This window comes from Acinetobacter equi (assembly GCF_001307195.1).
Classification (GTDB): Bacteria; Pseudomonadota; Gammaproteobacteria; order Pseudomonadales; family Moraxellaceae; genus Acinetobacter; species Acinetobacter equi.
Window position 1 is genome coordinate 230686 of sequence record NZ_CP012808.1, and the last position, 57671, is coordinate 288356.

Genomic DNA, 57671 nt, shown 5'->3' on the forward strand with positions numbered 1-57671 from the left:
ATGAAATCTATTTAAAGCCTGAATATAGAAGTGGTAAAGACGTACTTGCCTATATGCTTGGTCGATTCATGGAACAAGGCATCCCATTAGAACAGTTACCAACACTTCGTAGTATCCAGCGACATATCAAAAAATTAGATCCTTATATTGAATTTAAAATGAAAAAAGGGTCCCGAATAGCAAAGAAAAAATTTCAAGCTGCTGGCAAAAGTATCATTAGTCCATTCGCTCTTTATATGGTCGAAATTGATACACACTATTTAGATCTAATCGTTATTGATCCGAAGACGAAACTTGCTTTAGGCCGACCATTTCTCGCATGTGCAATTGATATCTACTCTAGAGCCATTGTTGGAACTTATATCAATATGTACCCCCCTAGTGCTGCAACTACATTAGAAGTCATCAAAGATATGATTACTCGGCCAAACCAAAAGTTACCAGGAGGAATCCCAAGTATCGTCATTCCAGATAATGGAGTGGAGTTTAAAAACAATGCTCTCGAGCGAGTATGTGAACAGCTGAAAATTACTTTGACTCCTTCCCAAGTAGGTACACCTAATAACAAACCTCATATTGAACGTTTTTTTAGTACGCTCACACATGGGATTATTCAAAAACTACCGGGTACAACTTTTTCTAATCCAATGAATAGAGGTGAATATAATTCAAGTAAAATTGCACAATTAACTTTAGAACAATTAAAACAATATATAGATACTTGGATTCATGAGGTTTATCACCGATCTATCCATCACACGACAGGACGTTCACCTATCATCATGTGGCAAGATGCCATTGAAGATATACGACCGAGTTTTCTTACAGATATAGATGCAAAAATTTTATGCCGTAGGCCTATTGAAAGAAGCATTAATCACGGTCAAGTACGTGTAGATGGTATTAGTTATTTTTCACATGCTCTAACTACACTACAAGCTAAAGGCATAAAAAAAGTTACCGTGCTTATAGATGATTTAAATTTAAATGAAGTTTTTATCATTGATCCCGACAAAAAAGATGTAATCATTCAAGCAGATTCAACCAATCAAGACTATACATTTGGATTAACACGAGTAACCCATCTTGAAGTTCAAAAACTCAAGAAAATCCAATCTCAATCTGATAAACAAAAAATTGGTTCGATGTCCGATTTATATTGTCTGTATAAACTTATGCATGAGATTCAAACTAATCTTGTGAGACGAAAGCCAAGATTGAAACCACTTACTCTTGAGCTTCCCAAGCAACTACAGAGGATCGAAGAACAACTATTCTCAAAAGACAAGGATATTGCTGAACAAGCTGTTTCCTCAATAAATGTACCTACACCAATCAATCAATTTGGTTCATTGGAGGTATTTAAACATGGAAAAATTTGAGAATCGTTTTGAACAAATTCGATCGATTAACAATCTTGTTATCACTTCCAATGAATTCATGGTCGCTTTCACAGGCATACAAGATTGCGTAAAAAGAAGTATTTCATTTAGCGAACCAGTTGGATGTATGCTTCTTGCTGAAGGAGGACTTGGAAAAACAACCCTCTGTAAAACAATCTTGAGTCTTATGCCTCGTACAGAAAAAATTGAGACGGATCATAAGAAAAATATCATCCCTGTATGCTATGTAGAGGTACCATCGCCTGCCACAGTTAAATCATTAGCAATAACGATGCTCAAAGAGCTTGGCGATCCTACTTATGAAAATGGGTATGGCACTACTGAATACTTAACTAGCAGGCTTATTTATTTACTCGCACAATGCGAAACTAAGCTTATATTCTTAGATGAATTTCACCATTTATTTGAGCGTAAACCAACATCTACAAGAATGAATCGGACTACAGGCAATTGGCTTAAAACGCTAGTAAACCGAACAGGGATTAGTTTTTGTTTAGTTGGTTTACCTGAGTTTGTCCCACTACTTCAAGTTGATAGCCAGATTGCTCGTAGATTCCCTTTCATCTACCACCTAAATCCATTAACTGTTGATCCTTCAAGTGGCGGGAGCATGTTTGCATTTCTTGCTGAAGTTGCAAGAACACTCAATAAGCAAAATATCACTTTCTCACCACCTCTAAATAGCCAACTTGTAGGCATGCAAATTCAACTAGCAACAAAAGGCTATCACTCATATGTAATGAGCCTGATTAGGGAAAGTATCGCACATGCTTTACATGATAATAGGCAAGTAATAACTCCCCTCGATTTCAGTTATTCATGGAAATTAGGCATCACGCTCTACATTAGCAAACAAAATAAAAATCCATTTGAAATGAACATTTCACAAATCATTTCATTAATTTAATAGTCAGAATTATGCAAAATCCTCTTTTAATACAAGCAATACCTCATGAAGATGAATCACCAATGAGTTTCTTGTTAAGAACAGCAGAACTCAATGCACATAGTTCAATTTTTAATTTAATAGGCAAAGAAAAGTATAAATCTATCATTCGTCAGTCTTTGAATTATCATATTTCTGATATGAAACGCTTCACTCAAGTGTTAGAAGTATTAAATCTTGATAGTTCTTATAAATTTCTAGCTTTTGAAAGATTGATGTGTGCTGAAAAAAACGGAGACTTTAACTTGGTAAACTACACATACTCATCAGGAGTTTACCATGAGCAAAAAACAAAAGATTTATACAGCAGAATTCAAAGCTGAAGCAATCAAAGCTATTGATTCAAACAATGGCAATGTTTCAGAAACAGCACGACTGCTTGGCATTTCAATGCAAACCCTTTCAAATTGGTACAATAAAGCAAAAGCTGGAAAATTAGTAGGCACACAACAATATTCACCTGATCTCGTTGCTCTTCTCGAGGAAAATAAAAAACTGAAGCAGCAACTTAAAACCGCTGAAATGGAAAGAGAATTTCTAAAAAAAGCAGCAGCGTACTTTGCCAAAGAAAGTCAGTAAAGTACGTACATATGAAACAGCAAAAACATGCATACTCAGTCACTATGATGGCTCGGTTACTCCACGTTTCAGTTTCTGGATTTTATGAATGGTTAAAATATGGCTTAAGTAAGCGGGTTATTCAGAGAAATCATCAAACAATATTGGTTAAAATTGCTCACCAAGAAACCAATGAAAGCTATGGTTATATTCGTTTAACCAAGTACTTACAGGCACAAGGAATAGAAATTAGCGAGTATGCAGTTCGTTGTATTAAAAAACTTAATCAGCTGTATTGTAAGCGGCATAGGCGTTTCAAAAAAACAACTCATAGCGACCATCAACGTACGGTTTACAATAATTTGTTAGAGCAAAATTTTACAGTGACTGCTCCAAACATTGCATGGGTAAGTGACATTACATACGTGTGGACAGCTGAAGGATGGCTGTATTTAGCGGCTTTAAAAGATCTTTGCAGCAAACAAGTAGTTGGGTATAGCTTGAGTGAACGGATGACGTCACAGCTCGTTTGCAATGCACTGAGCATGGCGATTCGAAATCATAAACCCTCTCAAGACTTGATTATTCACTCTGACAGGGGCAGCCAATACTGTAGTCATGAATATCGAAAGATACTTGAAAAATATGGATTTCAGGGATCAATGAGTAAACGCGGTGATTGCTTCGATAATGCTCCTATTGAGAGCTTCTGGGGAATATTAAAAAATGAATTGGTTCATCATCGCAATTATAAAACAAGGGAAGAAGCTAAAGCAGATATTACAAAATACATAGAGCTATTTTATAATCAGCAGAGAATTCAGAAAGGATTGGACTTTAAGACACCAAATCAAATGGCAGAAGACTTTTACAGGATGGCTGCCTAGAATTTCCCAAGTAGAAGTGTCCTGTTATTTCAGCACACATCAAAAATGGGGGAAACTCAAAATTAATAATAATTTGTTAGAACTTCAAACATTTTCCTATTGTCCTAAATGTCTTTCTATTGAACCTTTCTTTAGAAAAATTTGGTTATTCAAACCTATCTACGCATGTCCTATCCATTCAATCTTTCTTATTGATCGATGTGATAATTGTGGAGTTCATATCAAGCTCCAAACAGGAACTATTACACATTGTCCAATTTGTAGCTTTGAATACTCTCAAGCTATTAAAAGACACTGTAATACAATTCAAAATATTGAATGGTTTATGAATATTCTTAAAGAAAGTGATACTAAATTCTTTCATGAATTTACATCGTATTGGTTAGCAATTGAAAATTTCGCCAACTTACAGACACCACTAAATCTAGAAGATCAATTACACATAACCTTTGAATATTTCACTAATCAAGCTCTTTCAATCACAAGATTAAGTCAATGGATTAATAATAGAATTGAATTAGCACACCCTAGAATCCAACTTCTCTCTTTTCTTAAAGAGCAGAAAAATTTTTATTATTATCACAAATATATTCAATTAATTGAGAAAAACTGCAAGCCATATGTTCCTAGCTTCGAATCTAAAATTATAAAACTGCTTCCTAGTGAAACAATGTTAGTTTTGGACATTGGGCGCGGAAAATTTAAAAGCTTAGTGAAACAGGATTTTCTTAATTTAGGCAAAGATTTTTATGATTTTAATTGTTTTCTAAGCACTGATGTAGAAAAATTTATGGTCTCAAATACTCTACAATTTTCACAATATAAAACCATTCAAAATCTTAATGAATCTAAAGATGATACTTCTCAATTACGCTTAAATGAAGTTGCGGAAAAACTTGATATTAATTACGAAACAGCAAGAAAGTTAGTTAAAACTCACTGGTTCAATAAACAAAACCAGAAAAGAACTCGATCATCAATAAAGATTTCTCTCATAGATCTTGAAATATTTGATTCTAATTATATTCTGGCTTCAGCGTTAGCAAAGAAACTTGCTATTAATCCCACAAATATTGTTGAGAAGCTTTCAAGCCTTGGTATCAAAGCAATTAGTGGTCCTCATATTGATAATCAGCCTATCAATATATTTTCTCGATCATCAATAGAGAATATTCAGCGCGATGAAATTTGTGAAATAGATCATTACCCAACTAGAACAGGTCGCTCTAAATCTAAGTCAAAAAACCATATAGAGCAAAATACTGATTCTTTAACAAAAGCAGCTAACCAGCTTAAAATTAGTCTACAGCAGGTAATTTTTCTTACTCACGTCGGTATTCTTACAAGGAGTCATACCCACCCTATTTCTATAAGAATTGAAAAAACATCTATAGAAGCACTTAAAAATAAAACCCAAAATAATGACTACGTTTCTATTAAAGGTGCCGCTAATTTACTAAATTGCACTCCTATTTGGCTTGTTCAATACTGGTGTAAAACAGGGTTTTTAGAAATTGAGGAATTGATCTATTGGAGATTAATAAAAAAAAGTCAACTTGATAAAGTTATTAAATTAAAAGAAGAATATCTAACAGGTGCTGAAGCTAGTGCATTGCTAAATATGCATCACTCACATATCACAAATTTGCAAAAACAAGGGTTAATTAAAGCATATTATATGGGTAAAACTAATAAAAAAATTAGGCTATTTAAACGGAAAGATATAATGCGTATCAATCTAGAAAGCTCCTAAATCAATGATTAAGAAAAATAGCATAAGAAAATATGCTAACAGGTATCCTAACCTATATGTCAAAGAAATATATGAAAGCTTTAATAGACCTCTTTCATAATTGTATTTTTGTTAATCAGTAAAAAGCTCTAAGCCTTATATTTTTTGTCTTTTACCTCAAATTCTATGATTCTTATTTGATTAAAAAATGATTCATGAAAGAACTCTTATATTTATCAAAATGACATGGGAAGTGTCGTTTTTATTCCATAATGACACTGGTTGTGTCGCAAGACAATGTCATTGAGTGTCGCAGTAACACTTAACATATTGATTTTACGTATACCAAAATGACAAGCGATGTGTCGTATTACGTTACTTCGTTAAATGATATTTTTTATACTTATCAATTTAAAAGACTTCTTTCCTCTGTATATAAATGCTGTCGAGTAACAATAATTGAATTTTGGCATAGATAAAATTTCATATTAGATGCAAGAATGCTAAAAGTTTTTTTATTATCTATTGTGTAAATATTCCATTCATAATAATTAAGATTATTTTTAATAATTATATTTTCTGATACTTCTATTTTTAATATTATTGGATTAGAAATATTATAATGATGCTCTCCAATTTTAGAATTAATATCAATTACGATATCAATTACATTATGAAATATAATACTGCCTTTTGTTAATCTAAAACTAAAAGGTGCCTCATCATTCATTGGACCTTCTAAAATATAATCTATATCGAGTAAAAAATTTATTTCCCACTCTTCAACAACATACTTCATACTATGAATCATACAATCATGAAATTCATATTCATTTTTCATCATATAGCTTTTATTCATATTAAAAATATTATTCTAGAATTGCACATTATCTTTTTAAAATCTAAAAAACTTTCTATTTCTTAGCACGATAAAATATTTAAATTGGTATAGAGATGAAATATGGATAAATCTATTAAAATTAAATTTTATAAGTACATCTTAAATACTTTCAATTGTTAATAAAACTTCTTTATTCTCTAAACCACCAGCAAATCCAACTAATTTACCATTTGCTCCAACGACTCTATGGCACGGTGCAATAATAGAAATTGGATTTTTTCCATTCGCAGCCCCTACAGCACGAACCGCTTTAACATTACCAATTTGTTCAGCAATATCTTTATAACTTCGTGTTTCACCAAATGGAATAGTCAGTAAACTTTGCCAAACTTTCTTTTGAAAATCTGTTCCATAAAACTCTAATGGAAGATCAAACTCATAGCGCTGACCCTTAAAATATTCATTTAACTGTTGTTGTGTTCTTAATAAAATTGGATGTTGAGAATTAAATACAGATGAAGCTATGGGGACACGTTTAGGATTTTCATTTTCCCAAAGTACAGCAACTAAAGCTAAATCATGCGCAACCAATTTTAAAGTGCCAACAGGTGAAGACATTTCAAGATAAGCATATTCCATGATTTAGCCTCTATTGTTAATTTATTTTATGATGCTATTTTCATTAAAACTAAGCCTGCAATAATTAATACAGCAGCAAGCATCCTTAACGCACTTGCAGGTTCACCTAAAATAAAAATACCAACGAGAAATGAACCTATTGCACCAATTCCTGTCCATACCACATAAGCTGTACCTAAGGGTAAAGAACGCATGGCATAAGCCAATAAACCAAAACTTAATAACATGAAAACAATAGTAATTATACTTGGCGTAAGTTTAGTAAAACCATCTGAGAGCTTCATACTATACGCCCAAATAATTTCAAAAATACCCGCAAATATTAATACAACCCAAGCCAAAACACTGATCTCCTTTATCTATCAGGTCGTCCTGAGTGATTTCTTTTTATAGCAATATAAAAAGGATGGTCGTCCATCTATATAAATGAGAATTAAATTATAGCAAAGCCATTCGGTACATTTATAAAAAATTGTATCAAATCTCAATAAAGTAAAAAGTGCCATTTATATCAAATATAAATGGCACTTAATATTTCACATTCTATTTAGATCAATTCATTTTTTAAAATAAAAACTGAATTCCCGCTCCATAAACCCAACCATGTTCAGATGACTCTTCATCTTGCCATGCGGTCTGTTTATCGCCACGTTCATATTTATAGCCAATATCAATAAATGGCATAACCTGTTTAGTGATTTCATAACGAAGTTCTGAACCTGCACGAATTTCACTTAAACCAGACTTTTTGGCATATTTAGAATGGTCACAGAATACAATATCTGAATGTAAATATGGCTGTAAAATCAACTTTTGAGTCAACAATACATCTCGATCTGTTTCAATATTCAATAAGAACTGCTGATCTTTACCTGTATAAAAATTTATATCGGTATCAAAAAAATACGGTGCTAAACCATTTAAACCCACAACAAAATAAGTTTGGCTTTTATTCTCTTCATGATCTGGATGATAAGTATGTCGAAGACCGACTTGAATATCCCAGAACTCTTCAAATGCACGGCTGTACATCAACTTAGTTTCATATTTAGTTCGTTCCGATTCGGGTTTTTCTGAATTTAGTTGTAAAAACAACTTATTTTCATCTGTACCTAACCACATTTCTAACTGGTTATGGAACGCACCTTGACCATCTTCTTTGAGCCATTTTGTTTCAATTTCAGTTGAAACATTTATTTGCCCACCATGCTCCGAGGAATGATCTGCATGAACAACAGGAGGATCATAAGGTACCGATTCTTCATAAGCTTTTACATTACTGTTTTTATGATTAATTTCATTTTTTTCTGCATATACAGTTGCAGAACAAAGCAGTAAAGTTACGCCTAAAATACGGACACTCATGACATTAGTGATGTTCATGTTGACCTCCTTGAGATATTTCTTGAGGTGAATGTTGTGTTGTTTCAGATGTTTTCCCAACATTTGCAACAACAAGTTTACTCATCATGCCTGCAGACATGTGATATAGCAGATGACAGTGAATTGCCCACTCGCCTAACTCATCTGCTGTTAATAATGCTGTTACCGTTTTACCAGGTGGCACAACAAGCGTATGTTTATTTGGCATATCTATCGCATTTTGACCATTTTCTAATTGCATAAACATGCCATGTAAATGCATTGGATGTGCCATCATGCTTTGATTGATAAACTTCAAACGAATACGTTCGCCATATTGCACTTGTAATGTTTCAGCTTCATTAAATTTTTTCCCATTTATTGTCCAAATATAACGTTCCATTGTCCCACCTAAACGAATGACCAATTCACGTTCAGGTTCACGAACATCTGGTTGTGGAAATAAAGATTTTAAATCTGAATATTGCAGTGCCTTTTTACCCTCTGGCGTCGCAGCATTTGCCCAACCTTCAACATGGCTAATCTTCTTCTCATCTATGTGCTGATCTTGCAGCATAGTTTTCGAAGTATTCATCATGTGTTTAGATTGATCATAAGGCTGTTCAGATGCCATCTGATGGGAGCTCATACTACTTAATTTATTGTTGTTTTCATGTGATTTTTTATTATTTTTTAGTTCTTTCTCCATGTGCATCTCATCTGAATATTGATGATCTGAGTGATGGTTAAGATTGACATCTTGATGCGACATATAAGAATAAGAGGTTGAAATTGATGGTTTCATATCATGATGATCATGGTCCATACTTGTCATATCACCATGCCCCATGTCTTCCATGGTTAAAAGTGCACGTGGTCTTGCATCAGGTATTTTAAATATCTGTTTACTCGTATGCTGATTTTGTAAAGTTGCTAAAGCAAAGCCACTACGGTCTATAGATTCAGCTTGAATCTGATAAGCTTCTTGTGTTGGTTCAACAATTACATCATAAGTTTCAGCGGCACCTATTCTAAATTCATCAACTTCTATTGGTTTCACAGGTTGACCATCAGCCCCTACAACCGTCATTTTTAAATACGGAATTCTTACATCAAAAAAAGACATTGCGGATGCATTAATAAAACGTAATCGAAGTTTTTCACCTTGCTGAAATAGCCCTGTCCAATTTTGTTCTGGTGTTTTCCCATTCACTAAAAAGGTATAACCCGTTACATCAGATAAATCTGTTCTCAACATGCGCATCTGATTCCACATGGAACGCTCTTGCCAAGCTTTTTTAAAACCTAATGTTTTAATTTGCTCAGCAAAATCAAATAATGTTTCACGTTGATTTTGATAATATTCAGATGATTTTTTTAAATTTGAATAAATCTGTGCACTATTACTTTCATGAAAATCTGACAACATCACCACATAATCACGATCTGTCTTTTCATGAGCAGCAATTGGCTGCTTATTCTTCGGATAAATAATCAATGGACCATATAAACCATCTTGTTCTTGTCCCTTTGAATGCGCATGGTACCAATATGTTCCGCTTTGTCGAACTTTAAAACGATACTCAAAATCTTGATTCGGTTTAATGCCTTGAAACTGGTTAAACCCTGGCACACCATCCATAAGCCCAGGCAAAAGTAAGCCATGCCAATGTACCGATGTATCTTGATTCTTTAAATTATTATGCACACGAATAACAGCCTCATCACCCTCTTCAAACTCTAGAAGTGGTGCAGGAAATTGTCCATTTACGGTAATTTTTTTAACTGCTTTTCCTGTAACATTTACCATACTTTCATCAATATTTAACTGATATTCACGTATTGCAGACCAAGACCATGTAGAAATACCCATAGCCACGAGCAACATAAAAAGTTGTGATTTTTGAATAGACATAGTTCATCCTATAAAGTATTTAAAAAGATATAAAAACTTAGGATTAAACTTGTGGAGGTCTCAATAAATCTTGTGAATAACCCAAAGAAAATTGGATTAAATAAGATGAGTTTAGAACTTTTAAAAATTCACCACCAGCTATACTCGCTATATGCAGTGGTGCATAAATATCTATAAATGAAAATAAATTTTGACAATGATAAATTGCACAATCTTGGCATAATTGATGTGCTGTATTGGCATGATCAGACATCATTTGACAATGTACTGGCTGATCCTCATGTGGACAGATCACCTTTTCCGCATGAGAAACTTCATGCTTTAATGGACTATGGTGCTGGTCAGATGAATGATTTTGATCTTGTAACAGGACAACATCGTCTGTTGACATCATTGCTTGCATATTTGATGAAGCTGAAACGGAAGCAATAGAGCTCCACCCTATGACAAAAAACATAAGGAATACAAACCAAGCATGTTGACGCAGAGCGATTCGCACGTTAATCGTTTTAATTCACAAGAGATCAATGAAGTCAGCATAACCGAATTGCTCGTTATACACAATTTTTAAGAATTAAACTTAACAACTTTATAACGATCATCACTATACGAAATAAAGCAATAAAGTTATTTATTAAACAATGAAAAATCAAGTAATCAACTATAAATTAATGATTAAAATAAAGCACTTCTTGATCTCTTATTTTATAATTTAGAATATTTTTTATACTTATAATGTATAAATATTAAACCATTGATACATAACTGATTGCAAAATAAACAAGATATCCATACTGTTATCAACATAGATATCCATAAGATTACCCACAAACTTATCCACAGCTTATGGGCTTTTTAGAGTTAATTACTTAAATACGTACTTGCCCTACTTGAGCTAACTCTTTACGCATTTCATCAATTACTGCTTTATAATTTGGTTTACCAAAAATAGCTGATCCAGCAACAAACATATCAGCACCCGCTTCAGCAATTTCACGAATGTTTGCAGGTGTTACACCACCATCTACCTCTAAACGAATATCACGACCTGATGCATCAATAATTTTTCGTGCTTGGCGTAACTTTTCCAATGTCATAGGAATAAATTTTTGACCACCGAAACCAGGGTTTACACTCATCAATAAAACCTGATCCACTTTATCTAAAACATAATCTAAATAATGTAATGGTGTTGCAGGGTTAAATACCAAACCAGCTTTAGCACCACCAGATTTAATTAATTGTAATGAACGATCAATATGCTCTGAAGCTTCTGGATGGAAAGTGATAATATCTGCTCCTGCCTCTAAGAAATCGCCAATTAAACGATCAACAGGAGAAACCATTAAATGCACATCAATTGGTGCTTTAATTCCATAATTTTTCAGCGCCTTACATACACCAGCACCAAAAGTTAGATTTGGTACATAATGATTATCCATTACATCAAAATGAACGACATCTGCCCCAGCTTCTAGTACATTGTCTACTTCTTCTCCTAAACGAGCGAAGTCAGCGGATAAAATAGAAGGTGCAATTAAATATGGCTTGGACATGACTAGACCTAGGCTTACAAATAATAAGAATAATTTTATTATAACAAAAACAGACTATCTTCGCAGTTGAAGCACTATCGAAATGCTCTATCGTTCAAATAACATGATACTTTTATTTTAGATATTCCAATTAAAGTCACACGATAGACATGTGTTATTTTTCATTCGCGCTTGCAAATTGTTTTACGGCTTCAATTCGTTCTTTCGTTGCTGGATGACTTTGTAAAAGTGAAGTTACTGAATTTTCTGTTGCTTCTTCCTCAGCATCCTCAGATAAGCGCTCTAAAAACTGAGCAAAATATATGGTCGAGATTTTGTTCTTATGCATTTTTTCTAATGCATAATGATCTGCCTCTGACTCAAAATCTCTTGAATATTTAGCTCCAATTGCAGCAGCTGGCAATGTTACTAATAAGTTTGACGTATCACCTGTAATCAGCATAAGTAAAACACCAAAGCCCAAACTAGAAACTGTTTGCTGTAGACTATGTTTGAGTTCTAAATGTCCTTGTTCATGTGCCAATACACCGAGAATTTCACGATCATCTTGAGCTAAATCAACTAATTCATCCGTTAAAATTATGGTGTTATTAGGTATAGCAAGTGCATTTGCCCCTAAACCACCACCTTGACGAAATACGACTTTTGCAGGTTTTTGTCCTGCTAATAATTTTTGATATTTCTGTATAATTTCCTGCTGACGCTCTTCTGATATTTCGCTCTCATCCGTAATTTGATAAACATATTCCTCAGACTCATCACCCAAGCGTTTCAATGTCTCCTCTGGCAAATAATGAGCAATATGATACGATGCTGTTGGAACACCCCACTTTATCGTTGCAAAAACAAGTGATATGACAAAAACAATACTAAAAATAATCAGACTAGGAGTTCGTTCTAATTTCCAAAGTGTATGAAAAGTTTTTTTGGTATTTAAATTAAACCAATCAGGTAAAGCACTGTGAAACTCTAAACGAGCGTCATCAGAAAGCTCAATCACAGGATTAAGCTTTCCTAATGCACCAATTAAAATCATATCTGAATAAGCATAAACTCGTTTTTTTAAAGGTTGCTCATCACCATAAATAACCACAACAGATTCATTATTTAAAGCCTGTATAGTTGCTTGATAAGCCCTTGAAGACTGACCATCATAAAAAACGACTTGAACTTTATTCATATTTACGTATTCACCTTAAAGTGAAATATCAAAATCAAATACATCTGCGATTTCTTCTCCAATTCCAATTGGATTATTTTGCAAACGATTGATCATTGTATTTGGATCATTATTTAATTCGAGTGAAATAGATTCTGCTTGATATTTATACAATCTAATAGCTGCCCAAGGTGTCATTAATCCTAACGTTAAAATTTTAACAATCCAATTACTCATCACAATCCAAGCATAATAATATTCATTACTATTCGTTTTAAATTGACTTTCACTTAATGAAGTATTATTCCATGTTGCAATAAATAATCGTGCTGACATCCAAGGCCAAATAAATGCAATACAGAGAAAATATACGGTAAAACCAATAAATATCATTCCCTCTACGCCAATTGCAGAAATTACACCACCAAAAATAAATGCACCAAAAATCAATAAACTAAATAAACAAATACAAGCCAATAGCGGTACATACATCGCACCGACATAAATTGGCCAGTCTGCATTCATTTTAAATTTTAATTGCCCAACATATAAATGATCGAAAAAATAACGCTTATATAACCAAACTAAAACTGGAAAAGCTAAACCAAATGTACAAATAACTAAAGCAACACCTTTTAGAAATTCAATATAAGCCTGTTTATTCGTTCCTGAAAAATAAAAACGACTATTCCCAAATTTACTATTTCTACCTCTAAATCTTAAAGTTGCACAAACTAACCAAGGAGCAGCCAAATAAATGAAAAGAAAGCCAAAAATTGCAATTGTTACTGAATATTCAGATAAAATTGCAATTGTGAAATAAATACCAAATGCAATTAAACGACCAATTAAAATACGACTTGGGATTCCAGTAAAATCAAAACGGCGATTAATGAATTGTGTACATCCATAAAAATAACGTAGGCGACGAACTTTTGCCCACGGAGAATAAAAACCAATCGTGATAATGGTTAATAGAATATTAACTATCCATATACCAAAATATTCTGAAGTACTACCACTAAAGGTAAATGTCTGAACCCCCTGCCAATTTTCGGTTTGATTTTCTTTATTAAAAGGAGATGGTAATGGTGGAGGTGTAGATGGGCTAAAAAGATCTTTGGGTTGATCTTCAAAAGATGAGTTTTGCATTATGCACCTAATGTTATTTTTGTATTTTTCTATCTAAAATAAGAAAAACTAAAATATAAATAATTTCAGACATTATAAACATAATTCATTCAAAATGTCTGAATTTTATACTTTTAAGCAAAAAACAATCACATTATTATCTTTTCATACAAAGATTAGATACGTAACACATTTAGGAACTTATTCAATATTTGCTGTAGGATCTATCGTGACATCTGGTTCTGAATCTGTAAATGCCCAAAATAAACCTGCGATGAATAATAAAATAATACAAAACCATGCCATTATTTGCTTCATCATAGATGGCTTTTCTCCACAATTTGGACATGCTTGATTGGATTTAGCCAAAGATGTACGACATTTTTTACAGTATTTTGAAGTCATAGCTTTTTCCACATTAATTTTTAACTTAGATATTCACGAACTTAAATATCAAAATTTAAGATGTGCGTAATTGTTGATTGTGGAATTGAATATGGTCTTCAATAAAAGTCTGAATAAAGAAGTAGCCATGATCATAGCCTTCATGCTCTCTTAAGATTAATGGTTGATTGACCTTAAGACATGCTTGCTCAAATAATGCTGGACTAAGCTGAGTATAAAATTGATCATTTAAACCTTGATCAATCAGAATTTCTTTAAACGATGCGCCCTTACTTTCCATCAGTGCAACTGCATCGTGCTTAAGCCACTGCGAACGATCATCACCCAAATAATGACTAAATGCTTTTTCACCCCAAGGACATTGACTTGGTGCACAAATTGGTGCAAACGCAGAAACAGATTTAAATTTTTCCGGATATTTTAATGCAAGTGTCAATGCACCATGCCCACCCATAGAATGTCCAAAAATCCCCACACTATTATCTTGAATTAAAAACTCATCATGAATTAATGTATACAACTCATCCACAATATAGCTTTCCATTTGATAATGTTCAGCCCATGGTTGTGCTATTGCATTAATATAAAAACCTGCACCTTGACCTAAATCCCAATGATCGCCTTTCGCAACATCTTCACCACGTGGAGAAGTATCAGGAGTAATAAGAATAATCCCCAATTTTGCAGCAATTTTTTGTGCATGTGCCTTAATAACAAATGTTTCTTCTGTACATGTTAAGCCAGCTAAATAAAATAATGCTGTGCATTCTTGACCTGCTAATGCTTGTTTAGGTAAAAAAATGCCAAATTTAGTGCTTCCCTTTAAAGCTTTTGACTGAATTTGGTATACACGCTGTTCACCATCAAAGCATCGATTATGCTGAACTAATTCCATCGAAATATAATCCTATTTATTTAACGAGTTGATAACTCAAGCTCTACAGGTGGTGGAGTATTTATTTTCGGAAATAAGCGTTGCTCTAGTTGCGGAAGCATAATTTCCATATTTTTGCCTAATGACCATTGTGGTTCAGAAGGTTCAAAACCTTGCGCATTTTCCCATTTTGTTACCGTTTTTTTCGCTTGAGAAAATGCTGCTTGAATTGAGTTTTGTTCACGCATCGCTTGGTCAAAGAAAGCTTTTCCAAAATAAGTATATTCTGCTTCATTTGAGCAACCAAATGAGGTTCTATCAGCTGCCGATGCAGTAATAATCAATGTATTATCATCCTGTAAAGCAGGAATAAAACTTCCCGAATAGCATGCAGAAATCACAATAACACGCCAGCGTATACCGGACTTATCTAATGCTTCCCTTAACCATTTTGGATCGACTTGTCTTAATGAAAGTGGAGCATTTTCCATTTCAAAATGATTTGGTAAACCATGTGAAGTCATGTATAAAAATAAAACATCACTTTCACGATTCATCTGCTGACCCATCCGATTTAGCATCATTTCTATACTTGTTTCTGATGCTATTGGAATTACATTACGTGTCATTGGATTATTAATTAAGACAGCAGATCTTCCAAAGGTTCCAAATCGAGTATCAAATTGTTCATGTATTCGTTCCACTTCTGACATAAACACATCTTGATAACTTGCGCCAGCAATGCCTAAAAAATACCAATGTGACTGAGTAAACTCACCAAATTGTATACTTTCTAATGCCTTATTGAGCACTTTACTTTGTGCATAAAATGCTTCTTCACTAAATGTTGGAAGTTCTTTTTCAACTTTCCAAATTGGCTGACTTGTCACTGACATTTGCCACACAATTAATGTCACCAATGTGGCAAGCATAATCAGTCCACGCTCCCACCAAGGCCATTTTAACTCACGTGCAAATACCCATACGACTGCTAAACTTTGCCAAACGAATAGCACCAAAAATAAAGTTGGCATAAAGTCATATAAGGCATAAGGTAGAACATCAATCAGCCCTAAATACTGAATAAGACTTTGTAATAATGCAATATTGGTATCAAGTACAAGCCACAGCAATGCCGGAACAAGCATAATTCTTGGATTATCAATACGTTGTGATAAAAAAATACCAACAATAAGAGCAATAAAGGGCCATAGAGAATAGCTAATTAAACCTTGAGGATTAAACTCTCTAATTCCACTTTCACTACTTAACCAACTAAATAGTGTATTGACTAATCCACCTAAAATTCCCCAAATAATCAATTGCATGATTGATGGACGAACAATTTGTAATGAGCGTCGTGAACCTAAAAACAGCCATAATCCTGCTTTTTGGTTACTTTTAAAATCATGCCAAAGGTTAATGGAGGGTTTAAAGTGAATCATAGAATTAAAATGAGTTCCCACTCGCAGTTTTTCACTGCCCTAAGTTTATGCTGAATATGATTTTTATCAATGATATTTTCACTATAGAAACCAAGTAAAAATATATAATTAAACCGCCAAATTAATCAGATAATGCATGTGAAAAATATGCATCAAAACGGCAAGCATCGCCTAACCATTGATGATCAGGTTGCTGATTTGCTAAAAATACAGCATGTCTTGGTCGTTTGACAATTACCCTTTTGGCTATAGGCTTGGCTAAATCTAACAAACCATCTCCTAAATCCATTTCACCATCTTCAGGCAATAACAAATGTAAGAGCTGCATCTGCTTTTTCACTTGTGCTTGTTTCTTTTCTGCTTGATGATTTTGATCTCGCTGTGGAAACATCGGATCTAAATACACTACATCAAAACTTTGATTTTCTATAGCCTGCTGTTTCAAATATTCAGCAGAATCAGAAAATACCAATTGTATTCTTGCCACAACTTTACTTAAAAAAGAGTCTTGTTCTGCAAGTCTTTTAGCATCTTCTAATAAAGTAAATAGAATAGGATGTCTTTCAATTAATATTACATTTGCACCTAATTGAGCCATTAATAAGCTATCGTGCCCTAAACCAGCAGTTGCATCAACTAATTGTGGTTTCTCAGTTAAATTACATGCACGTGCAATCATTTCTGACTTAATTGAAGCACGTTTTAAACGTCCAACTTCAGCTTTCCAGTCAGGTTGCATTCGCATACCATTGGCACATAGCCATAGCCCTTCATCATCAACACAAAGTGCTAACTCAGGATGATGGCGAAAAAAACGTGCATTTAACTTTTCCACAACTTCAATAAAAGTATCCACACCACGTGAAGAAAGCACAACAGCATACTGTTGTGCTTTCTCTTGAAAATCGTGTTCAGTGTATAAGCGGATTTCGCCTACCATAATTTCCAACCCGTGAATGCAAATAATAAAATCAGAAGACCTGAGAAAATTCTATACCATGCAAACACCATAAAATCACGGCGAGCAACATAAGCAACTAATGCACGAATAAGAACTAATGCTGAAATAAAAGAAACTAATGTTCCAAAGCCCAAGATAACCCAGTCTTCAGTTGTCGTAAATATTTTATAGTTATGATAAAGGTCTAATAAACCTGCACCAATAATGACAGGAATACCTAAAAAGAATGAAAATTCAGTTGCAGCTTTACGTGAAACACCAAGAAACATTGCCCCAATAATTGTGGCACCTGAACGTGAAGTTCCAGGAATCAAAGAAAGTACTTGTATTAAACCAATCCAAATTGCATCTTTATAAGTTAAATCTTCAACTTCTTTTGCTTTAATTTGTGGTGGATGCTTTTCAATCCACATAATAATTAAACCACCAATAATAAGCCCCATTGCGACGGCAATATTATTAAAAAGAAAATCTTTTACTGTTTGACCAAAAGTCAGCCCAACAAGCACAATAGGAATTGAAGCTAAAATTAGTCCAAAACCTAAGCGGCGACCTTTCTCTTCGCCTGTAAACATACCTGTTGCAGCACCCCATAGGCGTGCCCAGTATTCATAGATAACCGCAGCGATTGCACCGATTTGAATTGCAACAACAAAAACATCACTTTTTTCTTTGCTCCAAAAATTCATTAATTCTGAAGCTAAAATTAAATGCCCTGTGCTCGAAATGGGTAAAAATTCGGTAATACCTTCAACAACACCCATAATTGCTGCTTTTAACAGCAGTAAAAGATCCATAGAAAATCCTAACTTTGCTTGCCTTGTTCAGCAATTTTTTTCCAAGCGTTATCTCGCAAATACACAGGTAGTGCAAGTTCTGCACTTAGCCATTGTTCTTGCTTTGCCAATTCACGTGCAATGAATGCAATATCTTGTGCTGTTGCACTTAAATTTTTATATTGTGTTTGTTGTGGGTCAACAAGCTCTGAACCTGAACCAACCAATTGATATTTTACCGCCAATTGAGCATCTGTATAATTCAACAATTGTTCTTCATCAACTGCTTGCATTACATTTTGGTCATTTAACTTAAAGCTTGCGACATAGACTTCACTCATTCTTGCATCAAGAATAGCGGTCACTTCTGTTAAGCCTTCAATACGATATGCAGCTTGTGCTAATGCTTGTAAAGTTGAAACAGGAATAACAGGAATATCATTTGACCATGCAAGTGCCTGAGTGACTGCTGCATTAATACGCACACCACTAAAAGAACCTGGACCACGGCTAAAAGCAATTGCTGTTAAATCTTGAGTTGCAATTTCTGTCTGTGCAAAGCCTTGCTCAATCATCGGGAGAATAGTTTGAGTTTGTGCCTTTGCTCTTGTATCTAATTGAAAAAAGAGTTCTTGTGTTTCATCTACAATAGAAACGGAACACTGCTCATTGGCAGTTTCCAACGCCAGCAATTTCATGCACAACCTTAAAGAATAATTTCTAAAAACGCCTGCTATAATACTCCACTCATTCACGATTCACTAGAACTTCTAAACAATCAAATTAAAAGCCAAGAATTTTTTCACTCACACAATTTTAAAAAACTTATCTTTAATTTTTTAGTCGCTCAATATAGTCAAATACACAACCTACAAAATCACTTCTTCTAAATTTTCAAAATGCTTAAAATGCGCTGCATAATGAAGTGCACTCATTTTTAATTTAGCAGCAGCAGATACATCTAATGTTTTTACGACTTTTCCTGGAGAACCCATAACTACAGAATTATTTGGAATAATTTTTCCTTCAGGAATTAATGCATTTGCACCAATAATACAATTTTCACCAATAACTGCATGATTTAACACTACGGCATTAATGCCAATCAAACTATTATTACCCACTGTGCAACCATGTAACATTGCTTGATGACCAATTGTCACATAGTCACCAATATTCATTTCTATACCTGCGTCAGTATGTAAAACTGCATTTTCTTGCACATTGGTAAAATGACCTAGTCTAATTTTAGCATTGTCTGCACGTACAACAGCACCAAACCAAATACTCACTTGTTGTCCAAGTTCAGCTTGTCCAATAACTGTTGCCGTTGGTGCAACCCAACCATCCCATGGTTCATGAATTGCTTTCGGTGCATATCCGTTAAATTTGTATAACATTGATGACATCCCTGTTGATGTTATTAAAAGAAACTTGTCTATTTAAATCCCTTAATAGAAGAATTTAATAAGAATGGCCATTCTTTATGAAAGTCTAGTCCACGATCAAATAATGAAACTAACATTCGTGCTGTTAAGCCCCAAACAATTTCATCTTCAACATGCATACTCGGAAAATATAATTTTTGTTCATCAAACAAAACTTCATGTGGAATAGTCGGTGCATTCATTAAATCTTTCAATGATGCAAAGAAAATACGATCAATTTCTGTTGGCTGAGGCACAAGTTTTACTTCGGGAGAAATAAGCCCCACAATTGGTTTTACTGTCATTCCATTTTTTGCTTTTTGCATAGGAAGATCGCCAATTAAGCGAACATCAAATGGGTCAAGTGCTGTCTCTTCTTGTGCTTCTCTCAATGCAACAACAATATCTGTTGTATCTTCAGGATCTCTTTTTCCACCTGGAAAAGAAACTTCTCCTGCATGATTATTCAACATAATTGATCGACGTGTTAACAAAACTTTAGGATCTGTTTCTTCAGTAATTGCGATTAATACCGCTGCTTGAGCTTCTTTTGCTTGCTCTTCAAATTTTAGACGTTGCTGTAAAAGTTGTGTTAATTCACCACCCATATATTATTCCTCTTAAACTCCCTTTCATCATAGCTGATTTTTTACACAATAAAATACAGTAGATGCTAAAGTTCCATTTTTAAGTTATTCTGAGTTCATCTTTATCATTGATGATGAACATGAACTTCTGCGGCAATTGTGGATCTGAGACAGTAGACAAAGTACCTTTGGGCGATCATCAAACTCGTCGTGTTTGCTCAAAATGTAATGCTATTCATTATGTTAATCCTAAAGTAATTTGTGGGGCACTTGCGACTTGGGAAAATAAAGTTCTTCTCTGTAGACGTGCAATTGAACCACGTTATGGATTGTGGACCTTGCCTGCTGGTTATATGGAACTCTTTGAAACAATGGAGCAAGGTTCTGCCCGAGAAACTCGTGAAGAAGCAGAAGCTGAAATCGAAATAGAACAATTATACTGTATGTATAATATTCCTCGTATTGGACAAATTTATGTTCTATTTAAAGCCAATATTATTGATGGTAAATTTGGTGCAGGCGAAGAAACCTTAGAATCTCGTCTTTTTAGCGAAGAAGAAATTCCGTGGAATGATCTTGCTTTTCCAAGTGTAGAACGAACATTACGTCATTATTTTGAAGATCGAAAAAACAATCACTTCCCTACACATTTAGAAACTTTAGGTTCTCGCTTAGACCATACAGGCTAAATTACTCAAAAAGAAAGTTCATAAAAAATGATGAACTTTCTTTATATGATTTATTATTTTCAGATCAATAGAAGCATCTATAAACATTAATAGCATTGAATTTCATGTAAGATAGATCAGAAATTTAATGATCTATTTATTGCTGTTTTATGATGAAGTCTGTCCCTTTTAAAAAAGCCTTATCAACTCAAAACCTAAGTCATCAACAGCTTTTAGAGTCTTTACAATCACTTGATCATGTTATTTTCTTAAATAACAATCATGCGCCTTTAATTGGTCTTTTAGCTCAGCAATATATTTGCTTATCTTCTCATCAGACTCAGATTTTTGAGTCCCATCAATTTAATCAATACGTTCCACATTCTAAAATTCATCACCTTAATGACTTTTTAGCAAGTACCTCAAATTGTAATATGTTAACAATGGGGTTTATTAGCTATGATTTTGCAGCGCAACAACAAATTCAATTACAAGTAAAACAACAACCTTCCGTATTTCTTGGACAATTCCCACATTTTCTCAGTTTTGAAAAAAACACATGGTTTTTTAATAGTTTTGATTTAAGCGCAGAACATATTTTTGATTCTATTAATCAACTTATATCTGAGCATCAACCTATTACAACGCTTTCATTACATCAAAAATGTACACCACGATGGTCTAAAAATGAATATTCTGCTGCATTTCAAAAAGTTCAAGACTACATTGTTGCAGGTGATTGCTATCAAATTAATTTAACTCAAGAATTTACAACTCAAGCACAAGGTCATTTACTTTCAACAGCAGACCAATTTTGGACATTAACCAATGCACCCTATGCAGGTTATTTGCGAATCCAAGATTTTGAATTACTCAGTTGTTCACCTGAATTGTTTATTGATTTTGAAGAAAATCACAAAATTGTGACTAAACCCATTAAGGGAACTATGCCCCGCTATGAAAATCCTGAACAAGATGAACAATCAAAACAAACGCTAAAAAACTCTCAAAAAGATCAAGCAGAAAATGTCATGATTGTAGATTTACTCCGTAATGATCTCAGCGTTTATGCAGAAATAGGTTCAGTTAAAACACCTAAGCTCTTTAATATTGAAAGCTTTAATCAAGTGCATCATATGGTCAGTGAAATTGAAGCCATATTAAAGCCTCATATTAAACCCTTTGATGTTTTATTCTCAGCACTACCCGGTGGTTCAATCACAGGAGCACCAAAAATTCGTGCTATGCAAATTATTGATGAATTGGAACAAGCACCACGTGGAGCATATTGTGGTTCTATGGGATATTTTGATGAAGAAGGTATAGGATCTTGGAATATTCTTATCCGATCTATTCAAAAATATCAGCAAAATGTTTCTTTATGGGCTGGCGGTGGCATTACGATCGCCTCAGATTGTGATGCAGAATATCAAGAATGCTTCGATAAAGTATCTGCAATGTTAGACCTACTCAATACTTGGCATACATCTGAATAAACAAAAAAGCGACTCTTTTGAGTCGCTTTTTTTAATCCCTCACACCCTCCCTTTAATAAAAGAGGATTGGGATGGCTTAAACCAAAATATCATTTTTTAAGGTATCAACAAGGCGCTGATTTTGCTCATCTGTACCAATGGTAATACGTAAATATTGATTAATACGTGGCTTATTAAAGTAGCGCACAATAATTCCTTTTTCACGCAATGCTGTAGCAAGTTCACCTGCATCTTTCGATGCCAATGTTGTAAAAATAAAGTTTGCACTTGACGGCAATACTTTAAAGCCAAGTGTGGTTAATTGCTGAGTTAATTTCTCTCTGCTTGCAATCACTTTAGCATTTTGTGCTTCAAAATATTCCTGATCTTCAAATGATGCAACCGCAGCAGCAATGGCAAAACGATCCATCGGATATGAGTTAAAACTATTTTTCACTGCTTCTAATGCAGCAATCAAATGTGGTTGAGCAATTGCAAAACCAACACGTAAACCTGCTAAAGAACGCGATTTAGATGTTGTCTGACAAACCACTAAGTTTTCATATTTTTCAACTAAACTTACAGCAGATTCAGCACCAAAATCGACATAAGCTTCATCAATCACCACAACAGAATCTGGATTTGCTTGTAAAACCTCTTCAATTGCAGATAAACCTAATGCAATACTTGTTGGTGCATTAGGATTGGTAATAATAATTCCACCATTAGGTTGCTTATAATCATCAACCACAATTTCAAAATTATCATTTAACGGCAAAATTTTAGTTTTTGCTGCAATACCAAAAAACTGGCTATAAACAGGATAGAAACTATAAGTAATATCTGGATATAAAATCGGTTTATCTTGCACAAAAAATGCTTTAAAAATATGTGCTAATACTTCATCAGAACCATTGCCCACAAAAACATTTTCTACAGCAACTTTTTGTTGTTTCGCAATCGCTTGTTTAAGCTCTGAAGCATCCGGATCTGGATATAAACGTAAAACATCCGCTGAATTTACCAATACATTTTGTACAGCTTCAACTACTTTCGGTGATGGCGGATACGGATTTTCATTGGTATTTAATTTTAATAAATTTTGAATCTTAGGTTGTTCACCTGGTACGTATGGCTCTAATTCACGTACATCAGGACTCCAAAAGCGCATTTGTTCAGTTGTAATACTCATTTCTACAATTCTCAAATTTGGTCTCAAAAAAGGGCTGATGATCAGCCCCCTAAATTTTCTATAAAAATTTACTGATAACGATAGCGAGCAGAGCGTGCATGAGCATCTAAGTTTTCTTGCTGTGCCAGTATATCTGCTGTTTTTGCTAAAGTTTTCACACCATCGGCTGAGCACATAATTAAGCTCGAACGCTTTTGGAAATCATAAACCCCTAAAGGCGATGAAAAACGTGCCGTACCTGATGTTGGAAGTACGTGGTTTGGTCCTGCACAGTAATCACCAATTGCTTCAGGTGTATAACGCCCCATAAAGATTGCACCTGCATGGCGAATATCTTCTGCCATTTCAACAGCTTCATCTAAACATAGCATTAAATGTTCAGGGGCAACTTGGTTAATCAATTCAGCACCTTCAGCACGGTCTTTCACTAAAACCAATGCACCACGATTCTCAATTGAAGTACGTGCAATATCTGCCTTTGGTAAAGCTTCTAAGTGCTTTTCAATCCAAGCTTCAACAGCATTTAATAAATCTTCATCAGGCGTAATAAATACAGCTTGCGCCACAGTGTCATGTTCAGCTTGAGACAATAAGTCCATTGCTAACCATTCAGCATTATTTTCACCTTCTGCATAAACTAAAATTTCAGAAGGACCTGCAATCATGTCAATACCAACTTGACCAAATACAGCACGCTTTGCAGCCGCAACAAAACGATTCCCTGGTCCTGTAATTTTATCTACAGATGGAATTGTTTCAGTACCATAAGCCAAAGCAGCTACTGCTTGTGCACCACCAATAGTAAATACACGTGTTACCCCAGCTAAATATGCAGCAGCAAGTACCAATGGATTTAAATCACCATTTGGTGCAGGTACAACCATAATAATTTCAGGAACACCTGCAACATGCGCAGGCACAGCATTCATAAGTACAGAAGATGGATAAGATGCTAAACCACCTGGTACATAAATTCCCACACGATCAAGCGGAGTTACTTTTTGTCCTAAAGTATTTCCTAGAGCATCTACATAAGTCCAGCCATCTTGCTTTTGTGCTTGATGAAATTCACGTACACGATTTGCTGCAAGCTCTAATGCTTCACGAACTTCTGTTGTTAAACCATCAAATGCTGCTTTTAATTGTGCTTGAGTAAGTTCTAGATCTGAAAATTGATGCGCTGGATGTCGATCGAACTGTTGAGTGAGTTTAAGCACATGTGCATCACCATGTTGGCGTACATCTGCAATAATTTGGTCTACTGTTTTTAAAAGTTCAGGATCACTCACTGTTTCAAAAGCCAACAAATCAGCAAAGACTTGTTTAAAATTTTGCTCTTGAGTCGATAAACGTCGCATCAATTTACCCACACGGTTATGTAAAAGAAAGATTTAGTTTACCTTGTTTCTAGGGCTTTGTGGGAGGGAATCCTATTTAGAATGACGAGTTTTATTGAAAATAACTTTTTGTTTTATTGGTGTTCCTTATCAAAATATTTTTTTTACTTAAAATGATACTAGAACAATTCAGTACAAATGATTTATTAAAAAAAAACCACCTTTTTAGGTGGTTTTTTAAACTTAAATTCAATTAAGCATTTTTAGCTTCACGTTCTTCAACAGCTTTTTCAAGTTGTGCAAGAATTGGATTTAACAACGCTTGCTTACGTTTAAAGCTTGCTTTATTCACAATTAAACGTGATGAAACTTTGCAAATCTCTTCTAATGGTTCAAGACCATTGGCACGAAGTGTATTACCTGTATCTACAACGTCAACAATATAATCACCTAAACCAACAAGTGGTGCAAGTTCCATTGAGCCGTATAGTTTAATCACATCAACTTGCTCACCTAAGCTTGCATAATATTGGCGTGTTAAATTGACATATTTAGTGGCAATTTTTAGACGACCTTTCGGACGTTCCATTCCCACCTTACCAGCAGTCATAAGTTTACAATTTGCGATTTTAAGATCGAGCGGTTCATACACATTTTGTGCACCATGCTCCATAAGTACATCTTTGCCAGCCACACCAATATCTGCCGCACCATTTTCAACGTAAGTAGGTACGTCAGATGCACGTAAAATTAAAATACGTACATGCTTATGTGTTGTTGGAAAAATTAACTTACGAGACTTATCTGGATCTTCCAATAAGTTAATACCAGCCGTTTCCAACAATGGCAATGTTTCTTTTAAGATACGTCCTTTGCTTAATGCTAAAGTTAAACCATGATCAAAATTTCCCATTACGTCAAAGTTTGGATCATCGTTTCTCATATCACTCATTAACTTACTCGCTTAATTTTAGCACCGAGGCCTTGTAACTTCGCTTCAATATCTTCATAACCACGATCAATATGATAAATACGATCAATCATAGTCTCACCTTCAGCAGCCAATGCGGCTAAAACTAAAGAGAATGAAGCACGTAAATCAGTTGCCATTACTGGTGCTGCTGATAATTTATCAACACCCGTAACAACGGCATCATTACCTTCAACTTGAATATTTGCACCCATCCGCGCTAACTCAGGTACATGCATAAAACGGTTTTCAAAAATTGTTTCAGAAATTGTTGCAAATCCGCGACCAATTGCATTTACTGCCATTAATTGGGCTTGCATATCAGTTGGAAAATCTGGATGTGGTAATGTACGGAAACTTACTGCTTTAGGGCGTTTACCCATCATATCCAGCTCGATCCAATCATCTCCACGAGTCACTTCTGCACCCATTTCTTCGAATTTATCTAAAACAGACTCTAAAAGGTTTGGATCTGTATTTGTCGTCTTAATTTTACCGCCAGTAATTGCTGCAGCAGCTAAATATGAACCAGTTTCAATACGATCTGCCACAACTGCATATTCACAACCATGTAAGCTTTCAACACCTGTCACAACAAGAGTATCGGTATCTAAGCCTTCAATTTTTGCACCCATTTTAATGAGCATTTGCGCTAAATCTGTAATTTCAGGTTCGCGTGCAGCATTACGAATTGTAGTAACACCATCAGCAAGTACAGCAGCCATTAAAATATTTTCGGTACCGCCAACAGTAACCATATCAAAAATGACTTCACCACCCTTTAAGCGACCATCAACTTTTGCATGAACATAGCCTGCTTCGACTTCAATTTCAGCACCTAAAGCTTCCAAAGCTTTTAAATGTTGATCTACAGGACGTGAACCTATTGCACAACCACCAGGCAATGACACTTTTGCACTACCATAGCGCGCAAGCAATGGTCCAAGCACCAAAATGGATGCACGCATTGTTTTTACAAGTTCATACGGTGCGAACTGATTATCTAAAGTCGATATATCTGCTTTAACCGTATCACCTTCGTATGTAATTTCAACACCAAGGCCTGCAATAAGTTTAACAAGTGTATTTACATCTTTTAAATTAGGAACATTTGTTAAAGTAATCGGAGAGTCAGCAAGAATCATCGCTGCTAATAAAGGAAGCGCAGCATTTTTTGCACCTGAAATGCGTACTTCGCCCTCAAGCTTAACGCCACCTTGAATCAGAAATTTATCCATTGATTTTTTAAGCTCCGAATAAGCTTGCTTTGCGCCATTCTTCTTTAGTCATTGCACGGATTGTAACTGCATGCACTTCACCACTTGCAATATAAGAGTTTAATGGCGCATAAACAGTTTGTTGACGAGCAACAGGGCGTTTACCTTCAAACTGATCATCAACAATACGGAGATCAAATTTTCCGCCTTGCCCACTTACAACAATTTCAGCTACTGGAAAAGCTGCTTTTAAAATTTCAGTGAGCTGTTCACTATTCATCACAAAGACCTCTTATAGGACCAAGGGTGTAAAACCTGCCATTCTACTATAAATAATTAAAATAATTCATTAGTCACATACATATTATCTATAAAAAAAGAGGTTATTTAAAACCTCTTTTTTCTCATTTATGAAGCTAAATTTCTAAAGGCTGAAATATTGTTTGCATTTTCCGATGTTTAGTCAGCTGTCTCTTTAGTTTTTCAGATACTTTTTTAATAGATGTATACATATCATCTGCTGAAGCTTGAGCGAATAATTCAGCCCCAGGTAAACGAATAATTGCCTCGGCAATATGATTTAGGCTGCCCTTTTTAGAATGCTTATCTATTTGATGATCTTTACTGAGCTTTACCTGCATACTATTTACTTGATCAATATGCTTAGTCATTTGACTAAACTTAAATCTAATATTTTCTTCTATAGCAGGAGTGATAGTTAAATGATGCCCACGAATTGTAATTTGCATAGATCTATCCCTCATCATTTTAGGATTTGAAAGGTTTCGCCACGACAATTCAATCAATTGCAAAAAATCATTCACAGAATTAAATCATCTTAGCAAGTCCTCAAAATAAAAAAGATTCATCATGCTGTCATAATGAACCCTTAGAATAATCAGATTTTAGAATCTAGATCAATACTTTTCTTTCAGAAGATGAAGGAATATGTAACGATTCTCTATATTTTGCAACAGTACGTCTAGCGACTTCAATTCCATCCTCTTTAAGTAAGTTTGAAATTGCATTATCTGACAATGGTTTAAGTATATTTTCTTCTGCAATTAGTTTTTTAATTTTCGCACGTATTGCTGTAGAAGATGCCTCCCCGCCACTTGTTGTACCTACATGGCTTGAAAAGAAATACTTTAATTCAAATAATCCTCTTGGCGTCAGCATATATTTATTCGTTGTGACTCGAGAAACTGTAGATTCATGTAACTCCACTTCTTCAGCAATATCTCTTAGTACAAGTGGCTTCATTCCCTCAGCACCAATTTCAAAAAAAGCTCTTTGATGTTCAACAATACATGTTGCAACTTTTAATAAAGTTTTATGTCTCTCATCAATACTTTTAATAAAATTTTTAGCTTCTAACATTTGACTACGTAAATATTGATTATCATCACTTTGATCTGCCCTACGAATCATATTTGCATAATATGAATTCACGCGTAATTTTGGCATTACATCAGGATTAAGTTGTACAAACCAATGTTCATTCTTTTTTGTTACGACCACATCTGGAATTTGATAATCGAAGTCTTTATTTTCAAACTCTTCTCCAGGATAAGGCTTTAAAGTTTTAAGCAAACTAATAGCTTGTTTCAATTGTTCAATATTTAAATGCGTTTGCTTCAGTAATTTGGGTAAATCATTTGCAATTAATAATTCATAAAAATTTAATAACTTAATCGCCTCAGATCTAAAAGGAACATTCTTATTTAAAGCATCAAGTTGAACTTGTAAACACTCTGCTAAAGTCCTAGAAGCAATTCCAATAGGCTCTAAACGCTGAATATGCTTAAGTACAACAAGTACCTCACTCTCTTCAACCTCTTCGTCATATTCCATTGAATCTAATAAATGCTGAACTGAAAATGTGATTTCCTCTGTTGAACTTTCTAAAAAGCCTTTCTCATCTAATGAATCTATAATGCAATGTGCTATCAACTTATCTACTAATGAAAAATTTAATAAATTAACTTGATCTAACATATGATCTTTTAAACTTAAGCCTCCTTGGCGATTATCTTCTCGCTCTTCATATTCAATAGATCCTAAACTTGTTGGCTGATGTGTATAAACATCATCCCAATCTGTGTCTACAGGTAAATCATCTGGTAAATGATTCGCATTTAATTCATTTGTTAAATCCTTTTTCTCTATTTCTTTATCTTCATATTCAGATAAGCTTTCAACTGATGAATGTTCTTCAATTTTTTCCAATAATGGATTACTATCAAGTTGAAGCTGTATTTCTTGCTCAAGTTCCAAGCTAGAGAGTTGCAACAAACGAATTGCTTGTTGTAATTGTGGAGTTAATGATAAGGAATTTGCTACTCTCATTCCAACAGATAATTTCATATACCCCCCAGTGTAATTAATCACGCTCACTGTAAGCAATTTTTATGCCTTTTCATCTTTTTATAACATAGATCATAAATAAAGCATACAATTACACCCTAAAATACTCAGTTTTATCTACAATATTTAATAAATTCATAATGTTATTTTTAACACAATTTATCAAAAAAACAATAAACTGCTATTTTTTATACATTTTATTAATATACCGTTATCAATGTAGCTTAAAATATTGATAAAGAGATAAAAGATGTATTTCATTTTTAAATAAAAACCAATTCACTAAATTTCTTTCATTTATTTTTTCACATAAAAAAACACCCCCTTCATCTGAAGGGGGTGTTTTAGAATTAATGAGCTGGCGATGACTTACTCTCACATGGGTAACCCCACACTACCATCAGCGCTAAGAGGTTTCACTTCTGAGTTCGGGAAGGGATCAGGTGGTTCACTCTTGCTATTGTCGCCAGCACAACTGTTTATGATTACTTGCTATGGTCTTACTTAGATGCCTAGCTTTCTTCAAATGAGTTATTAACAGGTATATCTGAGTTAATTTAAGGTGTTCATTGTATCTAGCTTTAGAACTAAATCAAGTTTCTTTGATTATTTGTGAATCAATTGATGCTTGATACAACAACTGTTTGGGTGTTGTATAGTCAAGCCTCACGAGCAATTAGTATTGGTCAGCTTCACATATCGCTATGCTTCCACATCCAACCTATCAACGTCGTAGTCTTCAACGGCTCTTTAGAGGACATATAGTCCTAGGGAAATCTTATCTTGAGGTAGGCTTCCCGCTTAGATGCTTTCAGCGGTTATCCCTTCCGAACATAGCTACCCGGCGATGCGACTGGCGTCACAACCGGTACACCAGAGGTTCGTCCACTCTGGTCCTCTCGTACTAGGAGCAGATCCTCTCAAATTTCCAGCGCCCACGGTAGATAGGGACCGAACTGTCTCACGACGTTCTAAACCCAGCTCGCGTACCTCTTTAAATGGCGAACAGCCATACCCTTGGGACCTGCTTCAGCCCCAGGATGAGATGAGCCGACATCGAGGTGCCAAACACCGCCGTCGATATGAACTCTTGGGCGGTATCAGCCTGTTATCCCCAGAGTACCTTTTATCCGTTGAGCGATGGCCCTTCCATACAGAACCACCGGATCACTAAGACCTACTTTCGTACCTGCTCGACTTGTGGGTCTCGCAGTTAAGCGCGCTTTTGCCTTTATACTCTACGCGTGATTTCCGACCACGCTGAGCGCACCTTCGTACTCCTCCGTTACTCTTTAGGAGGAGACCGCCCCAGTCAAACTACCCACCAGACATGGTCCTCGCTCCAGATAATGGAGCAGAGTTAGAACCTCAATATTACCAGGGTGGTATTTCAAGATTGGCTCCACCGAAACTAGCGTCTCGGTTTCAAAGCCTCCCACCTATCCTACACAAGTAAGATCAAAGTTCAATGTCAAGCTGCAGTAAAGGTTCACGGGGTCTTTCCGTCTAGCCGCGGGTACACCGCATCTTCACGGCGAATTCGATTTCACTGAGCCTCTGCTGGAGACAGCGCCGCCATCATTATGCCATTCGTGCAGGTCGGAACTTACCCGACAAGGAATTTCGCTACCTTAGGACCGTTATAGTTACGGCCGCCGTTTACTGGGGCTTCGATCAAGAGCTTCGCTTACGCTAACCCCATCAATTAACCTTCCAGCACCGGGCAGGCATCACACCCTATACGTCCACTTTCGTGTTTGCAGAGTGCTATGTTTTTAATAAACAGTTGCAGCGGCCTGGTTTCTGAGGCTGTCATCAGCTCAAGGAGCAAGTCCTATCACCAACAACAGCGTACCTTCTCCCGAAGTTACGGTACCATTTTGCCTAGTTCCTTCAGCAGAGTTCTCTCAAGCGCTTTGGTCTACTCGACCTGACCACCTGTGTCGGTTTAGGGTACGATTCCAGTATAACTGAAGCTTAGAGACTTTTCCTGGAAGCATGGTATCAGCCACTTCGCTAGTAAACTAGCTTGCTATCAGTTCTCAGCATAGAGTACCCCGGATTTGCCTAAGATACATGCCTACAACCTTCCACCTGGACAACCAACGCCAGGCTGACTTAACCTTCTCCGTCCTCTCATCGCATTATACTGAAGTATTGGAATATTAACCAATTTCCCATCGACTACGCCTCTCGGCCTCGCCTTAGGGGTCGACTCACCCAGCCCCGATTAACGTTGGACTGGAACCCTTGGTCTTTCAGCGAACGGGTTTTTCACCCGTTTTGTCGTTACTCACGTCAGCATTCGCACTTCTGATACCTCCAGCAGACTTCTCAATCCACCTTCATCGGCTTACAGAACGCTCCCCTACCACTTGCAATAAATTGCAAATCCGCAGCTTCGGCATATAGTTTTAGCCCCGTTACATCTTCCGCGCAGGCCGACTCGACTAGTGAGCTATTACGCTTTCTTTAAAGGGTGGCTGCTTCTAAGCCAACCTCCTAGCTGTCTATGCCTTCCCACATCGTTTCCCACTTAACTATAATTTTGGGGCCTTAGCTGGCGGTCTGGATTGTTTTCCTCTTGACTACGGACGTTAGCACCCGCAGTCTGTCTCCCGGATAGTACTCATTGGTATTCGGAGTTTGCATCGGTTTGGTAAGTCGGGATGACCCCCTAGCCGAAACAGTGCTCTACCCCCAATGGTATTCGTCCGAGGCGCTACCTAAATAGCTTTCGGGGAGAACCAGCTATCACCAAGTTTGATTAGCCTTTCACCCCTATCCACAAGTCATCCCCTGGCTTTTCAACGACAGTGGGTTCGGTCCTCCAGTTAGTGTTACCCAACCTTCAACCTGCTCATGGATAGATCACCTGGTTTCGGGTCTATACCCAGCAACTAAACGCCCTATTAAGACTCGGTTTCCCTACGGCTCCCCTATGCGGTTAACCTTGCTACTGAATATAAGTCGCTGACCCATTATACAAAAGGTACGCAGTCACCGAACAAGTCGGCTCCCACTGCTTGTATGCATGCGGTTTCAGGATCTATTTCACTCCCCTCACAGGGGTTCTTTTCGCCTTTCCCTCACGGTACTGGTTCACTATCGGTCAGTCAGGAGTATTTAGCCTTGGAGGATGGTCCCCCCATATTCAGACAAGGTTTCACGTGCCTCGCCCTACTCGACATCATTATGTGTGCCCTTTCGTGTACAGGACTATCACCTACTATGGTTGCACTTCCCAGAGCATTCCACTAAAACACACATAACTTAATGGGCTGTTCCCCGTTCGCTCGCCGCTACTGAGGGAATCTCAATTGATTTCTTTTCCTAAGGGTACTGAGATGTTTCACTTCCCCTCGTTCGCCTCGTAACACTATGTATTCATGTTACGATACCTAGCTTATACTAGGTGGGTTTCCCCATTCAGAAATCTCCGGATCAAAGGATATTTGCCGCCTCCCCGGAGCTTATCGCAGGCTATTACGTCTTTCATCGCCTCTGACTGCCAAGGCATCCACCACATGCACTTAATTACTTGACTATACAACCCCAAACAGTCGCCCATTTCCTACAAGTGAAAATGTTGCGTTGCGAACTTAATCGCCACAGTTAGAGTTTTGTAGATTTAACTACAGTACAGCTTCAATTAGATTCATATACCAAAACGCTTGATTCAGTTAATTTCGCTAGTAACTCATTTAATCAGTCAACTTCAGAATTACTTCTTTAGTCTTCCTTTTAACGAGTATGAACAAATTATTTCAACTCAAATATATTCTGTTAATGATTCACTACGTCTTCGTCAGATCGCAGTCAACTGTGATAAATCACAGAGATTAATAACAATGCCGCGCATTATACGCCACCTTATCACTAAGCTCTATAAGCTATCCAACTGTTTGCTTACTATGTATTCATTCAAATACATGGTGGAGACTAGGAGAGTCGAACTCCTGACCTCCTGCGTGCAAAGCAGGCGCTCTACCAACTAAGCTAAGTCCCCAGCTTATCATTTAGATTCAATGTACCTTTCTAAGTCATGGTGGGTCTGACAAGACTTGAACTTGTGACCCCACGCTTATCAAGCGTGTGCTCTAACCAACTGAGCTACAGACCCTCAGATACATCATAATGAAGAACAACTTGTTGTGGATTCTTACCAATCGTCAATCTTTCGTTAAGGAGGTGATCCAGCCGCAGGTTCCCCTACGGCTACCTTGTTACGACTTCACCCCAGTCATCGGCCACACCGTGGTAAGCGTCCTCCTTGCGGTTAGACTACCTACTTCTGGTGCAACAAACTCCCATGGTGTGACGGGCGGTGTGTACAAGGCCCGGGAACGTATTCACCGCGGCATTCTGATCCGCGATTACTAGCGATTCCGACTTCATGGAGTCGAGTTGCAGACTCCAATCCGGACTACGATCGGCTTTTTGAGATTAGCATCCTCTCGCGAGGTAGCAACCCTTTGTACCGACCATTGTAGCACGTGTGTAGCCCTGGTCGTAAGGGCCATGATGACTTGACGTCGTCCCCGCCTTCCTCCAGTTTGTCACTGGCAGTATCCTTAAAGTTCCCGGCATAACCCGCTGGCAAATAAGGAAAAGGGTTGCGCTCGTTGCGGGACTTAACCCAACATCTCACGACACGAGCTGACGACAGCCATGCAGCACCTGTATCAGAGTTCCCGAAGGCACCAATCCATCTCTGGAAAGTTCTCTGTATGTCAAGACCAGGTAAGGTTCTTCGCGTTGCATCGAATTAAACCACATGCTCCACCGCTTGTGCGGGCCCCCGTCAATTCATTTGAGTTTTAGTCTTGCGACCGTACTCCCCAGGCGGTCTACTTATCGCGTTAGCTGCGCCACTAAAGCCTCAAAGGCCCCAACGGCTAGTAGACATCGTTTACGGCATGGACTACCAGGGTATCTAATCCTGTTTGCTCCCCATGCTTTCGTACCTCAGTGTCAGTATTAGGCCAGATGGCTGCCTTCGCCATCGGTATTCCTCCAGATCTCTACGCATTTCACCGCTACACCTGGAATTCTACCATCCTCTCCCATACTCTAGCCAACCAGTATCGAATGCAATTCCTAAGTTAAGCTCAGGGATTTCACATTTGACTTAATTGGCCACCTACGCACGCTTTACGCCCAGTAAATCCGATTAACGCTTGCACCCTCTGTATTACCGCGGCTGCTGGCACAGAGTTAGCCGGTGCTTATTCTGCGAGTAACGTCCACTATCTCAGAGTATTAATCCAAGTAGCCTCCTCCTCGCTTAAAGTGCTTTACAACCAAAAGGCCTTCTTCACACACGCGGCATGGCTGGATCAGGCTTGCGCCCATTGTCCAATATTCCCCACTGCTGCCTCCCGTAGGAGTCTGGGCCGTGTCTCAGTCCCAGTGTGGCGGATCATCCTCTCAGACCCGCTACAGATCGTCGCCTTGGTAGGCCTTTACCCCACCAACTAGCTAATCCGACTTAGGCTCATCTATTAGCGCAAGGTCCGAAGATCCCCTGCTTTCCCCCGTAGGGCGTATGCGGTATTAGCGTCCCTTTCGAAACGTTGTCCCCCACTAATAGGCAGATTCCTAAGCATTACTCACCCGTCCGCCGCTAGGTCCAGTAGCAAGCTACCTTCCCCCGCTCGACTTGCATGTGTTAAGCCTGCCGCCAGCGTTCAATCTGAGCCATGATCAAACTCTTCAGTTTAAAATCAGTAGTAGCTTATGGCTACCAATCTTGGCTCATCAATTTTCTGACAAATATTTCTCAAATAAACTTCGAGTAATTTCTACCATTCAATCAATGAAAATATATTCGATTGATCAACTAGTAAAAATCCACACAAGTTGTTCTTCATAATCTCTTAATGATCTTCTTACCACTTCGTCAGTAGCAAGCTAGGTCGGCTATATTACTCTCTATTTCCAGAAAGTCAACTAGTAATTCAAATTATTTTAAACTTTCTTTCTAAAACACAACCCCAACACTTTGTGCTAAGTTGCTGTTTTATCAGAAGTTTTAATCTTCATCACCGCCGATGGATGTGCATTCTACAGCATTTCCTATACGTTGCAACCCCTTTTCTTTATTTTTTTTGAAAATACAGAACAACTGTTCTTTTTTTAATCTTTTTTAGCTATATTTAACGAAAGTTGATTAAATTTGAATTATTATTCATCACTTCTATTTACTGTTATTATAAAATATATAATTGTTATAGCGATGGCTTTAAGATTAAAGCATCAGGATTATTTTTATGGATCATAAAAGTTTACTTTTAATTAGCTCTTTTTTAATAGGAAGCTCAAGCTCTCTATATGCTAATGACATCTCCACTTCTGAAAATACAGACGCATCTCTTTTAAATGAATCTGAATATTCAGAACAAACAAAATTAAAAGATTTAAAAAATGTCAGACTTAAGGATTTAAAAGTAGATGCTAATGCAGCTCAACCTGATGCTGTCAAAGATCCGCTAGAACCTCTTAACCGTAAAATTTACCAACTTAATGACACTGTCGATCAAAATATTGTTCGCCCTATTGCTGTTCAATATAAAGAGAAAGTTCCAGTAGATGTTCGAGATTCATATAGTTCATTTAGAACAAATCTTACTGAACCTTGGAGTGCTGTAAACCAACTTATACAAGGTCGACCTTTACGTGCATTAAAAACACTTAGTCGTTTTACAATAAATACCGTAACAACTTTAGGCTTTGCCGACCCAGCTCAACATATTGGTTTAGGTGCTGAAAATGATGGCTTTGCAAATACATTAGGATACTATGGTGTTCCATCTGGACCTTATATTGTTTTACCTGTATTTGGACCAAGTACAATCCGTGATGGGGTTGGTTTAGCTGTCGATACTGTTGGTCGTCCTCAAGAATATTTAGACGGACAAGAAACTTTATATTGGTCTGATCAAGCCGGCCGTGGCATTAGTGCTCGTGCCTCTCTGATAGATTTAGAAGGCGCTGTTCAAGGTGATAAATATGCATCTTTACGTGATATTTACTTACAGCGTAGGAATTTCGTAATTGCTGAAAAGAAAGGCCTAGAGGCAGATGCTATTCAGTTTATTGATGATATAGATGATGATTTTTCTGATGAAGACACATCAACCTCAAAATCTGACTCTCAAAAATAGTTTATACTTTTATCTATAACGAATAGGGATTGAAAACTTTCCCTATTCCGTCCTAAATTGTTATATTAACTTTTGTTCAACATCAGGATCACCACTTTCTTTTATGTATTTCATTCAACCCACACGTGATATCCCCCATCTAGAGCAAGTGCTAGATGCACTTCCTAGTGTGCAAATGATTAACATTGAAGATATTCCAACTTACGATCCAACAATTATTGCAATTGCAGATGTTGAAGATTTTCTTGCACATCGCTGGAATTTACCCACTGTCGTTCTTGCATTCGATCAAGAAGGTATTGCGCTTTCTAAAGCATGGGAACTGGGCGCTCTTGCTGGTTGGTTATGGAATCATTTACCTGAAAATTTACAACTTACACTTTCCAAAATTGATGCTCAATATAAAAGAAACCAAGATAGTCGTGATTTACCATCCGCTGCCGATTTACAAAAAAAATTACTTCCAAATCCAATTGAACTGACAAACTATAAAGTAGAAACATTATTTAAGCCGTCTGCCTACTTATCAGGAGATTGGTTCGACTACTGGAAAATCAGTGATAAAGAAATTATGTTTTATCTTGCTGATGTTTCGGGTCACGGTGTTACCAGTAGTTTATTAACTTCTTGGATGGCAGCATTTCATGGGAGATCTAAAACTCCACGCGAATTACTTAAAAAGTTAAATGGCATGCTTGTTCAAGAAAATATTGAAAAACATATTACAATGATAAGTGGCATTTTAAATTTAGAAACCCATCAACTTAAATGGTCAAGTGCAGGACACTATCCTCCTGCTATTATTTTTGAACCAAATCATCCACCTAAAATTTTAAATACAAGTAGCTTTCCACTTGGTTTAACAGAAGATTTAGAAGTTGAAGAATTTGAATGCACATTAAATAAGCACGCTCGGTTTATTATTTGTTCAGATGGCGCACTTGAACCATACAGTGGCGGTCTAAATGAACAGTTTGTTCAATTGGTCTATCATTTGCAAAATCAATCATTTCAAGCACCAGACCATGTCGCAGATGATATTGCCATCCTCAGCCTACGAAGAGTTAATTAAACTATAAATCAATAATTTACTGCATATTAGACTATTATATAGAATACATATACTTGAGTCTAAACTATTGCTATGGGATAATTTAATATCCTTCTCTGAAAATGGCATTTATATGTCAACAGGTCATGTTGAATATGCAAGCTTGAACGGAACGCATATTTTTAAGCTTATAGGCGAAGTGCGCGCTCAATCTTGTATTAGTCTAGATAAACTTCTGGGTAAAATTGAAATGCAATCCAATATTGTAGGTGCAATAGTAGATTTAACTCAAACTACCTTTATTGATAGTACTGTTTTAGGTATCCTCGCTAAGCTAGGTTTAAAACTAAAACAAATCCATCATATTCAAGCAGTCATGCTTTCGACAAACTCTGATATCACTACACTTGCAAATAGCATGGGCTTAGGGCAAGTATTTGTTATCTTAAACTATTGTGGAGACCCTAATATTTGTACTAAAGCACTCGTTGATGAACATATCACTCAACACAATATGCTTTGCACAGTATTAGATGCACATAGAACACTCATGAAGCTAAATGAAAGTAATCAAAATATGTTTGAACCTTTAGTCAAACAACTTGAAAAAGAGCAAGATAATTTAGAACAAACAACCAGCACCCCTCAATAATTCCTTTTATAGGATACCTCATGACTTTACTTTCTGTAACTCAAATGAATTCTCAAGATGATATTGAAAACAATTTCATTGTCGTTGAGTCATTAATACAGAAAAGTAAAGCTGCTGGATCAAACCTTGTTGTTTTTCCTGAAAATTTCATTTGCTTTGCAGCAGGTAAACAGCAAGAAACAGCCGCTCGCTTTGAAGAGATACAACAACGATTAGAAAAACTTGCTCACCAATATCAAATATGGATAATTGCAGGAACTTTGCCTTGTCCATTTCGTCCCGATGGTTCGATTATTCCTGATGGACGTGTTCGCACAGTAAGCTTATGTATAAGCCCTGAACGTACCGAAGCACGCTATGACAAAATTCATTTATTTGATGTTCAAGTTGGTGATGCTGTTGGTGGCTATCAAGAATCAAAGTTTTTTGAACCAGGTTCTGAACTTACTATCGCCAAAACCCCTTTTGGTCATATCGGGTTAATGGTCTGTTATGATTTACGTTTTCCTGAGCTTTCTTTAAAGTTACGAGCACAAGGGGCAAATATTCTCACAGCACCTGCTGCTTTTACCTATACAACAGGTGAAATGCATTGGCAACTTTTACTGCAAGCCCGTGCTATGGACACTCAATGTTATGTTCTAGGAGCTGCTCAACAAGGTTGGCATGGTGAAAATCGTCAAACATGGGGGCACTCAGCAGCAAGCAATGCTCGTGGAAAAATTTTGAATTTAATTGAGACTGAAGGTACTCAGATTATAACCATTCCTTTTGATATTAATGAACAAGAACAAATTCGAAAATCTATGCCACTTTTAGCACATCGTCGTTTATTAAAATTATAAGTTATTTCTTGATCTGTTTGTATAGACTGTATTTAAGTTAAAACATCTATTAATATCAATTTACTTTTATTTTACATGGTGATTTGTCATTATGTTACTTCGCTGTATTTTAAGTTCTCTCTTACTTGTAACATCTTTTCTCACGTTTGCTGAAACAATAACTTCACAAACACCCCAAGCTAAAACTGAGTCTCTTGTGAATTCTAATATTCAACGTTTAGCTATTCCACCTACGCCAAACAATATATCACTACCTGCATTTGGTCAGGGTGTTATTGGTTGGGGAACAGGACCTGATGGTGCTGAAACTCGCCTCAACAACATTACGCAAGATGAAGTAAACCAGTTAAAAACTCAAAATGTCACTTTAGAATTGGTTGAAAGTTGGCAAAAGTTTTATGAAAATGAAACTCAGCGTAATCCTGGCAATCCTACAGCTCCTTTTCGTGCCAAACTCATGAAAAAAATTGTAGATTTATGGTAATAAAAAATGAATCAGCAGATTTATTCTGCAGATTCATTGGTTACACGCAATACCTCTTCTAGAGTCGTTTTTCCTGCGAGTACTTTTCTTAAACCATCTTCACGGATTGAACTACTTTGTTGTCTAGCATAAGACTCCAATTCATATTCAGCTGCATTTCCATGAATTAAACGGCGCATTTTTTCATCAATAGGTGCAATTTCATAAATCGCAGTTCGTCCAATAAACCCTGTATGAGAACAATGTTCACACCCTTTTGCTTGGGGTAATTTTAATTCATTACCTGATTTTACGCTGACAAATAAAGTCTTCTCAAAATCATCAGCTTCATGCCAAGTCGCACATCGAGAACATAATGTTCTCACCAAACGCTGAGCAACAACGCCAATTAAAGAACTTGATAATAAAAATGGTTCAATTCCCATATCTTTTAAACGTGTTACAGCACCAATTGCTGTATTGGTATGCAAAGTTGATAATACTAAATGCCCTGTTAATGATGCTTGTACTGCAATTTCAGCGGTTTCTAAATCACGAATTTCACCCACCATGACAACATCAGGATCTTGTCGTAGCATAGCTTTTAGTGCACGAGCAAAAGTCATATCTACTTTAGTATTTACTTGTGTTTGCCCAATTCCCTCTAGTTGATACTCAATAGGATCTTCCGCTGTTAAAATATTTTTAGAACCATCATTTAAATCAGATAAGGCTGCATATAGTGTCGTGGTCTTCCCCGAACCCGTAGGTCCTGTGACTAAAATAATGCCATGTGGGCGATGAACCAATTGTTTTAAGCGTTCATAGTCATCATTCATTAAACCTAAATGAGTCATATTTAAACGACCAGCTTGTTTATCCAATAAACGCATCACAACACGCTCGCCATGAGATGAAGGCAATGTTGATACTCGTACATCAACCTCACGCCCTGCGAGTCTTAATGAAATACGACCATCTTGCGGAATACGTTTTTCCGCAATATCCAATCTTGCCATGACTTTAATACGAGAAACTAGCAAAGGAGCCAGTTCACGGCGTGGTTGAACAATTTCCCGTAACTGACCATCTACACGTAATCGCACCGAAAGTTTTTTTTCAAAAGATTCAATATGAATGTCGGATGCACCCACACGAATCGCTTCTGAAAGCAAGGCATTAATTAAACGAACAATAGGTGCATCATCTTCTTGATCCATTAAATCTTCTGTTTCTGGCACTTGATCTGCCAAACTTAATAAATCAGGGTGATCCTCTAAACCTGCAGCAACTTGTTGGGACTCTCCAGTATCTCCTGCAAAACTTGAGCTCAATAGTTGATGAAATTCTTGCTCTGTGCATAATTGATATTGAGCAGGATGCCCTAAGTATCTTCTCGCTTCTTGTAAGGCTACAAGTGGAGTTGTCTCTTTTCGGACAATAAATGCTTGATCACCCTCATAACGAAGTAGAACACCATGTCTTTTTGCAAAACTATAAGGTATTTGTAAGTTTTTCAGTACTTGCATCAGAGATTTATAATAATGATAAAAATTTGATTTGAGTGTACTCTAAAGTTTGTGACTGCGTGAAGACTGTTTTACATTTTACTAGATAAAAGGAATGATTAGTTGTCTGATAAAATTAATTATGTTGAACCAAGCCTTTCCAAAATTAAATGGTGGGGTGAACAAGAATTTGAATTAAACAAACCTCGTGCTTGGCAATTTGGTTCTTTACTCTTTCGTATTACACGCAGTACACAAGAATGGCGTTTAGAATATTATCGACCACAATTACAATATGATTACGAACAGCAATGGCATAGCATTGATGATCCTGAGTTTGCATTTCCGCAACCATTAAAAATTGAACGTTATATGTTCAAAACAACACAAAATAAATTACAACTTATGCCACGTTTAGCAGATCGTTCAGTTGTAATTAAGCCTGTTGATCCTATTTATATTCCAGCAGGTCAAAGAGGTACTCTTTATATTAGTACCCCCCTTTGGTTAGCAGGTATGGTGAAGGGACAAAAAGAACCAATTTTTGATATTCCTGTTATTTTGCCTAAAGATACTTGGTTTGGTCCGAATCATCGTACAGGTGAAATTTGCTATGCTACCTCAGTTGATGGTCGAACAGAATTACGACAACTTTCACAACGCGCTTTTCGTGCAGTAACTCCAATTGAATTCCACAATACAAGTCATCATCAACTTCGATTTGATCGTATGAACGTACCCGTCCCCGCACTACCTCTATTTTACAGTGCGAGTACAGGTCGTCTTTGGACATCTCAAATTAAAGTCGTACATGAGGGTTCTGATCGCCCACCGCGTATTCGAATTGAAAACCGCACTCCTCCTCTAGCAGGAGATGTAACTTATCTTCATCCCCCACGAGAGCCAGCAAATGCGCTCTTCAATATGTTCGATTCATTTTTCTAATGGGGATATAAATGGCCGATGTAAATGTTTCTAAGGAATTTATAAGCACATTAAAAAGTGTTTTTACCAATATTAATACCGACAGACTTACAGAACTTTTAGTTGCTATTGTTTTATGTGCGATTGGCTATGTAGCCGCTCGCTTTATTTCAAATACGTTTATTCGAACTGTCGGTGCACGTTTTAATGCTCATCAACGTCTAATTTGGCGTCGTGGTATTTTCTATTTTATTTTTATTTTATTTGTAATGACCAGCCTAAAAGAAGCTGGATTTAAACTCAGTATTTTCTTAGGTGCAGCAGGTATTCTAACTGTTGCAATTGGTTTTGCATCACAGACATCAGCATCCAACTTAATTAGTGGTATTTTTCTCATTGGTGAAGGTTCATTTGAAGTTGGTGATACTATTCAAATCACCCTAATTCGCGGCCATACAGTGGAAGGTGAAGTGATTTCTATTGATTTACTTTCCGTAAAACTACTTACTCAAGATAATATTTATGTCCGTTTACCCAATGAACAACTGATTCGAGCCCCTGTACACAATCTTTCTAAATTTCCAATACGGCGTATTCCAATTACATTAGCTATTAATTTCCACGAAGATATTATTAAAGTACGTGAAGTTTTACTTGATGTTGCAAATAAATATCCATTGGTACTGTCTGATCCAAAACCAGCAGTAACCGTAACAGCATTTAGAGAATCATCTATTGAATTATTATTTGCAATTTGGTGCCAACAAGAAAACTTTTTAAAAGTTAGAGATGAAATGCAGGAACGTATTCGAAATGGATTTGTAGAAAATCAAATTGAAATTCCTGTTCCAAAAATGGGGTTCGTAGATCATCCTCTTTCTGCTTTAACGAATGAAGAAATTGATCAATATGCTAATCAAAAAGAAATCAAGCGCGAACCTAAACGTGATTAACTTTTGATTGGGTTTAAAAAAGCGACTTCTATTTAAGCCGCTTTTTTATTTTATTTTTCATTGGGCATAGGAGCAATATAGGCAATCAGTAGCATGATTAATCCAGCACCCAAAAATGAAATGACTCGACTTAATGTTCCAATATTAGACAAATCTAAAAGTACCAATTTAAAAGTCACAATGACTAAAATACTACTTCCCAATAGCCATAACATTTTTATATTTTTCTTCGTTGCTATACTCATGGCAATAAATGCCAAAATCACCCATAACAAAGTCAAACTTAACTGAATTGTTGAATTAAACCAAACTTCAAACTGATCAATAGGTGTATCTAAATACACATGTAAAGCTCTTAATAAAACATAACTACTCAGCCACAATAATCCCAATACAGCCATAATCGAGGCCAAACCTTTATCTAACCCTCCTTTTACTTGCATCATCAACATCCACATAAAACCTACCAACATTGCAATACTGATGAGATCAAAAGGATTTAAAATTGGAAAAAAGTAAAATTGAAATGTCTTTTTTGAAAATAATTGAGAACATATCATCCAAACAATCATTAAAACAAGCGTAGCTCTTGTCTGCCAAAACATTTTCCATTCAGGATAATTTCGACCATAGCACCAATAACAAAAGCTTAAAGGTAAAATAACAACACTCACATAAGGAGAACTTGGAAAAATAGCCAAGCTAGCAAATGCTAAACTACTGAATGTTCCCATACTGACCCATTCTTTTTCTGTTTTCACACCCAATAATGGTCGTAACCACAGACTGGTCAGTAATAATCCAGCAATCAACACCCCCATTCGTTCATAACTAGAAATCCATTCAATTTGACCATTCGTCGTACGTGAATAAATAAGAATATAAGCGAATAAATGTATTGGCACTAAACCTACCCATTTAGGTAGTAACCAACCCCATGCAATATCACGGCTTAATAAAATTTCATTCAATACAACATAAATTATTAAACACAGAAGCAATGTATTAATCATGGTCAATTGACCACTCAACTCATCACGAATTAAAAACAACAATAATGTTGTTGCAGAAATCATCAAAACTGATAAAAATGCAATTAATACAGCATTAAATTGTTGTTGAAAAGTCGTTTTAAAATTAGCGATAAATACACAAGTAAAATAAGAAATACATAAAATCCAAAATACAATATTTGGTATATCTTGATAAGTTACTGCACTTTCTATACCCGAGACACCTGCAACTAATAACAGTCCCATTGATAAATAATGACTTACTTTTGAATTTCTATATAGCGCATAAATAAAGATGACTAGACCAACAAGCGACCACCCCACAACATTCCAATATTCTGGCAATAATATTGGAGGGATAAGCACAAGGAAGATTTGCATTAAACTTAAATAGCTTTGTGCAATAAATGGAATAAATTGATTTCTTTTTGCAAATTGATATAACAATGCAAAAATAACCGCAAACAAAGCACTAAAGCCCGCCCGCCAATACATTGCATCAAAATACATCACATATAAATATAAATATCCAATAATAGGTGCACCAAAAATAAGTGCTAAATCTAAACTTGGCTTCAATTTAAATTGTTGTAAATTTTTTCTTGCCAGTAGTTGGCTAAATCTAAAACCTAACCAAATAAATAATGCAGTGTGTACAACCACCAATGTTGTTAATAATGATCGCTCTTCAATATAGCCACGATCTATAGCATATCCGCCACCAATAAAAACAGTCACAAAAAAAGCAATTTGATTTAAAACTTTCCACGGACGAATACTAGATAAAACCGTAATCGCAATATTAATCACTAAATAATATGCAATAAATTCAACCGCTGTTGCTTGGCGTATAGGTAGTGAAAAAGGTGCTAAATAGGCAATTAGCATTGCCATAATTGCAAGCTCTACAGCATTTTGCTTTAAACTTAAATAAATCGTTAAAGCCATGACAATGATAAATGCAATACTAGCTAAATAAAGATGAGGAATAACTAAATTATAATATGCAAAAAAAACTGTTAAACATAAACCAGCTAAACCAAGCCCTTCTATAGCCAAAGAAAAGCTTCTATTTTTTTCGTGTAATTTTATTCCAATCCCAACAATTCCCAAACTAATAAGACTAATGAGCCCAAGTTTCATCGCAAGACTAATTTGCCAGTGTTCTGTTGCAAAGCGTAATAATAAAACCAATCCAATCAACAAAATAACAATAGCGACTTTTAAAATAGGATTTCCTTTAAATAGCCATACTTGAAGCTGATCAACAAAACTTATGGAAGAGTCATCTATATGATGTGATCTACTATTTATAACTTTCCTCTCTAGATTTTCAGACTGCCTTTCAAGCATAGGCTGAATAGAAGCTATAGCTTGGGTTCTAGATAAAAAATCTAAAGCTTCATTATTAGCATCGGCTTTTTCAGTTATTATAGTTTGAGAAAGTTCTATATTTTTATTTTGCTGAATTAATCTATCTAAAGTTTCATTTTGATTTTTTTTAATTTTTAAATCAATTTCATAAATTGCAGCATCTATCGCATCAAGCCTCTTTAAAAAAAAATATACCCAGACAATCACACCAATAATAAATAAATACGTCCAGTCAAAAAATGCACTCAAGCCAATAATTGCAGTCGAGATATATAAAGGGATTTTATTTGAAGAAATAGTATTTTTTATTTCAAAATCTTGAGACTTTTTTTCAAGATTTTGAGTCAATGTATTCATGTAATACATCATGCTAACAATAAGCACAATCCCACAAATAACAGTCATTTCTGTAAATTCTAAAAACCATGCTCCTGCCCCCATGATGATGATCATCATGAACCAAATCATTCTAATCTCATTACTCCCCTTCAACATATTTCGAATATTTCCTTCTGAGTTATGCCTCATCATACAATATTATTATTTTGATTGTTTTATCTCCAAAGATTTCCTGTAAGCTCCTGATACAATCATGTATCTGCGACAGTTGCAAAAATCACGTACAATAACGTTGTTATTTGGATAAGGAATCAATCAATGCCACCATTTGTCTTGGTAGATGGCTCATATTTTTTATTTCGTGCATTTCATGCAGTACCCCCATTAACCACGTCAACAGGTTTACACACTAATGCTGTTCGTGGTGCTATTGCTGCCATCCAAAAATTAATGCGTCGCATACAACCAACACATATGGCTGTTATTTTTGATACGCCTGAACCTACTTTTAGACATGAACTTTCACCTATTTATAAAGGTGATCGCCCTAGTATGCCTGAAGAATTATCACAACAAATTCCATATCTCCATGCATTGATTCGTGCTTTAGGTATTCCTTTACATATGTTACCGGGTGCTGAAGCCGATGACATTATTGGAACTTTAGCTAAACGTGCAGAAGCTTTGGGTCATCAAGTTCTTATCTCGACAGGAGATAAAGATATGGCTCAATTAGTAACAGATAAAGTCACTTTAGAAGATAGCTTTAAAGAACGTCCATTAGATGTAAATGGTGTATTTGAAAAATTTGGCGTCTGGCCAAATCAAATTATTGATTACTTAACCCTCATGGGCGATGCTTCCGATGGCATTATGGGTGTCCCAGGTGTTGGTGCTAAAACGGCTGCAAAATTATTAACCGAATACGGATCAATTGGTGGCATTTTAGAAAATGTTGACAAGATTAAAGGTAAAGTCGGCTTAAATATCAAAGAAAATGTCGATGGTATTGCGCTTGATCACCAACTTGCTAGTATTGTTATTGACCTAGATCTTACTTTTGGCTATGACGACTTAAAACTACAAGATCCAAATGTTGAAACTTTACGTCATCTTTATACAGAACTTGAATTCCGTAACCAATTACAATCTTTAGATCATCCAAATAATCCAAACAATGCAGCTTATAAACAAACTGCCAAAGCCATTACTAAAGAAGTTCAACAACCGACTGTTGAAGCTGAACAACAAGCTAGCGTAACAAGTAGTGATGATCAACTTGGACAAGCGACTTATCATACTGTTCTGACTCAAGCAGATTGGGATGCATTATTTAATCGACTCAATACTGAAAAACGCTTTGCATTTGATACAGAAACCACAAGTTTAGATTATCGAATTGCACAAATTGTTGGTTTTTCTGTAGCTTTTGATGCAAAAGATGCTTACTACGTACCACTTACACATGACTATGAGGGTGCACCTCAACAGCTTGATCGAGAAATCATTCTTGCTCAAATTAAACCTATTTTAGAAAACCCAACAATTAATAAAATTGGACATCATCTAAAATATGATGCTCATGTTCTTGAAAATCATGGCATTCAATTACAAGGCTGGTATTTCGATACCATGCTTGCCTCTTATGTTTTAAATTCAGTCGCAACACGTCACGGTATGGATGATGTGGCTCGTCTATATTTAAGTCATTTAACAACAACATATGAGCAAGTTGCGGGTAAAGGTGCAAAACAAAAAACCTTTAACCAAATTGAAATTGAAACTGCTGCACACTATGCCGCAGAAGATGCACATGTCACCTATCGTTTATATGAAGTTTTAGATGAAAAATTAAAACAGCATCCTGAACTCATCAATATTTTGCATAATATTGAAATGCCTGTAGCACGTGTTCTCACGATGATGGAAGAAAATGGCATTAAACTTGATCTGAGCTTTTTAGATCAACTAGGTAATGAATTCGCACATACCATTCAGAATCTTGAAAATGAAATTACTGAAATGGCAGGTGAAAGTTTTAATGTCAGTTCACCGAAACAAGTAGGTGAAGTACTCTTTGAAAAAATGGGCTTAAAAGGTGGCAAAAAAACATCGACTGGACAATACAGCACCAGTGAAAGTGTTTTAGAAAAAATTGATCATCCTATTACTGAATTGATTATTGAGTATCGTGGTTTATCAAAACTTAAAAGTACCTATACAGATGGTTTATTAAAACAAGCCAACAATGACAGTCAACGTGTTCACACTAGCTATCATCAAGCACTTACAGCGACAGGTCGATTATCATCAACAGATCCAAACTTACAGAATATTCCTGTTCGTGAAGAAATTGGACGTCAAATTCGTAAAGCCTTTGTTGCCCCTGAAGGTCGTGTCTTACTTGCTGCTGATTATTCACAAATTGAATTACGTTTAATGGCACATTTTTCCCAAGATGAAGCCCTCGTTCATGCGTTTAATCATGGGCAAGATGTTCACCGTCGTACCGCAGCAGAAGTTCTTGGTATTGCTTTAGAAGATGTAACATCCGATCAACGTAGACAAGCAAAAGCCGTTAACTTTGGCTTACTTTATGGTATGTCTGAATTTGGTCTAACACGCCAACTTGGATTTAGCCGTGAAGAATCACGTGCCTATATTGCACAATACTTCAGACGTTATCCTGGTATTTATGACTATATGGAGCGTACTCGCCAAGTTGCACGTGAACAAGGCTTTGTTGAAACGGTATTAGGTCGTCGCTTATATACACCAGATATTCTGGCAAGCAATAAAATGATCAAGCAAGCTGCTGAACGTGCTGCAATTAATGCTCCGCTTCAAGGTTCAGCTGCAGATATTATTAAAATGGCAATGATTGCTGTTGAAAAAATACTTCCAAAAGATCAAGCAAAAATGCTACTTCAAGTACACGATGAATTGGTTTTTGAAGTCGATGAAAACATTGCAGATGAGCTTGCTCCACAACTTGCAGAAGTTATGCAATCCGTTTTACAACTGTCTGTTCCATTAATTGTTGAAGTGGGTAAAGGTAAAAACTGGGATGAAGCACATTAATTAATTTCATTATTCCTTTTAAAACTATCAATCATAAAAAAGGACGCTTAAGCGTCCTTTTTTAATCTATCTACTTAAATCATTACAAACCCGTCAATAATACTTTTGCTGCTTCATCCATCATAATTTCAATAATATACAATGCTAAAAATGCTAATATAGGTGATAAATCAATCATCCCCATATTCGGTAAAAAACGGCGAAATGGTGCTAATAATGGTTCCGCTAATTCTTGAACAACTTCAATATAAGGTGAACGAGACTGCGTAAACATTACCACCCAACTTAAAATAATCGTAGCAAAAATCAAATAACGACAAAAACGTAGTAGATCCTGAATCATCGTTACAAAAGTTAAGATGAGTAAATGGACAGGACTATTTGGCATAATACCAACCAAATACCTTTCACCGTACATCTTTAACAAATACAGTACGACCAATAAAACCAATGCTGCTAAATTTACTCGACCTTTAGCCACAGTTGGAAAAATTCGACTAAAAATATCAACAATTTTTGTTGCTTTTACTGTCGAAAGTACCACTGGGTTATAAGGAGTTACTGCCGCTAATTGCATTAAAAAACGGAAGAATACGAGCAAAATTGCTACGTTAATAATAATTCCAAAAATTAGCGCAGAATTTGCACCCATACTAAAAACATCCTAAAACAATAAATTTATTTAATACTTTCACTTAAATCTTGTGCAAGTTCTTGGCTACGTGTTTTCGCAGCAGCTAGCGCAGCTTGAATGTTTTGTGAAATATGCCCACGATCAAAAACTTCAATCGCAGCCTGTGTTGTACCATTTGGTGAAGTCACATTCTTACGTAATTGTGCAGGAGAATTTGCACTCGTAATTGCCATTTGTGCTGCACCTAATGCTGTTTGTAACGTTAAAGCTGTTGCTGTTTTTTCATCAAGCCCTAAGTTTTTACCAGCACGAATCATACTTTCCATCATATAGAAAAAGTATGCAGGACCTGAACCAGATACTGCTGTCACGGCATCAATCTGAGATTCGGTATTTACCCAAAGCGTTAAACCTGTTGCAGCCAATACTAAACTTGCTAATTCACGATCTTCTGCATTCACAGCATCAGTTGCATATAAACCATGTGCACCTGTTTGTACCAATGCAGGCGTATTCGGCATTACACGAACAACTTTATTTGTGCCTAGCAAATTTGAAATTGTTGCAATTTCAGCACCTGCAACAATCGACATCACCAGTTTATCATTTAACAAGCCATGAAGTGGTTGTAATACTTGAACCAAAACCTGAGGCTTTACTGCAAATAATACAATATCAGCATCGCGAATTGCGGCAATATTATCATCCGTCACATGCACATCTTTTTCTTGCAATAATTGACGTACTTGTTCAACTGGATCTGAAACTGTAATACGTGTTGGTGCTAAACCTCTAGCAATCAAGCCACCAATTAAGGCTTGAGCCATGTTACCACCACCAATAAAAGTAATATTACAATCTAATACTGCACTCATCGTTCACGCTCATCATTGAGTATTTATCTTTGGGAAAGCAAATTGGGTTGCCAGCCACCTGTTTCACAATATGGAGATTGAGCCAACCAAAATCCCTTCGGTGTGAAGACACCTAGAATAACATTATCTATGCTCAATATTTGAATTGTATGCCGTTGCCATGGAAAAATTTGTGCTTCTTGTATTGCTTTCTTTAATGGCCATGCACCAACCCTGCCATATAAATGAACTTTTTCACCACCTATTCGTGGTTTTATAACTAAAGGTTGATTTAACAACTCAAAACTCAAACCAATATTTTCAGTTTGAATCTGGTAGTGACCAGATAATACATTCATCATAGTATTGAGCTGAAATGAAATATTCTGTTCAACAATATCTTGGCTTTGCTCAGCTAAAAAATCACTTTTATGTATTCGATAAAGTACATTTTGATAACGTACATAATAATAGTGATTCCAATGTAACTTTGCTTGAGCATCATTTTTAGAAAAAATCACTTCTTTTTGTAAACGCTCTACCATATCTAAAGATGGTCGATACTGCTCCTCACCTTTCATCCAAGCCGATAATAATTGTCTTTGTCTTGCTTGAGAAAGAAGTTGAAATTTATCTAATATTAAACACTGATGATTACCACATTCATGTAAATCACCTTGTACAATTTCTTTTAATATTTCATCTGCATCTTGCATCAACAAACTTGTTCGACTTACAGCTTGTTGCATTTTTGGAAAGCGATTTTGTAAAAATGGCCATAACTCTTCACGACACCAAGCTCGATCGTAATGAATATCTGTATTTGTTGGATCTAATATATTTTGCACATTGAGCTCTTCTGCCCATTGGCAAATTTGCTCACGTGTTAATTCTAAAAATGGTCGCCAAATACGAAAATTTGTTCTTTCTTCATAAACTTTCATCGCAGCAAGACCATGTACGCCCGTACCAGAGAATAATCTAAGTAAAACAGTTTCTGCTTGATCTTGTTGATGATGCGCTAAAGTTAAAATTTCATGTGATAAAAGATGTTTTTCATATGCACTATAGCGTGCATTTCTTGCTTGTAATTCTAAATTTCCATCTGCAACTTGTACTTTTTCAACAATACAAGGAACACCTAACATTTCACATTGTTGTGAAACAAATTCCCCCCAATCTTTACTGATATTTTGTAATTGATGATCAACATAAATGGCTCGAATTTTTTTAGGATATAAAAAAGACATTAGATGTAGTAGCAACATAGAATCTATGCCACCACTACATCCAATTAAAAAGTGCGTATTTTCAGAAAAATTCTGAAATTGATTTAAGACGCTAATCCTAAATTTTCGCTGCCAAACTTCATCAAACGCTGGTAACGTGCTTCGCATCTTTCTTTCGCATCCATTGGTTGCAATTCATCGAGTGCTTCTTTTAGCACTGATTTCAAGCTATACATGACTTCTTCAGGATGTAAATGAGCACCCTCACCTTCATCCACCACATATTCAACAATACCAATTTTTTTCAATTTCTCAGCTGTTAAAGCTAGGGATTCACTTGCTTGTTCAGCTTTTTCTGCCGTCTTCCATAAAATAGAAGCGCAACCTTCAGGTGAAATCACAGAGTAAATACTGTGAGATAGCATAACCACACGGTCAGCAACACCAATACCCAGTGCACCACCAGAGCCACCTTCACCCAAAACTGTTGCAATTACAGGCACTTTTAGACTAGACATTTGTGCCAAACTTGATGCAATTGCTTCGGCCTGACCACGTTCTTCAGCACCAACACCAGGGTATGCACCCATCGTATCAATGAAAGTAAAAACAGGAAGATTAAACCGTTCAGCCATATCCATAAGACGTTGTGCTTTACGATAACCTTCAGGATTACTCATACCAAAGTTATGCTTTAATTTTTCACGTGTACTACGACCACGATGCTGACCAATCACCATAACAGGTTGACCATCAAAACGTGCTAATCCACCAACCATTGCACCATCATCACCAAATAAACGGTCACCATGAAGTGCATCAAATTCTGTGAAAATCTCACCAACGTAATCTAAAAATTGCGGACGTTCAGGATGACGTGCAATTTGTACTGTTGCCCATGCTTTTGATTGAGCTGCTTTATTTTTCATAGGTCGACCACTATCCCTAAACTAACCATACGTTAATGGATGAATTGTTCCGACTGAATTGTTAATCCAATATCCCAATGTTTAAATTGCACTTGTTCATCATGCAATTCAGCAATTAACAAAGGCCATTGTTTCGCATCGCCAGAAATTTTAAGTTGCCATTGTTGCTCATTATCTACTGTTAATTCAATGGCAGGAAGCATCTCATCGCTACGACTGTGATTCACTAAAACTGCTAAACGAAGCAATAGACAAAGATAAACTAATTTGCTACCACCTACTTTCATGACATCTAATTTAGCATCATGACGAAGCTTACGACGATGATGTGCAACTAAGTGTGAAAGGTGATTTTGATCAATCTGTGAAAAACCAGCAATATCGGAATGTTGCAATAAATATGCACCATGACGATGGTAACCACTATGACTAATTGCTAAACCAATTTCATGTAAATATGCTGCTCGACGTAATAAATCACTATCATCACTCGATAAATGAAGAATACCTGCAACGCCATCAAATAACTTTTGTGCTGTAGCCACAACACGCTCGGCTTGCTTTGGATCTGCATTATAGCGACCAATTAATGCATGTACAGACCGGTCTCGAATATCTTCATGCTGAAAACGTCCAAGTAAATCGTACATTACACCCTCTCGTAGAGCGCCATCCGAATAAACCAAAGACTCTAAATTCAAAACATCAAAAATTGCATATAAAATTGCAACACCAGCAGGCAAAACTGCTCGCCGATCTTCTTTTAAGCCATTAAATTCAATATCTGTAGTTGTTTTACATTTTAAAATTTTATCTTTTAATTTTTCTAGACCTTCGCGAGTCAAATGCTCTTGTTCATTACTCCAGCCCATATTCACTGCAATTTGACGACAAGCTTTAATCGTACCACTAGAGCCAACAACAGTATCCCATCCTTCAGCTTTATAGGTATTTACAATACCCGCAATTTCTTTACGTGCAGCAACAACGGCTCGATCAAATCGACTTTGGCTAATTTCACCATCAGGAAAATATGCTTTAGTAAAAGCAACACACCCCATTTGAATAGATTCAGTATGAATTGGCTCAAATGCTTCACCAATAATTAACTCTGTTGAACCACCGCCAATATCAATGACTAAACGACGACCACTATTTGCCATCGTATGTGAAACACCCAAATAAATTAATCGAGCTTCTTCACGACCAGCAATAATTTCAATTGGTTTTGGTAAAATTTCAGCAGCCCTTTGAATAAATTCATGACCATTTTTAGCCTGACGTAATGCATTCGTCGCCACTATTCTTAATCGATTTGGCTGTACAGAACTTAAACGTCCTACAAATCTTGCTAAACATGCTAAACCACGTTGTTGTGCTGCTTCTGTTAAGTTTTTATTTTCATCTAATCCTGCTGCCAATTGTACTTTTTCTGACATTGAGGCAACTTTTTTTACTTCACCATGATCCACTCGCGCAATAGCTAAATGGAAACTGTTTGACCCCATGTCGATGGCTGCAAGCAACTCTTCATCAATCAAAAAATCAGACATTATTTAAATAAACCTATACAGAGTTATGCTTAGAGTAATTCACCTATTCATATTTGAAAAGCCATTTATTTCATCATTTAACGAATTTACAACTTTCATATTTTCTCACAAAGTGACATTGTTGGTCACGATTACTACTATCGTGAGCTCCAATTAGACAATTGTTTACGAAAGGTTGAAAATTTGACTATATCCCACATTGTTAACTTAAAGATGGCTGTGTAATACTAATATTATGTAATCGCCTCTTTAATAAAGATTCACTCTGGAGCAACATCCATGTCAAACAACATTGTAAATACAACCGATGCTAATTTCGCAGTAGACGTATTAGAGTCAGAAACACCAGTACTCGTAGACTTTTGGGCTGGCTGGTGTGCACCATGTAAAGCAATTGCACCTGTATTAGAAGTACTAGCTACTGAATACGAAGGTAAAGTTAAGATTGTTAAAGTTGATGTAACAACTTGTTCTGATACTGCAGTAAATTATAATATTCGCAACATTCCAGCATTACTTATGTTTAAAAATGGTGAAGTTGTTGCTCAACAGGTAGGTGCTGCACCAAAATCTAAATTAACTGCTTTTATTGAAGAAAATATTTAAGCATTTAATTTATTGAAAATACGCTATTTTTTTAATAGCGTATTTTTTTCGTCTATAAATTGACAAAGCGCTCAATCTCTCTTATATTGCTATCTCAAGGAATAAAGGCTTTCAGCCCTAAAATTTCTTACAAGACACAACACATAAATGCCGCTCGGCAACAGAAATTGCTTTTCACATTTCTCTTTAAACAATTTTTCAGTTCTTTGAATTGTTATTGTGCGAACCAATTGCTTTCGTTTTATTGTACGTCTGCGGCCTATTTGTGCTTTCTTTTCTAACCTGTACCTCAGAATTTTAATTCTATCTGACCTCATATGAATCTAACTGAACTCAAGAAAAAACCGATTGGCGAACTCATCAAGATTGCCGAGTTTATGGGCCTAGAAGGAATGGCGCGTAACCGTAAGCAAGACATTATTTTTGCCATCTTAAAGCGTCATGCAATGAATGGCGAAGAGATTTTTGGTGATGGCGTTCTAGAAATTTTGTCAGATGGCTTTGGCTTCCTTCGCTCTGCCGCGGGTTCTTATTTAGCAGGCCCTGACGATATCTATATCAGTCCATCGCAAATTCGCCGTTTTAACCTTCGTACTGGTGATACAATTACAGGTACAATTCGTCCACCAAAAGAAGGTGAACGTTATTTTGCTTTATTAAAAGTAAATCAAATCAATTACGATACGCCTGAAAACTCACGCAATAAAATTCTCTTTGAAAACTTAACACCATTATTCCCAACTGAACAATTAGTTATGGAATTAGGTAACGGTTCAACAGAAGATTTAACTGCACGTGTAGTTGACTTAATTGCTCCAATTGGTAAAGGCCAACGTTCTATCATTGTTGCACCTCCAAAAGCGGGTAAAACAATGTTAATTCAAAACATTGCTCAATCCATTGTACGTAATAACCCTGAAGTCTTCCTAATCGTTCTTCTTATTGATGAACGTCCAGAAGAAGTAACTGAAATGGAACGTACAGTTCGTGGAGAAGTAATTGCCTCTACATTCGATGAATCACCAGCACGTCATGTACAAGTTGCTGAAATGGTCATCGAAAAAGCAAAACGTCTAGTAGAACATAAAAAAGATGTTGTTATTCTACTTGACTCAATTACTCGTCTTGCACGTGCATACAACACTGTAATTCCTTCATCAGGTAAGGTTTTAACAGGTGGTGTAGATGCTCATGCTCTAGAACGTCCAAAACGTTTCTTTGGTGCAGCGCGTAATATTGAAGAAGGTGGCTCACTCACAATCATTTCAACTGCGTTAATTGAAACTGGCAGCAAAATGGATGAAGTTATTTACGAAGAATTCAAAGGTACGGGTAACCAAGAGATTACTCTTGATCGTCGTATTGCTGAAAAACGTGTCTTCCCAGCGATGAATATTAAGAAATCTGGTACACGTCGTGAAGAGCGCTTAATGGATGAAGACAACTTACGTAAAGTATGGATTCTTCGCAAGTTACTTCATCCTATGGATGAGCTTGCAGCTGTAGAATTCTTACTTGATCGTATGAAAGAAACCAAAACAAATGATGACTTCTTTGATCAAATGAAACGTAAAGCATCAAACTAAGAACTTGATGAATCAATACAAAGGTCAACTTAATGTTGGCCTTTTTATTAAGAAACATTACACAGAATTTATACACAAATTATGAGATAAAAATTGTAAACAAATGATTTTTAAATAATAAAAAATAAAACCCAATATATTTTAGTAAGTTATAGTCATACTATCCAATATAAACTTCACATTTAATTGTTATTTTCTGTTAAAAAAACCTCGTTTTATCTCCAAATTTATGTCTTTTTTTCTGTCAACCAGTAGATATTCCTTTTGCTCAGTGGTAGCATATCGGCAGACCAGTTAGACTGCTCCTGCATTGTTACTACCTAACAAATTTAGGAATAATAAAAGCACTTAACAGGCTAACGTAGGTTTTTTTTAATCTCATATTTTAGAGAGTGATGCCATGTTATTCAAAAAAATCGCTATTGCTGCTGCAGTTGCTACTACTTTAGCTTTCGTTGGTTGTGCTAAAAAAGAAGCTGCTACTGAAACTGCTGCATCTGAAGCTACTTCTGAAGCTGTAGTTGCATCTGAAGCTATCACTGTAGTTGCATCTGAAGCTGCTTCTGACGCAGTTGACGCTGCTTCTGAAGTTGTTGTAGAAGTTGCTACTTCTGAAGTTAAATAATCTAACGATTATTAGCTAAAAAAAAGAGAACTTACGTTCTCTTTTTTTTCGTCTAGAGTTTAATTAAATAAGTCTAATTAAACTCTGAAATGAACAGATCAATCGATCTGTTCATTCCCAACGCGCTGACGAAATTTCTGTCCAGCACGGAACGTTACAACTCGACGAGCTGAAATAGGAATTTCTTCGCCAGTTTTAGGATTACGGCCTGGGCGCTGACGTTTGTCACGCAACTCGAAGTTACCGAATCCTGAAAGTTTCACATGCTCTCCTGCAATTAGCGCTTGACTAATTTCATCAAAGAACAATTCGACCATTTGTTTTGCTTCACGTCGATTTAAACTCGTGAGCTCACTTAAATGATCAGCCATTTCTGCTTTTGTTAATGCTGTCATGAAGCCCTCAATGTAGCTTGGTAAGTTGTTTCTAAAACTTGAAGGATATTATCCATTCCCG

51 protein-coding genes, 2 tRNA genes and 3 rRNA genes (2 of these 56 only partly in view) are annotated in these 57671 nt (G+C 36.2%); 18 read left to right on the forward strand and 38 right to left on the reverse strand.

Annotated features, from left to right (window positions below):
- From AOY20_RS01035 to AOY20_RS01060, 5 genes are all read left to right on the forward strand, one after another.
- Positions 1–1382, forward strand: the 3' portion of a protein-coding gene (locus AOY20_RS01035) for a Mu transposase C-terminal domain-containing protein (RefSeq protein ID WP_054580154.1). Its footprint begins 499 nt before the window's first position; 1382 of the gene's 1881 nt are visible here — the last part of the coding sequence; its start codon lies beyond the left edge, outside the window; the stop codon is at positions 1380–1382.
- Complete coding sequence (locus AOY20_RS01040; RefSeq protein WP_054580155.1) at positions 1369–2310, forward strand: TniB family NTP-binding protein; 942 nt, start codon at positions 1369–1371, stop codon at positions 2308–2310. The genes AOY20_RS01035 and AOY20_RS01040 overlap by 14 nt, the downstream gene beginning before the upstream one ends.
- A gap of 11 nt (positions 2311–2321) precedes the next feature.
- Entirely contained in the window at positions 2322–2672 is a 351-nt protein-coding gene (locus AOY20_RS01045) for a hypothetical protein (protein ID WP_054580156.1), read from the forward strand.
- Positions 2629–3794, forward strand: a protein-coding gene (locus AOY20_RS01055) for an IS3 family transposase (RefSeq protein ID WP_144424744.1) whose coding sequence is annotated in 2 segments (ribosomal slippage) — positions 2629–2896 and positions 2896–3794 — 1167 coding nt in all. Because the reading frame shifts where the segments join, the coding sequence is not laid out codon by codon here. The genes AOY20_RS01045 and AOY20_RS01055 overlap by 44 nt, the downstream gene beginning before the upstream one ends.
- A gap of 325 nt (positions 3795–4119) precedes the next feature.
- Positions 4120–5547 (forward strand): MerR family transcriptional regulator, encoded by a 1428-nt coding sequence (locus AOY20_RS01060; protein WP_054580157.1) that lies wholly within the window; start codon positions 4120–4122, stop codon positions 5545–5547.
- Between the two features lie 385 nt (positions 5548–5932).
- Here the strand turns inward: AOY20_RS01060 and AOY20_RS01065 are convergent, their stop codons facing one another.
- From AOY20_RS01065 to AOY20_RS01145, 17 genes are all read right to left on the reverse strand, one after another.
- Positions 5933–6370, reverse strand: a complete 438-nt coding sequence (locus AOY20_RS01065; RefSeq protein WP_054580158.1) for a hypothetical protein — start codon at positions 6368–6370, stop codon at positions 5933–5935.
- A gap of 156 nt (positions 6371–6526) precedes the next feature.
- On the reverse strand, positions 6527–7006 hold the full coding sequence (locus AOY20_RS01070; protein WP_054580159.1) for a methylated-DNA--[protein]-cysteine S-methyltransferase: 480 nt from the start codon (positions 7004–7006) through the stop codon (positions 6527–6529).
- Positions 7007–7032: 26 nt separating this feature from the next.
- Positions 7033–7347, reverse strand: coding sequence for a DMT family transporter (locus tag AOY20_RS01075; protein ID WP_054580160.1), 315 nt, complete (start codon positions 7345–7347; stop codon positions 7033–7035).
- 223 nt (positions 7348–7570) lie between these two features.
- Positions 7571–8389 carry a copper resistance protein B gene (locus AOY20_RS01080; protein ID WP_158319984.1) on the reverse strand — a complete coding sequence of 273 codons (819 nt, stop codon included), beginning with the start codon at positions 8387–8389 and terminating at the stop codon, positions 7571–7573.
- Positions 8376–10283: a copper resistance system multicopper oxidase gene (locus AOY20_RS01085; protein WP_054580161.1), complete on the reverse strand. Its 1908-nt coding sequence runs from the start codon at positions 10281–10283 to the stop codon at positions 8376–8378. Before AOY20_RS01085 ends, AOY20_RS01080 begins: the two co-directional genes overlap by 14 nt.
- Before the next feature lie 43 nt (positions 10284–10326).
- The gene (locus AOY20_RS01090; RefSeq protein WP_158319985.1) at positions 10327–10740 is read right to left on the reverse strand and encodes a hypothetical protein; all 414 of its coding nucleotides are present in this window, start codon (positions 10738–10740) and stop codon (positions 10327–10329) included.
- Between the two features lie 412 nt (positions 10741–11152).
- A complete protein-coding gene (rpe, locus tag AOY20_RS01095) occupies positions 11153–11839 on the reverse strand; it encodes a ribulose-phosphate 3-epimerase (protein ID WP_054580163.1) in 687 nt (228 codons plus the stop codon).
- Positions 11840–11993: 154 nt separating this feature from the next.
- A complete protein-coding gene (locus tag AOY20_RS01100) occupies positions 11994–13019 on the reverse strand; it encodes a M48 family metallopeptidase (RefSeq protein WP_054580164.1) in 1026 nt (341 codons plus the stop codon).
- Between the two features lie 15 nt (positions 13020–13034).
- Positions 13035–14150, reverse strand: a complete 1116-nt coding sequence (locus AOY20_RS01105; RefSeq protein ID WP_054580165.1) for a YjgN family protein — start codon at positions 14148–14150, stop codon at positions 13035–13037.
- 180 nt (positions 14151–14330) lie between these two features.
- On the reverse strand, positions 14331–14534 hold the full coding sequence (locus AOY20_RS01110; protein ID WP_054580166.1) for a hypothetical protein: 204 nt from the start codon (positions 14532–14534) through the stop codon (positions 14331–14333).
- 55 nt (positions 14535–14589) lie between these two features.
- Positions 14590–15429: an S-formylglutathione hydrolase gene (fghA, locus tag AOY20_RS01115; protein ID WP_054580167.1), complete on the reverse strand. Its 840-nt coding sequence runs from the start codon at positions 15427–15429 to the stop codon at positions 14590–14592.
- Between the two features lie 20 nt (positions 15430–15449).
- Entirely contained in the window at positions 15450–16853 is a 1404-nt protein-coding gene (locus AOY20_RS01120) for a C13 family peptidase (protein ID WP_054580168.1), read from the reverse strand.
- Between the two features lie 121 nt (positions 16854–16974).
- A complete protein-coding gene (locus AOY20_RS01125; RefSeq protein WP_054580169.1) occupies positions 16975–17793 on the reverse strand; it encodes a class I SAM-dependent methyltransferase in 819 nt (272 codons plus the stop codon).
- Positions 17787–18611, reverse strand: coding sequence for an undecaprenyl-diphosphate phosphatase (locus tag AOY20_RS01130; RefSeq protein WP_054580170.1), 825 nt, complete (start codon positions 18609–18611; stop codon positions 17787–17789). The genes AOY20_RS01125 and AOY20_RS01130 overlap by 7 nt, the downstream gene beginning before the upstream one ends.
- Positions 18612–18619: 8 nt before the next feature.
- Positions 18620–19288: a tRNA (adenosine(37)-N6)-threonylcarbamoyltransferase complex dimerization subunit type 1 TsaB gene (gene tsaB, locus AOY20_RS01135; RefSeq protein ID WP_054580171.1), complete on the reverse strand. Its 669-nt coding sequence runs from the start codon at positions 19286–19288 to the stop codon at positions 18620–18622.
- Positions 19289–19459: 171 nt separating this feature from the next.
- Positions 19460–19990 carry a gamma carbonic anhydrase family protein gene (locus AOY20_RS01140; RefSeq protein WP_054580172.1) on the reverse strand — a complete coding sequence of 177 codons (531 nt, stop codon included), beginning with the start codon at positions 19988–19990 and terminating at the stop codon, positions 19460–19462.
- Positions 19991–20028: 38 nt separating this feature from the next.
- Positions 20029–20625 (reverse strand): NUDIX hydrolase, encoded by a 597-nt coding sequence (locus tag AOY20_RS01145; protein WP_054580173.1) that lies wholly within the window; start codon positions 20623–20625, stop codon positions 20029–20031.
- A gap of 119 nt (positions 20626–20744) precedes the next feature.
- Here AOY20_RS01145 and AOY20_RS01150 point away from each other — a divergent pair, with 119 nt between their 5' ends.
- Both AOY20_RS01150 and AOY20_RS01155 read left to right on the forward strand, forming a co-directional pair.
- Positions 20745–21293, forward strand: coding sequence for an NUDIX hydrolase (locus tag AOY20_RS01150; protein ID WP_054580174.1), 549 nt, complete (start codon positions 20745–20747; stop codon positions 21291–21293).
- Between the two features lie 152 nt (positions 21294–21445).
- Entirely contained in the window at positions 21446–22768 is a 1323-nt protein-coding gene (locus AOY20_RS01155; RefSeq protein ID WP_054582509.1) for an anthranilate synthase component I family protein, read from the forward strand.
- A 76-nt stretch (positions 22769–22844) separates the two neighbouring features.
- On the opposite strand, the gene hisC is transcribed toward AOY20_RS01155, so the two are convergent.
- The 12 genes from hisC to AOY20_RS01215 all read right to left on the reverse strand — a co-directional run bounded on the left by hisC (position 22845) and on the right by AOY20_RS01215 (position 35552).
- Complete coding sequence (hisC, locus tag AOY20_RS01160) at positions 22845–23939, reverse strand: histidinol-phosphate transaminase (protein ID WP_054580175.1); 1095 nt, start codon at positions 23937–23939, stop codon at positions 22845–22847.
- A gap of 68 nt (positions 23940–24007) precedes the next feature.
- Positions 24008–25309: a histidinol dehydrogenase gene (gene hisD / locus AOY20_RS01165; protein ID WP_162490444.1), complete on the reverse strand. Its 1302-nt coding sequence runs from the start codon at positions 25307–25309 to the stop codon at positions 24008–24010.
- A 220-nt stretch (positions 25310–25529) separates the two neighbouring features.
- Positions 25530–26228, reverse strand: coding sequence for an ATP phosphoribosyltransferase (gene hisG / locus AOY20_RS01170; protein WP_054580177.1), 699 nt, complete (start codon positions 26226–26228; stop codon positions 25530–25532).
- Positions 26228–27484 (reverse strand): UDP-N-acetylglucosamine 1-carboxyvinyltransferase, encoded by a 1257-nt coding sequence (gene murA, locus AOY20_RS01175; RefSeq protein ID WP_054580178.1) that lies wholly within the window; start codon positions 27482–27484, stop codon positions 26228–26230. The genes hisG and murA overlap by 1 nt, the downstream gene beginning before the upstream one ends.
- A 7-nt stretch (positions 27485–27491) precedes the next feature.
- Positions 27492–27743: a BolA family iron metabolism protein IbaG gene (gene ibaG, locus AOY20_RS01180; RefSeq protein ID WP_054580179.1), complete on the reverse strand. Its 252-nt coding sequence runs from the start codon at positions 27741–27743 to the stop codon at positions 27492–27494.
- A 136-nt stretch (positions 27744–27879) separates the two neighbouring features.
- Positions 27880–28212 carry a ribosome hibernation-promoting factor, HPF/YfiA family gene (hpf, locus tag AOY20_RS01185; RefSeq protein ID WP_054580180.1) on the reverse strand — a complete coding sequence of 111 codons (333 nt, stop codon included), beginning with the start codon at positions 28210–28212 and terminating at the stop codon, positions 27880–27882.
- 163 nt (positions 28213–28375) lie between these two features.
- Entirely contained in the window at positions 28376–29830 is a 1455-nt protein-coding gene (locus tag AOY20_RS01190; protein ID WP_054580181.1) for an RNA polymerase factor sigma-54, read from the reverse strand.
- Positions 29831–30186: 356 nt separating this feature from the next.
- Positions 30187–30301: ribosomal RNA gene (rrf, locus tag AOY20_RS01195) — 5S ribosomal RNA — on the reverse strand.
- A 184-nt stretch (positions 30302–30485) separates the two neighbouring features.
- Positions 30486–33377, reverse strand: a 23S ribosomal RNA gene (locus AOY20_RS01200).
- A 386-nt stretch (positions 33378–33763) separates the two neighbouring features.
- A tRNA-Ala gene (locus AOY20_RS01205) sits at positions 33764–33839 on the reverse strand.
- A gap of 37 nt (positions 33840–33876) precedes the next feature.
- Positions 33877–33953: transfer RNA gene (locus tag AOY20_RS01210), tRNA-Ile, on the reverse strand.
- A 61-nt stretch (positions 33954–34014) separates the two neighbouring features.
- A 16S ribosomal RNA gene (locus AOY20_RS01215) occupies positions 34015–35552 on the reverse strand.
- The 16S, 23S and 5S rRNA genes sit together here with 2 tRNA genes alongside, the layout of an rRNA operon.
- Before the next feature lie 550 nt (positions 35553–36102).
- On the opposite strand from AOY20_RS01215, the gene AOY20_RS01220 reads away from it, so the two are divergent.
- The 5 genes from AOY20_RS01220 to AOY20_RS01240 all read left to right on the forward strand — a co-directional run bounded on the left by AOY20_RS01220 (position 36103) and on the right by AOY20_RS01240 (position 40028).
- A complete protein-coding gene (locus AOY20_RS01220; protein ID WP_054580182.1) occupies positions 36103–36996 on the forward strand; it encodes an MlaA family lipoprotein in 894 nt (297 codons plus the stop codon).
- Between the two features lie 103 nt (positions 36997–37099).
- The gene (gigA, locus tag AOY20_RS01225) at positions 37100–38068 is read left to right on the forward strand and encodes an RsbU family protein phosphatase GigA (RefSeq protein WP_054580183.1); all 969 of its coding nucleotides are present in this window, start codon (positions 37100–37102) and stop codon (positions 38066–38068) included.
- Positions 38069–38180: 112 nt separating this feature from the next.
- Complete coding sequence (gene gigB, locus AOY20_RS01230) at positions 38181–38699, forward strand: anti-anti-sigma factor GigB (protein ID WP_054580184.1); 519 nt, start codon at positions 38181–38183, stop codon at positions 38697–38699.
- Between the two features lie 20 nt (positions 38700–38719).
- Entirely contained in the window at positions 38720–39544 is an 825-nt protein-coding gene (locus tag AOY20_RS01235; RefSeq protein ID WP_054580185.1) for a carbon-nitrogen hydrolase family protein, read from the forward strand.
- A gap of 91 nt (positions 39545–39635) precedes the next feature.
- Positions 39636–40028 carry a DUF4951 domain-containing protein gene (locus AOY20_RS01240; protein ID WP_054580186.1) on the forward strand — a complete coding sequence of 131 codons (393 nt, stop codon included), beginning with the start codon at positions 39636–39638 and terminating at the stop codon, positions 40026–40028.
- Between the two features lie 20 nt (positions 40029–40048).
- On the opposite strand, the gene gspE is transcribed toward AOY20_RS01240, so the two are convergent.
- On the reverse strand, positions 40049–41536 hold the full coding sequence (gene gspE, locus AOY20_RS01245) for a type II secretion system ATPase GspE (protein WP_054580187.1): 1488 nt from the start codon (positions 41534–41536) through the stop codon (positions 40049–40051).
- 102 nt (positions 41537–41638) lie between these two features.
- Between gspE and AOY20_RS01250 the strand changes: the two genes are divergently transcribed.
- Together AOY20_RS01250 and AOY20_RS01255 are read left to right on the forward strand one after the other, a co-directional pair.
- On the forward strand, positions 41639–42460 hold the full coding sequence (locus tag AOY20_RS01250) for a hypothetical protein (protein WP_054580188.1): 822 nt from the start codon (positions 41639–41641) through the stop codon (positions 42458–42460).
- Between the two features lie 11 nt (positions 42461–42471).
- On the forward strand, positions 42472–43392 hold the full coding sequence (locus AOY20_RS01255) for a mechanosensitive ion channel family protein (protein ID WP_054580189.1): 921 nt from the start codon (positions 42472–42474) through the stop codon (positions 43390–43392).
- Positions 43393–43442: 50 nt separating this feature from the next.
- On the opposite strand, the gene AOY20_RS01260 is transcribed toward AOY20_RS01255, so the two are convergent.
- The gene (locus AOY20_RS01260) at positions 43443–46247 is read right to left on the reverse strand and encodes a DUF2339 domain-containing protein (RefSeq protein WP_227510354.1); all 2805 of its coding nucleotides are present in this window, start codon (positions 46245–46247) and stop codon (positions 43443–43445) included.
- Positions 46248–46436: 189 nt separating this feature from the next.
- Here AOY20_RS01260 and polA point away from each other — a divergent pair, with 189 nt between their 5' ends.
- On the forward strand, positions 46437–49199 hold the full coding sequence (gene polA, locus AOY20_RS01265) for a DNA polymerase I (protein WP_054580191.1): 2763 nt from the start codon (positions 46437–46439) through the stop codon (positions 49197–49199).
- 82 nt (positions 49200–49281) lie between these two features.
- Here polA and AOY20_RS01270 read toward each other — a convergent pair whose 3' ends face one another.
- The 5 genes from AOY20_RS01270 to ppx are packed head-to-tail and all read right to left on the reverse strand — an operon-like array spanning position 49282 to position 54398.
- Complete coding sequence (locus tag AOY20_RS01270) at positions 49282–49851, reverse strand: YggT family protein (protein ID WP_054580192.1); 570 nt, start codon at positions 49849–49851, stop codon at positions 49282–49284.
- 26 nt (positions 49852–49877) lie between these two features.
- On the reverse strand, positions 49878–50708 hold the full coding sequence (gene proC, locus AOY20_RS01275) for a pyrroline-5-carboxylate reductase (protein WP_054580193.1): 831 nt from the start codon (positions 50706–50708) through the stop codon (positions 49878–49880).
- Positions 50709–50731: 23 nt separating this feature from the next.
- Positions 50732–52084 carry a tRNA lysidine(34) synthetase TilS gene (tilS, locus tag AOY20_RS01280; protein WP_081403328.1) on the reverse strand — a complete coding sequence of 451 codons (1353 nt, stop codon included), beginning with the start codon at positions 52082–52084 and terminating at the stop codon, positions 50732–50734.
- The gene (locus AOY20_RS01285; protein WP_054580195.1) at positions 52021–52845 is read right to left on the reverse strand and encodes an acetyl-CoA carboxylase carboxyltransferase subunit alpha; all 825 of its coding nucleotides are present in this window, start codon (positions 52843–52845) and stop codon (positions 52021–52023) included. Before AOY20_RS01285 ends, tilS begins: the two co-directional genes overlap by 64 nt.
- 32 nt (positions 52846–52877) lie before the next feature.
- Positions 52878–54398, reverse strand: coding sequence for an exopolyphosphatase (ppx, locus tag AOY20_RS01290; RefSeq protein WP_054580196.1), 1521 nt, complete (start codon positions 54396–54398; stop codon positions 52878–52880).
- 279 nt (positions 54399–54677) lie between these two features.
- Between ppx and trxA the strand changes: the two genes are divergently transcribed.
- The 3 genes from trxA (at position 54678) to AOY20_RS01305 (ending at position 57215) form a co-directional block, all read left to right on the forward strand.
- A complete protein-coding gene (trxA, locus tag AOY20_RS01295; protein WP_054580197.1) occupies positions 54678–55004 on the forward strand; it encodes a thioredoxin in 327 nt (108 codons plus the stop codon).
- Between the two features lie 317 nt (positions 55005–55321).
- Positions 55322–56590 (forward strand): transcription termination factor Rho, encoded by a 1269-nt coding sequence (gene rho, locus AOY20_RS01300; protein ID WP_054580198.1) that lies wholly within the window; start codon positions 55322–55324, stop codon positions 56588–56590.
- A gap of 400 nt (positions 56591–56990) precedes the next feature.
- Positions 56991–57215, forward strand: a complete 225-nt coding sequence (locus tag AOY20_RS01305; RefSeq protein ID WP_054580199.1) for a hypothetical protein — start codon at positions 56991–56993, stop codon at positions 57213–57215.
- A 98-nt stretch (positions 57216–57313) separates the two neighbouring features.
- Here the strand turns inward: AOY20_RS01305 and AOY20_RS01310 are convergent, their stop codons facing one another.
- Together AOY20_RS01310 and pheT are read right to left on the reverse strand one after the other, a co-directional pair.
- Positions 57314–57610, reverse strand: a complete 297-nt coding sequence (locus tag AOY20_RS01310; RefSeq protein ID WP_054580200.1) for an integration host factor subunit alpha — start codon at positions 57608–57610, stop codon at positions 57314–57316.
- Positions 57607–57671 carry the 3' end of a phenylalanine--tRNA ligase subunit beta gene (gene pheT / locus AOY20_RS01315; RefSeq protein WP_054580201.1) on the reverse strand. 2317 nt of this gene lie beyond the right edge of the window, so only the last 65 of its 2382 coding nucleotides appear in the window; the start codon falls outside the window, past its right edge — the gene reads right to left on this strand; it ends in the stop codon at positions 57607–57609. The genes AOY20_RS01310 and pheT overlap by 4 nt, the downstream gene beginning before the upstream one ends.

Excerpts from the sequence above, each read along its gene's own strand:
- gigA (WP_054580183.1), top strand. The coding sequence starts at position 37,100 with ATGTATTTCATTCAACCCACACGTGATATCCCCCATCTAGAGCAAGTG.
- ibaG (WP_054580179.1), bottom strand. The coding sequence starts at position 27,743 with ATGAATAGTGAACAGCTCACTGAAATTTTAAAAGCAGCTTTTCCAGTA.
- AOY20_RS01085 (WP_054580161.1), bottom strand. The coding sequence starts at position 10,283 with ATGTCTATTCAAAAATCACAACTTTTTATGTTGCTCGTGGCTATGGGT.
- AOY20_RS01100 (WP_054580164.1), bottom strand. The coding sequence starts at position 13,019 with ATGAATAAAGTTCAAGTCGTTTTTTATGATGGTCAGTCTTCAAGGGCT.
- hisG (WP_054580177.1), bottom strand. The coding sequence starts at position 26,228 with ATGAGTGATATGAGAAACGATGATCCAAACTTTGACGTAATGGGAAAT.
- AOY20_RS01190 (WP_054580181.1), bottom strand. The coding sequence starts at position 29,830 with ATGAAATTATCTGTTGGAATGAGAGTAGCAAATTCCTTATCATTAACT.
- gspE (WP_054580187.1), bottom strand. The coding sequence starts at position 41,536 with ATGCAAGTACTGAAAAACTTACAAATACCTTATAGTTTTGCAAAAAGA.
- AOY20_RS01240 (WP_054580186.1), top strand. The coding sequence starts at position 39,636 with ATGTTACTTCGCTGTATTTTAAGTTCTCTCTTACTTGTAACATCTTTT.
- rho (WP_054580198.1), top strand. The coding sequence starts at position 55,322 with ATGAATCTAACTGAACTCAAGAAAAAACCGATTGGCGAACTCATCAAG.
- AOY20_RS01105 (WP_054580165.1), bottom strand. The coding sequence starts at position 14,150 with ATGCAAAACTCATCTTTTGAAGATCAACCCAAAGATCTTTTTAGCCCA.
- hisC (WP_054580175.1), bottom strand. The coding sequence starts at position 23,939 with ATGAGTATTACAACTGAACAAATGCGCTTTTGGAGTCCTGATGTACGT.
- fghA (WP_054580167.1), bottom strand. The coding sequence starts at position 15,429 with ATGGAATTAGTTCAGCATAATCGATGCTTTGATGGTGAACAGCGTGTA.
- tsaB (WP_054580171.1), bottom strand. The coding sequence starts at position 19,288 with ATGAAATTGCTGGCGTTGGAAACTGCCAATGAGCAGTGTTCCGTTTCT.
- gigB (WP_054580184.1), top strand. The coding sequence starts at position 38,181 with ATGTCAACAGGTCATGTTGAATATGCAAGCTTGAACGGAACGCATATT.
- tilS (WP_081403328.1), bottom strand. The coding sequence starts at position 52,084 with ATGCGAAGCACGTTACCAGCGTTTGATGAAGTTTGGCAGCGAAAATTT.
- AOY20_RS01235 (WP_054580185.1), top strand. The coding sequence starts at position 38,720 with ATGACTTTACTTTCTGTAACTCAAATGAATTCTCAAGATGATATTGAA.
- AOY20_RS01070 (WP_054580159.1), bottom strand. The coding sequence starts at position 7,006 with ATGGAATATGCTTATCTTGAAATGTCTTCACCTGTTGGCACTTTAAAA.
- AOY20_RS01305 (WP_054580199.1), top strand. The coding sequence starts at position 56,991 with ATGTTATTCAAAAAAATCGCTATTGCTGCTGCAGTTGCTACTACTTTA.
- AOY20_RS01120 (WP_054580168.1), bottom strand. The coding sequence starts at position 16,853 with ATGATTCACTTTAAACCCTCCATTAACCTTTGGCATGATTTTAAAAGT.
- AOY20_RS01220 (WP_054580182.1), top strand. The coding sequence starts at position 36,103 with ATGGATCATAAAAGTTTACTTTTAATTAGCTCTTTTTTAATAGGAAGC.
- ppx (WP_054580196.1), bottom strand. The coding sequence starts at position 54,398 with ATGTCTGATTTTTTGATTGATGAAGAGTTGCTTGCAGCCATCGACATG.
- trxA (WP_054580197.1), top strand. The coding sequence starts at position 54,678 with ATGTCAAACAACATTGTAAATACAACCGATGCTAATTTCGCAGTAGAC.
- AOY20_RS01065 (WP_054580158.1), bottom strand. The coding sequence starts at position 6,370 with ATGATGAAAAATGAATATGAATTTCATGATTGTATGATTCATAGTATG.
- AOY20_RS01255 (WP_054580189.1), top strand. The coding sequence starts at position 42,472 with ATGGCCGATGTAAATGTTTCTAAGGAATTTATAAGCACATTAAAAAGT.
- AOY20_RS01090 (WP_158319985.1), bottom strand. The coding sequence starts at position 10,740 with ATGTTTTTTGTCATAGGGTGGAGCTCTATTGCTTCCGTTTCAGCTTCA.
- AOY20_RS01080 (WP_158319984.1), bottom strand. The coding sequence starts at position 8,389 with ATGAACATCACTAATGTCATGAGTGTCCGTATTTTAGGCGTAACTTTA.
- AOY20_RS01270 (WP_054580192.1), bottom strand. The coding sequence starts at position 49,851 with ATGGGTGCAAATTCTGCGCTAATTTTTGGAATTATTATTAACGTAGCA.
- AOY20_RS01110 (WP_054580166.1), bottom strand. The coding sequence starts at position 14,534 with ATGACTTCAAAATACTGTAAAAAATGTCGTACATCTTTGGCTAAATCC.
- AOY20_RS01155 (WP_054582509.1), top strand. The coding sequence starts at position 21,446 with ATGAAGTCTGTCCCTTTTAAAAAAGCCTTATCAACTCAAAACCTAAGT.
- AOY20_RS01040 (WP_054580155.1), top strand. The coding sequence starts at position 1,369 with ATGGAAAAATTTGAGAATCGTTTTGAACAAATTCGATCGATTAACAAT.
- AOY20_RS01145 (WP_054580173.1), bottom strand. The coding sequence starts at position 20,625 with ATGGGTGGTGAATTAACACAACTTTTACAGCAACGTCTAAAATTTGAA.
- murA (WP_054580178.1), bottom strand. The coding sequence starts at position 27,484 with ATGGATAAATTTCTGATTCAAGGTGGCGTTAAGCTTGAGGGCGAAGTA.
- polA (WP_054580191.1), top strand. The coding sequence starts at position 46,437 with ATGCCACCATTTGTCTTGGTAGATGGCTCATATTTTTTATTTCGTGCA.
- AOY20_RS01150 (WP_054580174.1), top strand. The coding sequence starts at position 20,745 with ATGAACTTCTGCGGCAATTGTGGATCTGAGACAGTAGACAAAGTACCT.
- AOY20_RS01125 (WP_054580169.1), bottom strand. The coding sequence starts at position 17,793 with ATGGTAGGCGAAATCCGCTTATACACTGAACACGATTTTCAAGAGAAA.
- AOY20_RS01130 (WP_054580170.1), bottom strand. The coding sequence starts at position 18,611 with ATGGATCTTTTACTGCTGTTAAAAGCAGCAATTATGGGTGTTGTTGAA.
- AOY20_RS01260 (WP_227510354.1), bottom strand. The coding sequence starts at position 46,247 with ATGATTTGGTTCATGATGATCATCATCATGGGGGCAGGAGCATGGTTT.
- AOY20_RS01285 (WP_054580195.1), bottom strand. The coding sequence starts at position 52,845 with ATGAAAAATAAAGCAGCTCAATCAAAAGCATGGGCAACAGTACAAATT.
- rpe (WP_054580163.1), bottom strand. The coding sequence starts at position 11,839 with ATGTCCAAGCCATATTTAATTGCACCTTCTATTTTATCCGCTGACTTC.
- AOY20_RS01045 (WP_054580156.1), top strand. The coding sequence starts at position 2,322 with ATGCAAAATCCTCTTTTAATACAAGCAATACCTCATGAAGATGAATCA.
- AOY20_RS01060 (WP_054580157.1), top strand. The coding sequence starts at position 4,120 with ATGAATATTCTTAAAGAAAGTGATACTAAATTCTTTCATGAATTTACA.
- proC (WP_054580193.1), bottom strand. The coding sequence starts at position 50,708 with ATGAGTGCAGTATTAGATTGTAATATTACTTTTATTGGTGGTGGTAAC.
- AOY20_RS01310 (WP_054580200.1), bottom strand. The coding sequence starts at position 57,610 with ATGACAGCATTAACAAAAGCAGAAATGGCTGATCATTTAAGTGAGCTC.
- hpf (WP_054580180.1), bottom strand. The coding sequence starts at position 28,212 with ATGCAAATTACAATTCGTGGGCATCATTTAACTATCACTCCTGCTATA.
- AOY20_RS01140 (WP_054580172.1), bottom strand. The coding sequence starts at position 19,990 with ATGTTATACAAATTTAACGGATATGCACCGAAAGCAATTCATGAACCA.